This is a genomic window from Actinospica durhamensis, assembly GCF_018139695.1.
GTDB classification, from domain to species: Bacteria; Actinomycetota; Actinomycetes; order Streptomycetales; family Catenulisporaceae; genus Actinospica; species Actinospica durhamensis.
Genome location: NZ_JAGSOG010000002.1, coordinates 1 through 57,671, shown reverse-complemented (window position 1 = coordinate 57,671; position 57,671 = coordinate 1). Strand labels below are relative to the sequence as shown.

44 protein-coding genes (1 of these 44 running past the window's edge) are annotated in these 57,671 nt (G+C 69.7%); 21 read left to right on the top strand and 23 right to left on the bottom strand.

What is annotated here, in order from left to right:
* Positions 1 to 789 carry the 5' portion of an aldo/keto reductase gene (locus KDL01_RS00765; RefSeq protein ID WP_212526301.1) on the bottom strand. The gene continues 147 nt to the left of window position 1, outside the view, so only the first 789 of its 936 coding nucleotides appear in the window; it begins with the start codon at positions 787 to 789; its stop codon lies beyond the left edge, outside the window.
* 220 nt (positions 790 to 1,009) lie between these two features.
* Here KDL01_RS00765 and KDL01_RS00760 point away from each other — a divergent pair, with 220 nt between their 5' ends.
* The 5 genes from KDL01_RS00760 (at position 1,010) to KDL01_RS00740 (ending at position 8,278) form a co-directional block, all read left to right on the top strand.
* Positions 1,010 to 2,020 (top strand): LacI family DNA-binding transcriptional regulator, encoded by a 1,011-nt coding sequence (locus tag KDL01_RS00760; RefSeq protein WP_212526300.1) that lies wholly within the window; start codon positions 1,010 to 1,012, stop codon positions 2,018 to 2,020.
* A 405-nt stretch (positions 2,021 to 2,425) separates the two neighbouring features.
* Positions 2,426 to 3,757: an ABC transporter substrate-binding protein gene (locus KDL01_RS00755; protein ID WP_212526299.1), complete on the top strand. Its 1,332-nt coding sequence runs from the start codon at positions 2,426 to 2,428 to the stop codon at positions 3,755 to 3,757.
* 84 nt (positions 3,758 to 3,841) lie between these two features.
* Positions 3,842 to 4,726, top strand: coding sequence for a carbohydrate ABC transporter permease (locus KDL01_RS00750; protein WP_212526298.1), 885 nt, complete (start codon positions 3,842 to 3,844; stop codon positions 4,724 to 4,726).
* A 5-nt stretch (positions 4,727 to 4,731) separates the two neighbouring features.
* Positions 4,732 to 5,610 (top strand): carbohydrate ABC transporter permease, encoded by an 879-nt coding sequence (locus tag KDL01_RS00745; protein WP_212526297.1) that lies wholly within the window; start codon positions 4,732 to 4,734, stop codon positions 5,608 to 5,610.
* A gap of 37 nt (positions 5,611 to 5,647) precedes the next feature.
* Positions 5,648 to 8,278, top strand: a complete 2,631-nt coding sequence (locus KDL01_RS00740; RefSeq protein WP_246575731.1) for a family 78 glycoside hydrolase catalytic domain — start codon at positions 5,648 to 5,650, stop codon at positions 8,276 to 8,278.
* 566 nt (positions 8,279 to 8,844) lie between these two features.
* Here the strand turns inward: KDL01_RS00740 and KDL01_RS00735 are convergent.
* Complete coding sequence (locus KDL01_RS00735) at positions 8,845 to 11,085, bottom strand: glycoside hydrolase family 3 C-terminal domain-containing protein (RefSeq protein ID WP_212526295.1); 2,241 nt, start codon at positions 11,083 to 11,085, stop codon at positions 8,845 to 8,847.
* 185 nt (positions 11,086 to 11,270) lie between these two features.
* On the opposite strand from KDL01_RS00735, the gene KDL01_RS00730 reads away from it, so the two are divergent.
* The 7 genes from KDL01_RS00730 (at position 11,271) to KDL01_RS00700 (ending at position 19,881) form a co-directional block, all read left to right on the top strand.
* Complete coding sequence (locus tag KDL01_RS00730; RefSeq protein ID WP_212526294.1) at positions 11,271 to 12,215, top strand: AraC family transcriptional regulator; 945 nt, start codon at positions 11,271 to 11,273, stop codon at positions 12,213 to 12,215.
* Between the two features lie 139 nt (positions 12,216 to 12,354).
* Positions 12,355 to 13,521 (top strand): L-rhamnose isomerase, encoded by a 1,167-nt coding sequence (gene rhaI, locus KDL01_RS00725; RefSeq protein WP_212526293.1) that lies wholly within the window; start codon positions 12,355 to 12,357, stop codon positions 13,519 to 13,521.
* A 25-nt stretch (positions 13,522 to 13,546) separates the two neighbouring features.
* Positions 13,547 to 15,580: a bifunctional aldolase/short-chain dehydrogenase gene (locus tag KDL01_RS00720; protein WP_438801940.1), complete on the top strand. Its 2,034-nt coding sequence runs from the start codon at positions 13,547 to 13,549 to the stop codon at positions 15,578 to 15,580.
* Entirely contained in the window at positions 15,577 to 17,046 is a 1,470-nt protein-coding gene (locus KDL01_RS00715) for a rhamnulokinase (protein ID WP_212526291.1), read from the top strand. Before KDL01_RS00720 ends, KDL01_RS00715 begins: the two co-directional genes overlap by 4 nt.
* Positions 17,046 to 17,801, top strand: a complete 756-nt coding sequence (locus tag KDL01_RS00710) for a (Fe-S)-binding protein (RefSeq protein ID WP_212526290.1) — start codon at positions 17,046 to 17,048, stop codon at positions 17,799 to 17,801. The genes KDL01_RS00715 and KDL01_RS00710 overlap by 1 nt, the downstream gene beginning before the upstream one ends.
* Positions 17,798 to 19,267, top strand: a complete 1,470-nt coding sequence (locus KDL01_RS00705; protein WP_212526289.1) for a lactate utilization protein B — start codon at positions 17,798 to 17,800, stop codon at positions 19,265 to 19,267. The genes KDL01_RS00710 and KDL01_RS00705 overlap by 4 nt, the downstream gene beginning before the upstream one ends.
* A 2-nt stretch (positions 19,268 to 19,269) precedes the next feature.
* Positions 19,270 to 19,881, top strand: a complete 612-nt coding sequence (locus tag KDL01_RS00700; protein WP_212526288.1) for a LutC/YkgG family protein — start codon at positions 19,270 to 19,272, stop codon at positions 19,879 to 19,881.
* Between the two features lie 16 nt (positions 19,882 to 19,897).
* Here KDL01_RS00700 and KDL01_RS00695 read toward each other — a convergent pair whose 3' ends face one another.
* Together KDL01_RS00695 and KDL01_RS00690 are read right to left on the bottom strand one after the other, a co-directional pair.
* Positions 19,898 to 20,908, bottom strand: a complete 1,011-nt coding sequence (locus KDL01_RS00695; protein ID WP_212526287.1) for a LacI family DNA-binding transcriptional regulator — start codon at positions 20,906 to 20,908, stop codon at positions 19,898 to 19,900.
* Between the two features lie 190 nt (positions 20,909 to 21,098).
* Complete coding sequence (locus KDL01_RS00690; RefSeq protein ID WP_212526286.1) at positions 21,099 to 21,953, bottom strand: alpha/beta fold hydrolase; 855 nt, start codon at positions 21,951 to 21,953, stop codon at positions 21,099 to 21,101.
* A gap of 95 nt (positions 21,954 to 22,048) precedes the next feature.
* Here KDL01_RS00690 and KDL01_RS00685 point away from each other — a divergent pair, with 95 nt between their 5' ends.
* Entirely contained in the window at positions 22,049 to 22,621 is a 573-nt protein-coding gene (locus KDL01_RS00685) for a TetR/AcrR family transcriptional regulator (RefSeq protein WP_212526285.1), read from the top strand.
* Positions 22,622 to 22,775: 154 nt separating this feature from the next.
* Here KDL01_RS00685 and KDL01_RS00680 read toward each other — a convergent pair whose 3' ends face one another.
* From KDL01_RS00680 to KDL01_RS00670, 3 genes are all read right to left on the bottom strand, one after another.
* Positions 22,776 to 25,340 carry an NB-ARC domain-containing protein gene (locus KDL01_RS00680; protein ID WP_212526284.1) on the bottom strand — a complete coding sequence of 855 codons (2,565 nt, stop codon included), beginning with the start codon at positions 25,338 to 25,340 and terminating at the stop codon, positions 22,776 to 22,778.
* A gap of 56 nt (positions 25,341 to 25,396) precedes the next feature.
* Entirely contained in the window at positions 25,397 to 26,446 is a 1,050-nt protein-coding gene (locus tag KDL01_RS00675; protein ID WP_212526283.1) for a GNAT family N-acetyltransferase, read from the bottom strand.
* Positions 26,447 to 26,535: 89 nt separating this feature from the next.
* Positions 26,536 to 27,357: a DeoR/GlpR family DNA-binding transcription regulator gene (locus KDL01_RS00670; RefSeq protein WP_246575729.1), complete on the bottom strand. Its 822-nt coding sequence runs from the start codon at positions 27,355 to 27,357 to the stop codon at positions 26,536 to 26,538.
* Positions 27,358 to 27,968: 611 nt separating this feature from the next.
* On the opposite strand from KDL01_RS00670, the gene KDL01_RS00665 reads away from it, so the two are divergent.
* The 4 genes from KDL01_RS00665 (at position 27,969) to melA (ending at position 32,540) form a co-directional block, all read left to right on the top strand.
* Positions 27,969 to 29,249 carry an ABC transporter substrate-binding protein gene (locus KDL01_RS00665; RefSeq protein WP_212526282.1) on the top strand — a complete coding sequence of 427 codons (1,281 nt, stop codon included), beginning with the start codon at positions 27,969 to 27,971 and terminating at the stop codon, positions 29,247 to 29,249.
* A 9-nt stretch (positions 29,250 to 29,258) separates the two neighbouring features.
* Positions 29,259 to 30,257 (top strand): carbohydrate ABC transporter permease, encoded by a 999-nt coding sequence (locus KDL01_RS00660; RefSeq protein ID WP_212526281.1) that lies wholly within the window; start codon positions 29,259 to 29,261, stop codon positions 30,255 to 30,257.
* Positions 30,257 to 31,126 (top strand): carbohydrate ABC transporter permease, encoded by an 870-nt coding sequence (locus tag KDL01_RS00655; RefSeq protein ID WP_212526280.1) that lies wholly within the window; start codon positions 30,257 to 30,259, stop codon positions 31,124 to 31,126. The genes KDL01_RS00660 and KDL01_RS00655 overlap by 1 nt, the downstream gene beginning before the upstream one ends.
* Before the next feature lie 61 nt (positions 31,127 to 31,187).
* Positions 31,188 to 32,540: an alpha-galactosidase gene (gene melA, locus KDL01_RS00650; protein ID WP_212526279.1), complete on the top strand. Its 1,353-nt coding sequence runs from the start codon at positions 31,188 to 31,190 to the stop codon at positions 32,538 to 32,540.
* A 10-nt stretch (positions 32,541 to 32,550) separates the two neighbouring features.
* Here the strand turns inward: melA and KDL01_RS00645 are convergent, their stop codons facing one another.
* The 14 genes from KDL01_RS00645 to KDL01_RS00580 all read right to left on the bottom strand — a co-directional run bounded on the left by KDL01_RS00645 (position 32,551) and on the right by KDL01_RS00580 (position 50,106).
* Positions 32,551 to 33,369, bottom strand: coding sequence for a DeoR/GlpR family DNA-binding transcription regulator (locus KDL01_RS00645; RefSeq protein WP_212526278.1), 819 nt, complete (start codon positions 33,367 to 33,369; stop codon positions 32,551 to 32,553).
* A 130-nt stretch (positions 33,370 to 33,499) separates the two neighbouring features.
* Complete coding sequence (locus KDL01_RS00640; protein WP_212526277.1) at positions 33,500 to 34,999, bottom strand: APC family permease; 1,500 nt, start codon at positions 34,997 to 34,999, stop codon at positions 33,500 to 33,502.
* Entirely contained in the window at positions 34,992 to 35,984 is a 993-nt protein-coding gene (locus KDL01_RS00635; protein ID WP_212526276.1) for an N-acetylglucosamine kinase, read from the bottom strand. Before KDL01_RS00635 ends, KDL01_RS00640 begins: the two co-directional genes overlap by 8 nt.
* A complete protein-coding gene (locus tag KDL01_RS00630) occupies positions 35,981 to 37,159 on the bottom strand; it encodes an SIS domain-containing protein (RefSeq protein ID WP_212526275.1) in 1,179 nt (392 codons plus the stop codon). Before KDL01_RS00630 ends, KDL01_RS00635 begins: the two co-directional genes overlap by 4 nt.
* Positions 37,152 to 38,507 carry a D-tagatose-bisphosphate aldolase, class II, non-catalytic subunit gene (locus tag KDL01_RS00625; protein WP_246575727.1) on the bottom strand — a complete coding sequence of 452 codons (1,356 nt, stop codon included), beginning with the start codon at positions 38,505 to 38,507 and terminating at the stop codon, positions 37,152 to 37,154. Before KDL01_RS00625 ends, KDL01_RS00630 begins: the two co-directional genes overlap by 8 nt.
* A 284-nt stretch (positions 38,508 to 38,791) precedes the next feature.
* Positions 38,792 to 40,948, bottom strand: a complete 2,157-nt coding sequence (locus tag KDL01_RS00620) for a LamG-like jellyroll fold domain-containing protein (RefSeq protein ID WP_212526274.1) — start codon at positions 40,946 to 40,948, stop codon at positions 38,792 to 38,794.
* Positions 40,949 to 41,178: 230 nt separating this feature from the next.
* Positions 41,179 to 42,051 (bottom strand): hypothetical protein, encoded by an 873-nt coding sequence (locus KDL01_RS00615; protein ID WP_212526273.1) that lies wholly within the window; start codon positions 42,049 to 42,051, stop codon positions 41,179 to 41,181.
* A 92-nt stretch (positions 42,052 to 42,143) separates the two neighbouring features.
* A complete protein-coding gene (arfA, locus tag KDL01_RS00610; protein ID WP_212526272.1) occupies positions 42,144 to 43,688 on the bottom strand; it encodes an arabinosylfuranosidase ArfA in 1,545 nt (514 codons plus the stop codon).
* A 71-nt stretch (positions 43,689 to 43,759) separates the two neighbouring features.
* A complete protein-coding gene (locus tag KDL01_RS00605) occupies positions 43,760 to 44,731 on the bottom strand; it encodes a glycoside hydrolase family protein (RefSeq protein WP_212526271.1) in 972 nt (323 codons plus the stop codon).
* Positions 44,728 to 45,636, bottom strand: a complete 909-nt coding sequence (locus KDL01_RS45020) for a carbohydrate ABC transporter permease (protein WP_212526270.1) — start codon at positions 45,634 to 45,636, stop codon at positions 44,728 to 44,730. The genes KDL01_RS00605 and KDL01_RS45020 overlap by 4 nt, the downstream gene beginning before the upstream one ends.
* Positions 45,637 to 45,639: 3 nt before the next feature.
* Complete coding sequence (locus KDL01_RS00595; protein WP_212526269.1) at positions 45,640 to 46,620, bottom strand: carbohydrate ABC transporter permease; 981 nt, start codon at positions 46,618 to 46,620, stop codon at positions 45,640 to 45,642.
* A gap of 41 nt (positions 46,621 to 46,661) precedes the next feature.
* Positions 46,662 to 48,032: an ABC transporter substrate-binding protein gene (locus KDL01_RS00590; protein WP_212526268.1), complete on the bottom strand. Its 1,371-nt coding sequence runs from the start codon at positions 48,030 to 48,032 to the stop codon at positions 46,662 to 46,664.
* Positions 48,033 to 48,152: 120 nt separating this feature from the next.
* The gene (locus KDL01_RS00585) at positions 48,153 to 49,001 is read right to left on the bottom strand and encodes a glycoside hydrolase family 43 protein (protein ID WP_212526267.1); all 849 of its coding nucleotides are present in this window, start codon (positions 48,999 to 49,001) and stop codon (positions 48,153 to 48,155) included.
* A complete protein-coding gene (locus KDL01_RS00580; protein WP_212526266.1) occupies positions 48,994 to 50,106 on the bottom strand; it encodes a LacI family DNA-binding transcriptional regulator in 1,113 nt (370 codons plus the stop codon). Before KDL01_RS00580 ends, KDL01_RS00585 begins: the two co-directional genes overlap by 8 nt.
* 495 nt (positions 50,107 to 50,601) lie before the next feature.
* Here KDL01_RS00580 and KDL01_RS00575 point away from each other — a divergent pair, with 495 nt between their 5' ends.
* From KDL01_RS00575 to KDL01_RS00565, 3 genes are all read left to right on the top strand, one after another.
* Positions 50,602 to 53,217 carry a beta-glucosidase gene (locus KDL01_RS00575; protein ID WP_212526265.1) on the top strand — a complete coding sequence of 872 codons (2,616 nt, stop codon included), beginning with the start codon at positions 50,602 to 50,604 and terminating at the stop codon, positions 53,215 to 53,217.
* Between the two features lie 235 nt (positions 53,218 to 53,452).
* Complete coding sequence (locus KDL01_RS00570) at positions 53,453 to 54,673, top strand: ROK family protein (protein WP_212526264.1); 1,221 nt, start codon at positions 53,453 to 53,455, stop codon at positions 54,671 to 54,673.
* Positions 54,674 to 54,745: 72 nt separating this feature from the next.
* Positions 54,746 to 55,264 carry a GNAT family N-acetyltransferase gene (locus KDL01_RS00565; RefSeq protein ID WP_212526263.1) on the top strand — a complete coding sequence of 173 codons (519 nt, stop codon included), beginning with the start codon at positions 54,746 to 54,748 and terminating at the stop codon, positions 55,262 to 55,264.
* Between the two features lie 270 nt (positions 55,265 to 55,534).
* Here KDL01_RS00565 and KDL01_RS00560 read toward each other — a convergent pair whose 3' ends face one another.
* Entirely contained in the window at positions 55,535 to 55,891 is a 357-nt protein-coding gene (locus KDL01_RS00560; RefSeq protein WP_212526262.1) for an S-adenosylmethionine decarboxylase, read from the bottom strand.
* 242 nt (positions 55,892 to 56,133) lie between these two features.
* Here KDL01_RS00560 and KDL01_RS00555 point away from each other — a divergent pair, with 242 nt between their 5' ends.
* Positions 56,134 to 56,511 (top strand): hypothetical protein, encoded by a 378-nt coding sequence (locus tag KDL01_RS00555; protein ID WP_212526261.1) that lies wholly within the window; start codon positions 56,134 to 56,136, stop codon positions 56,509 to 56,511.
* Positions 56,512 to 56,663: 152 nt separating this feature from the next.
* On the opposite strand, the gene KDL01_RS00550 is transcribed toward KDL01_RS00555, so the two are convergent.
* A complete protein-coding gene (locus KDL01_RS00550) occupies positions 56,664 to 57,437 on the bottom strand; it encodes an aminoglycoside adenylyltransferase domain-containing protein (RefSeq protein ID WP_212526260.1) in 774 nt (257 codons plus the stop codon).
* Positions 57,438 to 57,671 lie beyond the last annotated feature (234 nt).

Genomic DNA, 57,671 nt, shown 5'->3' with positions numbered 1-57,671 from the left:
GAGCCAAGCGAGGGCGATGAGTGCCGGATGCACGCCGTGGCTTCGGGCGATGCGCGCCAGGCACGCCGCGAGCTCGGGCCGGGACTGCGTAAGCCCGCGGAGGGGCGAGTAGGCGAGAAACGCTATACCGTCTGCCGCGCAGAGGTCCAGTACGGGCTGCTCGGACTGGTCGAAAAGGGAGAAGCGGTTCTGGACCGCGTCGATCGGGGCGGTACGCCGCGCCGCGGCGAGGGCGCCCGGCCCGACGTTGGAAACGCCGATGTGGGCGATCTTGCCCTCGCGGCGCAGGTCGTCGAGCGCGCCGACGCTCTCCTCGATCGGCACTTCGGGGTCTGGCCAGTGCAGGAAGTACAGATCGATCCTCTCCACGCCGAGCGCGGACAGGCTTTGAGCGCAGTGCCGGCGCAGCGTCTCGGGCCGGGCGTCGACCGGAAACGCGTCGCCTTCGCGGAAGTGCCCGCCCTTGGTGGCCACGAAGGGCCGCGCCGCGGCGGATTGTCGGGCCGAGAGCACCTCCGCGATCAGGCGCTCGTTCTCGTTCGCGCCGGCCGCGGAGGTGTAGGCGGCGGCCGTGTCCAGCAACGTGATCCCGGCATCGAGCGCAGCGCCGATCACCGCCCTGCCCCGGGCCGGCTCGGCGTGATGCTCGAGTGAGAGCGCGGCGCAGCCCAGGGCGATGCCGCCGACCTCGGTCGAGCCGAGGCGGTGGCGGGCACGGGTGCCGCCTTCCGAGACCTGAGGTGCCATGAGGAAAGTATATAACGTTATACGAACTTCGGGTCGACCCACCCCCGCTCCGGCCTGCTCCGGGCACGCGGCGCGGACCCCGGGCCACCGGGTCCGACAGCCCGCCCCACCTCGGGATTGTGGTTCGTCCCACGGCGCCGGTAGCGTGTAACGTTAGCGATTCAGCTGCTTTGGTCGACGGCGCGTGCGGGCTGGTCCGCGGCGGCCGTCGTTCGTGACGACAGGGTGCTCTGGCATGGATTCGGCGAAGCAAACGAAGCGTGTGACGATCAAGGAAGTCGCGCTGCACGCGGGGGTTTCCATGGCCGCCGTCTCCAAGGTGCTGCGCAACGCCTACGGCACGAGCCCGGCGATGACCGAGAAGGTGCGCGCCTCGATGGCCGAGCTGGGCTATCGGCCGAGTTCGGCGGCGCGCGGGATGCGCGGGCGGACCTACACGATCGGCGTCCTGCTCGACAACCTCCGCAACAGCTTCTTCGCCGACATCCTCGAAGGGGTCCACGAGGAACTGCTCGACACCGACTACACCGTGCTGATCGGCGCGGCCGGCTTCGATCCGACCGGGCAGGCGCACACGATCGACGCGATGGTCGACCGGCGGATGGACGGGCTCATCCTCATCGCGCCGGGTACGAGCCGCGGCGAGGTTCTCGCCACCGCCGCCGACACCCCGACCGTCGTCATCGGACACCACGACGCGGCGGAGGTCCACGACTCCGTCCTCGACGCGGACGACATGGGTGCCGCCATGGTCGTCGACTACCTGGTCTCGCTCGGCCACCGGCGTATCGCGCTGCTCTCCTCACCCGGCACCAAGTCCAGCCAGTGGCGCAAGACGCCCGAAATCGTGCTGACCAACGGCTATCTCGAGGCGATGCAGCGGCACGGCCTCGAGGACGCGGCCACCGTGGTGCGCGCGCCCTACTCGGACGAGGGCGGCTACAAGGCGGGCCTTGACCTGCTCTCCGCGACGCACCGGCCGACCGCGATCATGACGGGCGCGGACGTGGCCGCGATGGGCGTCTTCCGCGCGGCCGACGAACTCGGGCTGCGGGTTCCCGCGGATCTGTCCCTGGTCGGCTACAACAACACCGCCCTCGCCGCACTGACGTCCGTTCAGCTCACCAGCGTGGATCAAGCCGGCCGGACGATGGGCTCCACGGCGGCGCGCATGCTGATCGAGCGCGTGGAGGGCCGGCGCACCCGGGCGATGCAGACGACGATGACGCCGAGCCTCGTCGTGCGCCGCAGCACCGCGGCGCCCGCTTCCTGAACCGGCCCCGTGATCCGGCCGCCGCTCTCGTGTGATCCGGCCGCCGCTCCCGTGATCCGGCCGACCCTCCCCTGAACTGATCGCCCCTCATCGCGGCCGCGACGATCTGGTGCGCACCCGTCTGGCTCGGCAATCGGCCTGTTATCTATGCCTTGGAAGGGTTTGACGCCGCAGTACTGAACAACGATTTACACACCCGGCGTCGTGGCGTGGCAGCGCTAATCCCCAAGTGGCCGCAATGTTACGCTGTCGTGTCTTGACGAGGGCGCGAGTTTTGGAGCAGGGTGAGCCCACACCGAGTGTTGAGCGTTCTACACACTTCGGTCCGGGACACGCCCCCAGGGGTGTGATACTCCCCGGCCAACGTTCCGACCCTCCGCTTCAATGACGACCCGGGAGCCATCCATGATCGCGACCTCGACCCGTTCCAAGAGAAGGCTGCTGGGCCTTTCGGCCAGTGCCGCCGCGCTGACCCTGCTGGCCTCCGCGTGCGGCGGGACCGGGGGCGGGGCGAGCTCAGGCGGCGGCTCGGCCGCGCCGAGTTCGTTCAGTTTCCTCTCGGCGACCGAGAACACGGTCGACCGCGCGGTCCTGACCAGCCTGTCGAAGAACGAGTGCGCCACCGAGAACAAGGCGCTGCCGCTGAGCGTGCAGACCCAGCCCCAGGCGAACCTCAACGAGAAGGTCCAGCTGCTCGCGGGCCAGAACGCGCTCCCGGTGACCTTCCACGAGGACACCCCGACCACCGTGGTCCAGCTCGCGCAGTCCGGCAAGGTGGAGAACCTCGAGCCGCTGCTGCAGAAGCTGGGCGTCGAGGACCAGCTGCTCCCGTCCGCGGTCTCCACCGTCAAGGAGCTCTACAACGGGCAGCTCGACGCCCTGCCGGCCGAGTACAACATCGAAGGCATCTTCTACAACAAGCAGATCTTCGCCGCGCACGGCCTTTCCGTGCCGAGCACGTGGGACGAGCTGGTGGCGGACGCCGCGAAGCTGCAGACGGCCGGAGTCCAGCCGTTCTCCGCCTCCGGCCAGCAGGGCTGGCCGATCACCCGGCTCATCGGCGACTACATCTTCCGCGACCTCGGCCCGAACGCGATGAAGGACGTCGCCGACGGCAAGGCCAAGCTGACCGACCCCGCGTACGTCGCGGCCGCCCAGAAGGTCGCCGACCTCGGCAAGGCGGGCTACTTCGGCAAGGGTGTCGGCTCGATCGACTACAACACCGCGCTCAACACGTTCCTGACCGGCAAGGCCGCGATGCTCTACATGGGAAGCTGGGCGCTGAGCAACATCGGCGACCCCAAGCAGGACTCGGTCGGCGCGGCGAACATCGGCTTCATGCCGTTCCCGGCCGTGGCCGGCGGCCAGGGCTCGATCGACCAGTACCCGTCGAACATCGGCCTCGGCATCGTCGTCTCCTCGCAGTACGCGAACAACACCGAGGTCGACGACTGGCTCTCCTGCGTCGCGAAGAACTACGGCACCGACTCGCTCAAGGGCCAGAGCACCATCTCGGGCTTCAAGGTCAACACGCCGGTGCCGGCGGCCAACGCGGTCACCACCCAGGTGCAGACGACCATGAGCACGGCCACCTCCAGCGTGCTGTGGTTCGAGGCGCTGTTCAACGCGCAGGCGACCACCACCAGCCAGCAGGACGCGGCTCCGCTGGTGTCCGGCTCGATGAGCGCGCAGCAGTTCATGTCGGCCGTCCAGAACGCCCTGACCAGCGGCAGCTGAGCCGGGATGGCCGGGCCGCCGAGCTCTCGAGCCCGGCGGCCCGGCGTTGCGTCGGCGTCTCCAACTACGAAGTGGACTTAGACCATGCACCGCGTACTCGGTGACCGTAGGGCGATCGCGATCCTGCTGGGTCCGGCCCTGCTCGTGTACTCCCTGATCATGCTCGTCCCGATGTTCTGGTCCGTGGGGTACTCGTTCACCAAGGGCAACACCATCGAGGGCTTCACCTGGCACGGGTTCGGCAACTTCAGCCACCTGTGGTCCGATCCGAACGCGCACCAGGCGCTCTGGTTCACCCTGAAATACGCGGTCGTCGTCACCGTGGGCCAGGTCGCCGTCGGCTATCTCCTCGCCCTGCTCTACGTGTTCTTCCTCAGGCGCGCCTCCGCGCTGATCCGCACCCTCGTCTTCTTCCCGATGGTGCTTCCCACGGTCGCGGTCGGACTGCTGTTCAAGGCGCTGTTCCAGATCGCGCCGCAGTACGGGCCGATCAACCAGCTGCTGGTCGACGTCGGGCTGCACCCGATCGACTGGTTCTCCAGCACCGGCACCGCCTTCATCGTGCTGGTCATCATGGACGTCTGGCGGTCCATGGGCTTCTACGCGGTACTGCTCTACGCCGGGCTCGTCGACGTCCCCGACGACATCCTCGAATCCGCCCGCCTCGACGGCGCCTCCGGCCTGCGCCTGGTGCGCCACATCGTGCTGCCGCTCTCCTTCCCGGTCCTGATGTCCTCGCTCATCTTCAGCATCAACGGCACGCTCAAGGTCTTCGACTCCATCCTGCCCCTGACCAACGGCGGCCCCGGCAACAGCACGACCCCGCTGACGGTGCTGATGTTCAACACCGCGTTCGACTACGGCGACTACGGCTACGGCAGCGCGATCGCGCTGCTGCTGACGGTGGTCTGCCTGCTCGTGACGCTCGTCGTCTTCCGCGTCTCGCGCCGCGACCTCACGAAGGGCTGAGCTCCATGTCCACCGGCACGCCCACGCGGACCTACGCCCCCGCTCGCGCCCGACGACGTCTCGGCCTCGGCCGCCTGACCGTCCGCGTCCTGCTCACCGTGCTGATCCTCATCGAGGTCCTGCCGATGATCTGGATGTTCCTGACCTCGCTGAAGTCGAACAGCGACTACCTGAACAACTCCTCCTGGAGCCTGCCCAGCCACTGGCTGTGGTCCAACTACTCCACGGCATGGACGACCGGCAACATCGGCCTCTACGTACGCAACAGCGCCCTGGCCGTGTTCCCCTCGCTGCTGCTGCTCCTGCTGCTCGGCACGGCCGCCGGCTTCGCGCTGCAGATCATGGTGTGGAAGGGGCGCAACTTCACCCTGCTGATCTTCCTGGCCGGGCTGATGGTGCCGGTGCAGATGATCCTGCTCCCGCTGTTCACGATCTACACCCAGGCCGGCATCTCCGGCACGCTCTGGCCGCTGATCCTCACCTACACCGGCGCCAACCTGCCGCTGACCGTGTTCATGATGAGCACCTTCTACCGCGCGGTGCCCCGGGAGATGTTCGAGGCCGCCACGCTCGACGGCGCCGGCATCCTGCGCTCGTTCTGGTCGATCAGCGTGCCCATGGTCCGCAACGCCATCCTCACCGTCGGCCTGGTCGAGTTCTTCTTCATCTGGAACGACCTGCTCGTGGCCCTCACCTTCACGAACAACCAGAACCTCAGCACCATTCAGGTCGGCCTGCTCAACTTCACCGGCCAGTTCGGCTCCACTCAGTACGGACCGCTGTTCGCGGCGATCTGCATCAACGTCTTCGGCACCCTGCTGATCTATCTGTTCCTCAACCAGAAGATCATGAAGGGCCTCACCGGCGGCGCTGTCAAGGGCTGAAGAACGCTCTCCGTACTCTTGAAAGGTCAACCCCCGCATGCGTGTTCAGCCTGCCCCGGTGTCGTTCGAACACCTCCGGAGCGGACTCGGCATCGGTGTGTCCGCACCGCGCCTGTCCTGGACTCTGCCAGGCCATCCCCTGATCCAGGACGCCTACGAACTCGAGATCTCCCGCGGACGGGACGGCGAGACCTCGTGCACGGGCCGCGTCAGCGGCTCGGAGCAACGCCTCGTCGCCTGGCCCGGCCGGCCCCTCGCCTCCCGTGAACGGGCCGGCGTGCGCGTCCGCGTCTGGACGGACGGCGCACCGTCTCCGAGCGAGTGGAGCGAACCCGGCGTCGTCGAGGCCGGACTGCTCGAACCCTGCGACTGGGTCGCCGCGCCGGTGGGCGCCGCCTGGCCGGAGGATGCGGAAGGAACCCGCCGTCCGTCCCGCGTCCGGCGCGACTTCGAGCTGACGCGTCCGATCTCGCGGGCCCGCCTGTACATCACGGCGCACGGTCTCTACGAAGCCGAGATCAACGGCGTACGCGTCGGTGACGATGCCCTCTCCCCCGGCTGGACCGTCTATCCGCAGCGGCTGCGCTACTACACCTACGACGTCACCGAGCGGTTGAGCCTCGGCGCCAACACCATCGGAGGGTGGCTCGGCGACGGCTGGTACCGCGGCAAGTACGGATTCGACGGTGGCACGCGCAACATCTACGGCACCGACCAGTCCCTGATCGCGCAGCTCGAGGTCGTCCACGACGACGGCAGCACAACCGTCGTCGCCACCGACGGCACCTGGAGCGCCGCGCCGAGCCCGATCACCGAGTCCGGCTTGTACGAGGGCGAGATCTTCGACGCCCGGCTGCACGACCCGGCCTGGTCCACGCCCGACCGGCCCGACGCGGACGCCGGTTGGACGGCCGTCGCCGTCCGGCAGCGCGACGTGCGCACCCTGGTCGCCCCGCAGGGACCGGCCGTGCGCTGCACCGAGGAAGTCGCTCCCGTCAGCATCCTCAGGCGCGACGGCGGCCGGCTGCTGCTCGACTTCGGGCAGAACCTCGTCGGTCGCCTGCGGATCACCCTCGACGCGCCGGCCGACACCGTCGTCACGCTTCGCCACGCCGAGGTCCTGGAGCACGGCGAGCTCGCCGTCCGACCCCTGCGTGAGGCCTCCTCGACCGACGTCTACGTCAGTGACGGCACGGGCCCGCAGACCTGGGAACCGCGCTTCACCCTGCACGGGTTCCGCTATGCCGAGATCGACGGATGGCCCACGGCGCAGTTGGACCCGGGCGCGGTCGTCGCCCGCGTCTACCACACTGACATGCGCCGGACCGGCTGGTTCGAGTGCAGCGACCCGCTGGTCAACCGCCTGCACGAGAACGTCGTGTGGAGCATGCGCGGCAACTTCGTCGACCTGCCCACCGACTGCCCGCAGCGCGACGAGCGCCTCGGCTGGACCGGGGACATCCAGGTGTTCGCACCGACCGCGGCGTTCCTCTACGACTGCGCCGGCATGCTCGACTCCTGGCTCGTGGACGTCGGCATCGAGCAGCTGCCGGACGGCACCGTGCCCTGGTACGTCCCGGTGATCCCCGGCGAGCCCATGTGGACCCCGATCCAGCCGGGCGCGGCCTGGGGCGACGTCTCCACGCTGACGCCGTGGCTGCTCTACCAGCGCTTCGGCGACGCCGACCTGCTGCGCCGGCACTTCGAGACCGGAAAGAAGTGGGTCGACCTGATGGACCGGCTCGCCGGCCCGACCCGCCTGTGGGACACCGGATTCCAGCTCGGCGACTGGCTCGACCCCGCAGCGCCCCCGGACGACCCCGCCTCCGGCCGCACCGACAAGTACCTCATCGCCACGGCCTACTTCGCCTGGTCCGCCAGGCACCTGGCGCGGATCGCCCAGACCATCGGCGAGGACCTCCAGGCCCACCGCTACAAGACCCTGGCCGACCAGGTCGCCTCGGCCTTCCGCGCCCGCTGGGCACACCCGGACGGTCTGATGCGGGTCGACAGCCCCACCGCGTACGCACTGGCGCTGCAGTTCGAGCTGATCACCTCGCCGGCGGCACGCAAGCGGGCGGGCGACCGGCTCGCCGAACTCGTCCTGGCCGACGACGCGAAGATAGCCACCGGCTTCGTCGGAACGCCGCTGCTGTGCGACGCCCTGACCGAGGCCGGCCACATCGACGTCGCCTACAGCCTCCTGCTGCAGACGCAGTGCCCTTCGTGGCTCTACCCCGTCACCCAGGGCGCGACGACGATCTGGGAGCGGTGGGACAGCATGCGCCCGGACGGAAGCCTCAACCCCGGCGGCATGACCTCGTTCAACCACTACGCCCTCGGCGCGGTGGCCGACTGGCTCCACCGCGTCGTGGCAGGCCTCGAAGCCACCAGCCCCGGATACCGCACCATCCGTTTCCGCCCGCGCCCCGGAGGGCGCATCATCTCGGCGAAGGCCCGCCACGAAACGCCCTACGGCACGGCGGCGATCTCCTGGGAGCTGGTGGCGGACACGCTGAACGTGGACGTCACCGTTCCGGCGGGCTGCACGGCGGAACTGGAGCTCCCGGGTCAGGATCCTGTATCGCTGGCGCCCGGAACGCACCACGCCAGTGCCCGGATTTCGGCAGGTACCCTGAGCCCCGCGCTCGCCGGCGAGGCCTGCTGACTCCCCACTGATTCCGAACGAACGACACGGGCGTGGCACGGCGGGATATCGCCGTGCCACGCTCGATGCGTATGTGCGTCGGTCAGCGAGGTGACCAGAGTCCTGAGTAGTCGGGGTACTCGGCGCGAACCCGAACACCGAATTCACCGACATCGGTGCCGCCCATATGTGCAGGCCATTCGTCGGCGGGTAGACCTCGTCCGCGGCGACGAAATAAGCCGCGCCCATCGGCGGTGGCGAGTCGATCCACACCGCTTCGTTGTCGATGCCGCCTCCCGCGCCGTATATCTCCAGAAAGGACCGATAGTCCGACGGGTACCGCCAACCGGTCCGTGCGGCGAGATCCTCCCAGTCGAAGCAGTCGCCGCCGGACTCGGCAAGCGGCGGAGGGATCTGGTCCCGATAGGCGCCGCTCGCATCGGTCGGAGGCGGCGGCAGGAATCGGGCCGGCCTCGCGACGTTCGGGTGCATCATGAGCGGAAGCTCATACACGCGTGTGGGGCGGCACCGGCCGCCCCACACGCTTTTCTACGCGATCGGATACTGCGATCAGATACCGTTCCCGGCTACCGGATACGGACCGACTGGCTCAGCTTCGCCGTCTGCGAGTCCGAGCCGACCTGGAAGGTGTACGTGCCGGGCGCGGTCACCCACGAGTTCGTGCTGGTGTCGTAGTACGAGATCGGGTGGGCGGCGCCGTTCGGGTCGACGGTGATCGTGACCTTCTGGCTCTGGCCGGGCTTCAGCGTGATCTGCTGGTAGCCGACCAGCGCGTGCCCGGGCTCGTCGGCCGCGGACGGCTGCGTGACGTAGAGCTGCGGGGTGACGGTGCCGGTCTTGGTGCCGTCGTTGCGGACGGTGAAGCTGACCTTGATGTCGCTCTTGCCGTTGCCGCCGCCGGTGACCTTCATGCCGGAGTAGGAGTAGTCGGTGTAGGACAGGCCATAGCCGAACGGGAACAGGGGCTTGATGCCCTGGGCCTCGTACCACTTGTAGCCGACTTCCAGGCCCTCGCTGTAGCTGACCTGGTAGATGCCGTTGGCGTCCTCGATGCCGGGGTACTGCGCGGTCGTGTCGGTCGGGGTGTCGGCGAGGGAGGCGGGGAAGGTGATCGGCAGGCGGCCGGTGAAGTCGGCGTCGCCGAACAGCAGCTTCGCGAGCGCGGTGCCCTGCTGCTCGCCCGGGTACCAGGCCTCGACGACGCCCTTGACCTGGCCGAGCCAGGGCATGGCCACCGCGGAGCCGGTCTCCAGGATGACGACGGTGTTCGGGTTCGCCGCGGCGACGGCCTCGATCAGCGCGTCGCCGTTGCCGTCGAGGCTCAGCGAGGTGCGGTCGGCGCCCTCGCCCTCCTCGGCGTAGGCGAAGACGACCGCGGTCTTGGCGGACTTGGCCGCCGCGACGGCCGAGGCGATGTCGGAACCGTTGTCGTACGTGACGCTCAGGCCGTCCTGCGCGGCGCGCGAGGTGATCGAGTCGAGCGGCGCGACGACGTCCGGGCAGTCCGTGGCGTTGTCCATGCCGTCCGGCGCGAGCTGGGTGCAGACGGTCTGCGCGCTCACCCCGCCGGTCGGCGTGGCCGAGGCCGTCTGGCCGATCACCGCGATCGTGCCGGAGGACTTGCCGAGGGGCAGGGCCTGTCCGGAGTTCTTGAGCAGCACCGAGCCGTTCTGGGCGACCTGCTCGGCGACGGACTCGCTGTACGCCGTCTGCGTCGTGGTCGGGAGCGTGCTGGACATCGGGTGGTCGAACAGCCCGGACGCGATGTACGAGCGCACGACGCGGAACGCCGCCTCGTTGATCTGGCTCATCGTGACCTGGCCGGCGTCCAGCGCGGCCTGGATGTTCGCCGGCGTGTAGTAGATCGGGTTGTTCAGCTCCTGGTCCAGACCCGCATTCAGCGACGGCGCGGTGGAGTGGACGGCGAAGAAGTCCGAGGTCACGTAGCCCTGGAAGCCGTCCTGGCCCTTGAGCACGCTGTCGAGGATCGGGTTCTCGCAGGCGTACGCGCCGTTGATCTGGTTGTAGGAACACATGATGCCGCCGGGCGAGCTCTGGCTCAGCGCGATGTTGAACGGCTGGTTGTAGACCTCTTCGAGCGTGCGCGTGGTCATGTTCGCGCTCATGTTGTTGCGGTTGGCTTCCTGCTCGTTCGCCACGTAGTGCTTGAGCACCGCCATCACCGGCTCGTCCGCGTTGCCGTTCTGCAGGCCGTTGATCTGCGCGGCGGCCTGGGTCCCACCGAGCAGCGAGTCCTCGCCGAGGTCTTCGGGGGTGCGGCCGTCGAGCACGGTGCGCCCGTTCTCCAGGTCCGGGCCGAGGATGACGTTGTGGCCCGACTCGAACGCGTCGTTCGCCTCGGCCTTGCCCTTGGCGTACGCGAGCTGCGAACTCCAGGTGGCGGCGAGGTCGACCTGCGAGGGGTAGACCGTGACGTCGGTGCCGGCGTTGCGCACGAAGTCGGCGCTGTCGGCGTAGACGACCGTCGGCGTGCACGGCACCTGCGCGGGGTAGGTGGTCGTCGTGCCGGAGAAGGACGTGAACGAGGTCTGATCCGGCGAGTTCGCCGCCTTCTCGTCGAGCCATCGCAGCTTCTGGTCCAGACTGCTGGCGGCCAGCAGCAGGTTCGCCCGCGTACTCGCGTCGAGGTGTGTGTCCATCCAGGGACATCCGGCGGGGTAGCCGGACGTGCCCCGGCCGGCCGCCTGCGCCGCGGGGCCGTCGACGACACCGACGGCGAGCGAGGTCGCGGCCAGCGCGATCAGTAGGGTCGATCTGCGCCGAGATCCGGGATACGGGAAGCTCACAGGCGTTCCTCCTTGAACGACAGACGATGAACGAAACGGGGCGAGTCACAACCCCCGTGCCATGCGACTGCACAGCGTGTCGACGCCGGTAATCGTGCTCCGCGCCGACTCTGCGTCGCTAGCCCGCGATGAACTCCCGTTAGCACGATGTTGACCTGGTCGCCGCGCGAGGTATCGTGCGCCGGGTGGAAGACGACCTCCCCATGGACACGAGCCGGGACCTGTTCCACTTCACCGACGGAGCCCAGGCCTACGCCGGCCGCTACCTGCACCGGCAGGACAATCCCCTGCACACGCACAGCTTCATGGAGATCGCGTTCACCCTCGGCGGGCGCGCGACGCACCACTGCCTGGCCGGGCGCAGAGAGCTCGAGGCCAGGGATGTCGTGGTGCTGCGACCCGGGGTGTGGCACGGGTACGAGGACTGTCACGAGCTCGAGCTGTACAACTGCTGCTTCAGCAGTGAGCTGCTGCGCCGCGAGCTGTCCTGGATGCGGGACGATCCGCTGCTCGGGCACCTGCTGTGGGCCGGGCCCTACGCGTCGCACGGGCGCGGCACGCTGGCGCTGCGGCTCGACCCGGACACCTTCGACGAGTGCGTACGCGAACTCGAATCCCTCTCCGCGCTGCGGCACCTGCCTCCCGGCGAGTACCGCGGAGATCTCATCGCCCGACTGACCCTGATCTTCGGCGTGCTGGCCCGCTCCGTGGTGCGGAGTGCGGGTGCCGGGTCCGCACAGCTGCAGCAGTCTCACCCGGCCGTCGGGAGGGTGATGCGCATGCTCGAAGCCGACATCGCCCGTCCGTGGACCCTCGCGGAACTCGCGGAGCAGCTGCATCTGGCGCCGGGCTATCTGGTGCGGCTGTTCAAGGCGGCCACCGGCCTGCCTCCGATCGCGTATCTCGCCCAGCTGCGCGTCGAGCACGCCGCGGTGCTGCTGCTGCACTCGGACGAGCCGGTCACCGCCGTCGGGCGCGCGGTCGGCTGGCCGGATCAGAACTACTTCGCCCGGCGCTTCAAAGCGCACTACGGGCTGAGCGCCACCACCTACCGGCAGCGCTTCGCGACGTACGCCGACCACCACGGCGTCCCCGCCGACGCCGAGCCGGTGACGAGCGCGTTGAAATGATTCATAGCGCGCGCCTGCGCGGGCCGCGCTCCTGTTGACCAGCCCCCGAAACTGAGCCTAGAGTGCTCAGCGAACGCAATTTGAATCGTTTCAGTCATCGTTTCAGTCACCCAGTCTCAGCAGATACGAGGTACCAGCCATGGCGGACCTGGCCGCGGTGAAGGCGGCGCTCTCGGCGCAGCGGATCGAGACCCCGTCCTGGGGCTACGGCAACTCCGGGACGCGGTTCCGGGTCTTCCCGCAGCAGGGCGTGCCGCGCGATCCGTTCGAGAAGCTGGCGGACGCGGCGGCGGTGCACGCGGCGACCGGGGTCGCTCCGCTGGTCTCGCTGCACATCCCGTGGGACCGGGTCCCGGACTTCGGCAAGCTCGCCGCGCACGCCGAGTCCCTGGGCGTGCGGATCGGGGCGATCAACTCGAACACCTTCCAGGACGAGGACTACCGGATCGGCAGCGTCTGCCACCCGGATCCGGCGGTGCGGCGCAAGGCGACGGACCATCTGCTGGAGTGCGTGGACGTCATGGACGCCACCGGGTCGCGGGATCTGAAGCTGTGGTTCGCGGACGGCACCAACTACCCGGGCCAGGACGACATCGTGGGCCGCCAGGACCGGCTGGCCGAGGCCCTGTCCGAGGTGTACGCGCGCCTCGGCGAGCATCAGCGGATGGTGCTGGAGTACAAGCTGTTCGAGCCCGCGTTCTACACCACGGACGTCCCGGACTGGGGCACCAGCTACGCGCACTGCCTCAAGCTCGGGCCGAAGGCGAAGGTCGTGGTGGACACCGGGCACCATGCTCCGGGTACGAACATCGAGTTCATCGTCGCGTTCCTGCTGCGCGAGGGGAAGCTCGGGGCGTTCGACTTCAACTCCCGCTTCTACGCCGACGACGACCTGATGGCCGGGGCCGCGGATCCGTTCCAGCTGTTCCGGATCCTGCACGAGGTGGCCAAGAACGGCGGGCTCGATCCCGCTCACGGGGTCGCGTTCATGCTGGACCAGTGCCACAACATCGAGGCGAAGATCCCCGCGATCATCCGCTCGGTGATGAACGTGCAGGAGGCCACGGCCAAGGCGCTGCTCGTCGACCTCGACGCGCTGCGTGCGGCGCAGAGCGCGGGTGACGTTCTGGGCGCGAACGCCGTGCTGATGGACGCGTACAACACCGACGTCAGGCCGCTGCTGGCCGAGGTGCGCGAGGAGATGGGCCTGAGCCCCGATCCCCTCGCCGCGTACCGGGCGAGCGGGTACGCCGATCAGATCCTGGCCGATCGCGTCGGCGGCACCCAGGCCGGTTGGGGAGCCTGAGACCATGGACAAGGACGAGACCGCGATGCACAGCGCCGTATCAGACCTCATTTCCCGCTCGCGCCGGCTGGGAGCCGACCCGCGCAACACCAACTACGCCGGCGGCAACACCTCGGCCAAGGGCGGCGGCCTCGACCCGGTCAGCGGCGCCGAGGTGGAGCTGATGTGGGTGAAGGGCTCCGGCGGCGACCTGGGCACCCTCACCGAGGCGGGGCTGGCGGTGCTGCGCCTGGATCGGCTGCGGGCCCTGGCCGGGGTCTGCCCCGGCGTGGAGCGCGAGGACGAGATGGTCGCAGCGTTCGACTACTGCCTGCACGGCCGGGGCGGCGCGGCGCCGTCGATCGACACCGCGATGCACGGGCTGGTCGACGCCGCGCACGTGGATCATCTGCACCCTGATTCCGGGATCGCGCTCGCCTGCGCCACCGACGGGGAGAAGCTGACGGCGCGGTGCTTCGGCGATCAGGTCGTGTGGGTTCCGTGGCGCCGCCCCGGATTCCAGCTGGGACTTGATATCGCGGCGATCAAGCGGGAGAACCCGCAGGCGATCGGCTGCGTCCTCGGCGGACACGGCATCACGGCGTGGGGCGAGACGAGTGAGGAGTGCGAGGCGAACTCACTGCGCATCATCCGCACCGCCGAGGCGTTCCTCGCCGAGCACGGCAGGCCCGAGCCGTTCGGTCCGGTCATCGAGGGCTACGGCCCGCTGCCCGAGGCGGAGCGGCGCGCGCGTGCCGCGGCCCTCGCGCCGGTGCTGCGCGGCCTGGCCTCCACCGACCGACCGCAGGTCGGGCATTTCGAGGACGACGATGTCGTGCTCGACTTCCTCGCGCGCGCCGAGCACCCGCGCCTGGCCGCCCTCGGTACCTCGTGTCCCGATCACTTCCTGCGCACCAAGGTGCGCCCGCTGGTGCTCGACCTGCCCGCGGACGCTCCGCTCGACGACGCCATCGCGCGGCTGAAGGAGCTGCACGCCGCCTACCGCGAGGAGTACGCCGCGTACTACCAGCGGCACGCGACCCCCGACTCTCCGGCGATGCGCGGCGCGGACCCGGCGATCATCCTCATCCCCGGCGTCGGAATGTTCTCCTACGGCAAGGACAAGCAGACCGCGCGCGTCGCGGGCGAGTTCTACCTCAACGCCGTCAACGTCATGCGCGGGGCCGAGGCGGTGTCGGCCTACTCCCCTATTGAGGAGTCTGAGAAGTTCCGGATCGAATACTGGGCGCTGGAGGAGGCCAAGCTCGCCCGCATGCCCAAGCCCAAGGCGCTGGCGACGCGGGTGGCGCTGGTGACCGGCGCCGGCTCGGGTATCGGCAAGGCGATCGCGCACCGGCTCGCGGCCGAAGGCGCGTGCGTCGTCGTCGCGGATCTCAACGCGCAGGCGGCCGTGCAGGTCGCCGAGGAGCTCGGCGGCCGCGACGTGGCCGTGGCGGTGACCGTGGACGTCACCTCCGAAGAGCAGATCCAGGCCGCCTTCGACGCGGCGGCGCTCGCGTTCGGCGGAGTGGACCTCGTGGTCAACAACGCCGGGATCTCCATCTCGAAGCCGCTGCTCGAGACCACCGCCCGCGACTGGGACCTGCAGCACGACATCATGGCCCGCGGCTCGTTCCTCGTCTCCCGCGAAGCCGCCCGCGTCATGATCGAGCAGGGGCTCGGCGGCGACATCGTCTACATCGCCTCGAAGAACTCGGTGTTCGCCGGCCCGAACAACATCGCGTACTCCGCCACCAAGGCCGACCAGGCGCACCAGGTCCGGCTGCTGGCCGCGGAGCTCGGCGAGCACGGGATCCGGGTCAACGGCGTCAACCCGGACGGCGTGGTGCGCGGCTCCGGGATCTTCGCCGCCGGGTGGGGTGCGCAGCGCGCCGCAGTCTACGGCGTGCCGGAGCAGGAGCTCGGCGCGTTCTACGCCCAGCGCACCATTCTCAAGCGCGAGGTGCTGCCGGAGCACGTGGCCAACGCGGTCTTCGCGCTGACCGGCGGCGAGCTGACGCACACCACCGGCCTGCACATCCCGGTGGACGCCGGCGTCGCGGCGGCGTTCCTGCGATGAATCCGAGCACGACGACCTTCGCGGCCGCCGACCTGGGCGCGAGCTCGGGCCGGGTGGTCCTCGGACGGGTGGGGCGCGAGAGCCTCGAGGTCACCGAGGTCCACCGGTTCCCGAACACGCCCGTCCAGCTGGCCGACGGCCTGCACTGGGACATCCTCGCCCTCTACCAGGGGGTGCTCGACGGCCTGCGCGCGGCCGGGCGCGTGGCCGAGATCGCCTCGGTCGGCATCGACACCTGGGCCGTGGACTACGGGCTGATCGACGGCGAAGGCGTGCTGCTGGGCAATCCGTTCCACTACCGCGACACCCGCACCGCGCACGTGCCGCAGCGGGTATGGCAGCAGGCCGACCAGGCCGAGATGTACCGGGTCACCGGGCTGCAGCAGCTGGTGTTCAACACCGTCTACCAGTTGGTCGCGGCGGCCGGCAGTGCGCAGATGGCCGCCGCGCACCGGATGCTGATGATCCCCGACCTGCTGACCTACTGGCTCACCGGGAGCATCGGCGCCGAAGAGACCAACGCCTCGACCACCGGCCTGTTCGACGCGCGCGCCGGGGTCTGGGCGGCGGACCTGGCCAAGCGTTTGGGCATCAGCCCGCACCTGCTGCCGCCGCTGCGGCGACCCGGAGATCTCGCCGGGCTGCTGCGGCCGGGGCCAGCCAGGCACACCGGGCTCTCGCGCTCCACCCCGGTGACCGTGGTCGCCTCGCACGACACCGCCTCCGCCGTGGTCGCGGTACCCGCGGTCACGGACGCGTTCGCCTACATCTCCTGCGGCACCTGGTCGCTGGCAGGGCTCGAACTCGACGCGCCGATCCTGACCGAGGCCTCCCGGGCGGCGAACTTCACCAACGAGCGCGGCATCGACGGCACGGTGCGCTACCTGCGCAACATCATGGGGCTGTGGCTGCTCGAGGAATGCCGGCGCACCTGGGCCGACGCCGGCCACGCCGTCGAGTTGCCCCGGCTGCTGGCCGACGCGGCGCGCGCCGAGCCGTTCGCCGCACTGATCGACCCCGACTCGCCCGAGTTCCTCGCGCCCGGCGACATGCCCAAGCGGATCGAAGAGTACTGCCTGCGCACCGGCCAGCGGCCTCCGAACGGCCACGGCGCGTTCGTCCGCGCCATTCTGGAGAGTCTCGCCCTGGCACACCGTCGCACGCTGCGCCAGGCCGCCGAGCTCTCCGGCCGCGACATCGAAGTGATCCACCTCGTCGGCGGGGGCTCACGCAACGCGCTGCTGTGCCAGTTGACCGCGGACGCCACCGGGCTTGCGGTCATCGCGGGCCCCACCGAGGCCACGGCGCTGGGCAACATCCTCGTCCAGGCCCGCACCCACGCGCACGCGGGAGAACTGGCCGACCTGCGGCGCCTGGTCGCCGAATCCCAGTCGCTGCGGCATTACGCGCCGCACGGCAGCGAGCACGCGTGGACGGCGGCCGCGGCACGGGTAGGGCTGGGCTGATGCGCGTCGCACTCTTCGCCACCTGCGTCAACGACGCGCTGTATCCGAACACCGCGATCGCCACCGTGCGCCTGCTCGAACGGCTCGGTGTCCGGGTCGACTTCCCGGCCGCGCAAACCTGCTGCGGGCAGCCGCAGTACAACACCGGCTACCGCAGGCTGACCGAGCCTCTCGTGAACAGGATGGCCCGCGCGTTCGCCGGCTACGACTACGTGGTCACCCCGTCAGGGTCCTGCGTGGCGATGGTGCGGGAGAACTACCCGCGCATCGGCGCCAAGGCGAGAGCCGAAGGCCGCGGAGACGCGCTTACGCACGCCGCGGACGAACTCGCGCCGCGGGTGGTGGAGCTGACCGAGTTCCTCGTCGACGTGCTCGGCGTCGTCGATATCGGCGCGTACTACCCGCACACGGTCACCTACCATCCCTCCTGCCACGGCCTGCGCGTGCTCGGGCTGGGCGAGCGCCCGCTCCGGCTGCTGCGGGCTGTCAGGGGCCTGCGACTCGTGGAGCTGCCCGGAGCCGAGGAGTGCTGCGGCTTCGGCGGGACGTTTGCGGTCAAGAATCCGGACGTGTCCGCGGCCATGGGCGCGGACAAGATCGCACATGCCGCGGCCACCGGGGCCGAGCTGCTCTGCGGGGCCGACAACTCCTGCCTGATGCACCTCGACGGCATGCTGCGCCGCGCCGACTCGCCGCTGCGGACCGTCCACATCGCCGAGATCCTCGCGTCCACCGAACAGGAAGCCGCGGTATGAGCACCCCCGGTGCCCTCAAGACCCTGAGTGGCGGCGTCTACCTGGGCATGCCCGCCTTCCCCGAGGCGGCGCGCACGTCCACGCACGACGCACGACTGCGCGCGAACCTGCGCCGCGCCACGCACACCATCCGCGCACGTCGCGCCGACGCGGTCGCCGAGCTCGAAGACTGGCCGCGACTGCGTGAAGCCGGCAAGCGGATCAAGGATCAGACGCTGCGCCACCTCGACCGGTACCTGCTGCAGCTCGAGGAGAAGGTCACCGCCGCGGGCGGAACTGTGCACTGGGCCGCCGACGCCGCCGAGGCCAATCGCATCGTCACCTCGCTCGTCCGAGCCACCGGTAGCACCGAGGTCGTCAAGGTCAAGTCCATGGCCACCCAGGAGATCGGACTCAACGAGGCGCTCGAAGCCGCGGGCATCGCCGCCTACGAGACCGACCTGGCCGAACTCATCGTCCAACTCGGCCAGGACCGGCCCTCGCACATCCTGGTCCCGGCCATCCACCGCAACCGCCGGGAGATCCGCGAGATCTTCCGCACCCAGATGGCACGTTACGGACGCCCCGCACCGTCCGATCTCACCGACAGCCCGGCCGACTTGGCCGAAGCAGCTCGCGTGCACCTGCGCGAGAAATTCCTGCGCGCCAAGGTCGCCGTCTCCGGGGCGAACTTCATGGTCGCCGAGACCGGAACCATGGTCGTGGTCGAATCCGAAGGCAACGGCCGCATGTGCCTGACCCTGCCCGAGACCCTCATCTCCGTCGTCGGCATCGAGAAGGTCGTGCCGAGCTGGCGGGACCTCGAAGTCTTCCTGCAGCTGCTGCCACGCTCGTCCACGGCGGAACGGATGAATCCGTATACGACGATGTGGACCGGCACGCACCGGGGCGACGGGCCGAAGGAGTTCCACCTGGTGCTGCTGGACAACGGCCGCACCGCCACGCTCGCCGACGAGGTCGGCCGGCAGGCCCTACGCTGCATCCGCTGCTCGGCGTGCCTGAACGTCTGCCCTGTCTACGAGCGCGCAGGCGGACACGCGTACGGCGGCGTCTACCCCGGGCCGATCGGAGCCATCCTCGCCCCGCAACTGGCCGGGGTAGGCGGCACGGTCGAGGCCTCACTCCCGTTCGCCTCGAGCCTGTGCGGGGCCTGTTACGAAGTGTGCCCCGTCGCCATCGACATCCCGGAAGTACTCGTACACCTGCGCGAACAGGTCGCCGAACACAATTCGGGACATCGGCTGGAGCGAGCCGGGATGCGAGGTGCGACCTGGCTGCTCGACCACCCCGGCGCGCTCGCCGCCGTCGAGCGCGCCGCGGCAAAGACCCGCGCCCTGCATCCGCGCACGCTTCCGCTCGGGCCCGCGAAAGGATGGAGCGAGAGCCGCGACCTGCCGGACTTCCCGGCCCGACCCTTCCGCGACTGGTGGAAGGCGAACCACACCTCTGAGATGAGCGGGGAGTAGCCGTGAGTTCCCGCGAACAGATCCTCGCCCGTATCCGCGCCGCGACCGAGACAGCGCCCGAACCCGCATCCGTGGAGCGAGACTACGCCGAGACCCACACTCCGGCAGGCCGAGCCGTCGACCTCTTGGCGGAACACCTGACCGACTACCGCGCCCACGTCCACCGCTGCGGCAGCGACGCGCAGCTGGCGCCGCTGATCGCCGACCTGCTGACGGGTACACGCCTGGTCGCACCGCCCGGGCTGACAGCTCACTGGATCCCCGCCGGGCTCGACGTACTCTGCGACGACCCGCCGCTCACCCCCGCCACGCTCGATTCTGCCGACGCCGTGCTCACGACCTGCGCGGTGGCGATCGCCGAGACCGGGACGCTGGTCCTGGACGGCGGAGCGGGGCAGGGCCGTCGCGTGCTGACGCTGATCCCGGACCACCACATCTGCGTGGTGCGCACGGCCGGCGATGTGGTGCTCTCGCTGCCGCAGGCGCTCGGCCGCCTGGATCCGGCGCGTCCGCTCACCTGGATCTCCGGGCCGTCGGCCACCAGCGACATCGAACTCGACCGCGTCGAAGGCGTCCACGGCCCGCGCCGGCTCGACGTCGTCCTGCTGGGCTAGGGCCCCGTCCCGAAGATCAGCGGGCGCGCATGCTGGACTGACGCACCACCAGCTCCGGCTGCAGCACGACGTGGCGGTGGCGGTGCGCCGCACTCTGCGGCCCGGTCTCCTCGATCAGCATCTCGGCGGCCTGCTGCCCCATCGCGAACGCCGGCTGGCGCACGGAGGTGAGCGGGACCGCGGCCGCGGCGGCGAACTCGATGTCGTCGTAGCCGACCAGCGCGATGTCCTCGGGCACCCGGACACCCGCGGCGAACAGCGCCTGCAGCACGCCGAGCGCGAGCAGGTCGTTCGCGCAGAACACGGCGGTGGGCCGGGACGCGAGGCCGAGCAGTCGCGCGCCCGCGTCGCGGCCGGCCGCCACGTCAAGACCGACGGCGGAGACCTCGACCAGCGCGTCCTCGCCCAACCCGGCCTCCTCGAGCACGGTCAGTGCGCCGACGCGGCGGTCGCGGACCTGGTCGAGGCCGGAGGGACCCCCGACATACGCGATCGAACGGTGCCCGGTCGAGACCAGATGCCGCGCGGCCAGACGTCCACCGGCCACGTCGTCCACGGAGACCGAGCACACCGCCTCGCTCGCCGCGGCCCGGTCGACCAGGATGTGCGCGATCCCCTGCGCGCGCAGCGCGGCCAGGTCTCGGCCGGAGCCGTCGACCGGCGTGAGCAGGACGCCGCGCACGCGCTGTTCGGCGAACAGGGCCAGGTAGTCGGCTTCGTCCTGCGCGCTCTGCCCGCTGTTGCACACCATCACCCCGAGCCCGGCCTCACGGGCCGCGCGCTCGGCGCCGGAGGCGACGTCGACGAAGAACGGGTTGCGGATGTCGAGCACCAGCACGGCCATGATGCGGCTCGACCCGGCGCGCAGCTGGCGGGCCGACTCGCTGCGGACGTAGCCGAGGCTGGTGATCACCGACTGCACCCGCAGCCGGGTCTCCTCGCTCACGGCCTCAGGCCGGTTCAAGACGTTCGAGACCGTGCCGATCGACACGCCCGCCGCCCGCGCGACCTCCTTGATGCCGACCACCGCGCGCGTCCGCCTCCTGACCCTTCTTTACTCCCGACACCCGGGTTGAACAGATTCAATCATCCCGCATGCACGGTCGGGCGAGGGGCGACTCCGGGCCGTCGAACGATCCTGACGACGCGTCCGACGCCGACCGGTTGGTAGCCCACGCGGATGGCGCGTACGACGCCGGTGAAGCCCGCGTCGCGAGTCAGACGACGTGCCTCACGATCTCGGCGACCAGCCGCGGCCACAGTGGCGCGGCGAACTTGTGGCCCATCCGCGGGATCGAGACGAACCGGCCGTTCGCCACTATCTCGGCGAGCTTCGGTCCGGCGGTGGGCTTGACCAGCGGGTCCTCGTCGCCGCTGAGGACCAGCACGGGCGCGGTGATGCGGGAGATGCCGCCGGGCGGCCGCCGCACGCCGCGGCCAGCGGCGATCTGGCGGGTGCGGGCGTGGCGGTCGGGGCGGTGGCGGCGGAAGGACTCGGCCGCGGCCTCGCGCACCCAGTCCTGCTCGAGCGGCAGGCTCTTGGCCTCGGTCAGGTGCAGCACGTCGCGCAGCATCCGCTGCTGCTCCTCGGGGCTCTGCCCGTAGCGGCGGAAGGCGAGCTTGAACGGGCCGGGGAACAGGCGCATGTAACGCAGCATGAGCCGGGCCAGGTCGCCGTCCTGCGGGATCGAGGAGATCGCGGCCAGGGTCCTGATGCGCTCGGGGTGCCACATCGCGGCGTACTGGGCGAGTCCGCCGCCCATCGACAGCCCGACCAGGTTCGCCGTGTCCCAGCCGAGTGCGTCCAGGACCGCCATCATGTCCTCGACCATGTCCGCCTCGGCGTAGGCCTGCTTCCTGCCGGTGAAGTGGGTCGAGAGGCCCGAGTCCCGGTTGTCGTAGCGCACTACGTGCAGGCCCGCGTCCGCCAGCGCGCGGCAGAACCCGTCCGGCCAGGAGCTGACCATCTGCTCGTCCAGCCCGCTGATCAGCAGCAGGGGCTTTCCGCCGGGCGTGCCGAAGTCCTCGTAGGCGATCTCGACGTCCCCGTTGCGCGCGATGCCGCTGTTCACCGGTGACCTCCCTCACTGATGCAATACGCTCGTACCGTCAAAAGCGGAGTCTATACGATACGATCGTATTGCCAAACCGAGGGGAGCCACGCCGGATGCCCAAGCGGGTCGACCACGACGAGCGCCGCCGCCACATCGCCGACGCCGTCCTGCGCCTGATCGCCACCCGCGGTGTCGAGGCCGCGAGCGTGCGGACCGTCGCCGCCGAGGCCGGCGTCTCCCCCGGCGCCGTGCAGCACTACTTCACCACCAAGGCCGAGATGCTCGCCTTCGCCCTCGCCCAGAACCACGCCCGGCTGGTCCAACGCGTCCTCGCCCTCGGCGCCGCACCCGACCCGGCCACCCCCCGCGCGGGCTTCGAGCTCCTGTGCACCCTGCTGCTCCCCCTCGACGAAGCCGGCCGCGACGCCGCCCGCGTGTGGGCCGGGCTGATCAGCCGCGCCTGCGTGGACGAAGAGACCCGCGACCTGGCCGCCGAGGCCTACACCAACCTCACCGACTTCGTCGTGCGCCAACTCGCCGACGCCCTGCCCGGCCACGACGTCGGCCAGGCGGCCAGACACCTCGTCAGCGTCGTCGAAGGACTGCGCTGGCCCGTCCTGTTCGGCGTCTACAGCCGGCAACAGGCCCTGGACATCCTCAACGCCCAGCTCGACCTGATCTTCTAGGCGATCACTGCCGAGCCGGGCGATCAGGGCGCGGGCAGCGTCGCCGTGGGGATTTTTGGCGTGACCGACGAGAGCGCGTTCAAGCAGTACGCGAGGGTGAGCTACCGCCGGGGGCGCCCCGGGGCCAAGGCGTTCTCGCCCCGGGGTGGCGGGGTCACCCGAGCCACCGGACGGTGGTAGCGCGTTCGGCGCGTTCGCCGCGCAGGTTCCTGGCTGTGGGGAAGAAGGCGACCGGCACGCCCGCGGCCAGGAATTCCCAATCCGACGCCTGCTCCAGGTCGTTGAAGTGGAAGAAGTAGTCCGCACCCCAACTGGAGATGAATCCGAAGTACTTGTCGGCCACCCGGTTCTTCAACACCCCGATCCGGCGGCTGAGCAGGTCCGGCTCGACGCACCGGATCCGATCGCGGATCTTGGCGACCAGCTCGTCCGCGACGGTGCTGAGCGGATCGCCGTCCGGCAGCTTGTCCCGCTCGTCCTGCACGAGCTCGACGAGCTGCAGAAGCCGGTCCGCGGGCTCGCCGGCCAGGAGTTCCACTCGGATCAGCGCCGCGATGGCAACGGCGGATTCGACCTCGCTCAGGCACTGGGACAGCTCCAGTTGCTCGGCCTGGAATCGCGCCTCGTAGAAGATCGAGCGCAGGCCGATAGTGAGAGCGCTGATGGCCTCGCCGGGCGTGATCGGGCGCAGAGTCAGGGCCAGCGACGCCCGCTCGCCGGCGGCACGGTAGTCGCGCAGCTGGAGATGAGCCCAGGCGATCTGGGTGGCCACGACGGGATGCACGTCATCCGCCGGCGCCGAGTTCTGCAGCAGAGCCAGCCCCCGCGCCGGGTCACCTCCCTCTTCGATCAAGAACGATCCGAAGAAGAAGTTGACCGGTCCGGGGCCCTGCACCAGCTCGTGGGCCCGCTCGTAGCAGGCCAACGCGGCCGCGTAGTCCGAGCGCTCCGTCTGGATGAATCCCTCGACTCGCCAGGCCTCGTAGTAGCCCGGCGCCAAGCGCTGGGCTTCTCGGCACAGCTCCAGGCCGCGATCCGTCTGGCCGTTGTCGTGGCTGCTCAGCGCATCCCGCAGCAGGCGCGCGACGCTGAAATCCCCTACGCCGCGGATGTCGATCGTCCGCGGGTCGTACGGTGAGGCCGACGCCTCAGCCCGGATGGTCGCGCCAAGGCTCATGAGGGTTCTGCTGCGCTCGAGGAAGAACGTGCGGGTCGCAGCGTCGACGGGATGGCGCTTCTCCAGGTACTGGCGCCCGAAGTCGGTCAGCTCGTAGGAGCTCTCCAGGCTCTGCCCGATGCTGCTGGTCTGCATCTGCACGAAATTGGTCGTGAGCAGCGACAGCAGCGACGTCTGGATCTTGGCGGCCGAGTAGTCGTTCAGGAACGCGAGTTCGGCCTGTCCCCGGATGCCCGGCAGCACCTGCATGGACTTCAGGATCTGCGGTGCCTCGTCGGTGAGAAACTCGTAGACGTTGGACATGCAGTAGTCCAGGAGCAGGTCGTTACTCGAGAGCAGTTCCTCCGGGCGCCGGCCTGCCTGCACCCCGGAGACGAACCACTTGATATAGGCCGGGTGGCCGTTCATCGCACTCACGAGCTCGGCAGCCTTGTCCTGGCCGATGCGGTCCAGCGCCCGCACCCCGCGCGTGCGCGCCAGGGCTCGCAGCAGCCGTACGGAGTCCTCGACCGACAACGGCGAGAGCGACACCGGGTTCTCGATGCCCAAGCCGATGCGACTGGTCACGATGACCTTGCTGCCGAGGGGCAGATCAAGCAGGAATTCGCGCAGACGGCTGTCGAGCACGGTCTCCAGGTTGTCGAGGATGAGCAGGATCTTGAAGTGCTCGAGGTAGGAGAGCACCTCGTCGATCATGCTCTCCCCGGATCCCTGAGCCCCGAGTTGAGCGGCGGCGCCGGCGAACAGTCCGAGAGAACTCTCGATCGCGTCGTTGATGCGGATGATCTCGTTCACCGTCAACACGGTGGCCTTGGCCGTCACCCACACCAGCGCGTCGAACCTCTGGTCCTTGTCGTCCAGCAGGTCGTAGGCCACCTTCAACGCGATTGAGGTCTTTCCCACGCCGCCGTCGCCCAGGATCGAGACGACCGGATAGGCCCCTTTGACGGCCTTCTTGATCCGGGCCAGCTCTTTCTGCCGGCCGAAGAACCCGGTCTCGTCGAAGTCCGGTACCGGCAGGTTGTGCTGCGGTGAGGGGTCCGGGTCCGTGGTGAGGTCGATCTTCAGGCCGAGCACATAGGCGGGATCCTGGCTCAGATGCTCGAGCGTCGTGGCGAGGTTCTCCCAACGATCGGAGCGCCGCCGCACGATCTCTTCGGCGAGATCCAGGACGAAGGGCAGGTCGTCGATCTCCATCGGCCGGGTATGGGCGACCCGGTTCCTGATGTCCACCAGCTTGGCCATGCTCTTGTCGAGCTGGGCGAGGGGCTCGCGAAGCTCCGCCGGGACGTCCTTCTTGAGCTTCATCATCAGCTCGTGGCTGTCGGCGAAGTCGAGATACGGCAGGAGTGAGCTCAGGCCGGGAGACGGATGGAGTCCGTGGTCTTTGGCCCGGCGGGTCTTCACCTTCTCATAGCGATCGGGCGACAGGAACCGCTCGACGTCCGCCGGACCGGCGTTCGCCCTGATCTCGTTTCTGAGGTCTTCTTCGAGTGCGGATATCAGAGCGAAACAAGTGAGTCGCGTGGCACTGAAACTCATGCGAGCCCCTCCCCTGGGCCTGCCGCGCCTGACCTGAACCTTCTCCCCGCGCGGTGTCAGCGAGTATAACGCTCCGGCACTCTCTCTGTACCCTGATACAGGCCGAAGTCCAATTGCCCCACGGCGGCTTCGACCGTGTTCAAGGTGGCAGTGGTCTCGTAGCCGAGCTGCGTGTTGACCCGGATCATGTGGACGTTGTCGGCCGCCGTGGTGGTGCGCACTTCGGCGAGGGTCGGGCGGTCGGCGACGAGCCAGCGCATCATCGTGCTCTTCATCGCCCGTCCGAGCCCGCGGCCGCGGTGTTCGGCGAGTACCGCGGTGTCCGCCTGGAAGCACGTGTCCGGCAGGGCGGGGATGATCGCGATCTCGGTGAGCCCGGCCACCTCGCCCGTCTCTTCGTGCACGGCGACGACGCACCGGTGGTCCGCGCCCTCCGCGGTGAAACCGCGCTCGTTTTCGCGCACGCGGGCGGCCGTCCAGGCCGGTGGGCGCACGCCGGACGCTCCCCCGGGTGCGTCCTCGATCGCGGTACGCGCCCGCGCGAACGACTCGACGATGGAATCGGGGGCGCTGCAGGTCCAGCGCTCGATCCGGAATCCGTCGGGGACGGGGACGCTCCAGAGGGCGGGATCCGCCTTGCCGACGTGAAGTGTCTGCCAGACGAACCGCTGGACCACGGTGAATCCGAGAGCCTGGACCCATGCGAGGCCGGCAGTGCCGTCGTGCAGGTTGTAGGCGATGACGCTGTCGCGCAACATGTCCTTCGCCCGCTCCAGACCGGCGGCGAGCAGTGCGCTGCCGACGCCCCTTCGCCGGGCGTCGCGGGTCACGCGCACCTGCGCGAGCGCGTAGCGGCTGTTCTCGTGGCTGAGATAGGTGAACTCCGCGGTTCCCACGATACGGCCGGCGTGGCGGGCCACCCAGAACTCACGCGGGCCGCGTACCGTCGCCGGATTCCTGAGCTCGGCGACGAAGGCGTCGTACCGGGGCAGCGGAAGGTCGGGCGAGACCTCGGAGATGTAGTCATGCGTGACCGCGAGGTACTCGTGCAGCTCGGCTTCCTGCGCGAGGACGGGATCGAAGGATGCGATATCCGAGAAGGCCACAGCTCTGGTCCCCCACTCGTTAGAAACCCGTGGTCGGCATGATAGCGCCGCGCGGATCAGTACGTCGCAGCGCCCGAACTCACCGGGTACTACCTTCGCGCCGTCTCGGCCGCGGCCTCGGCCACCCGGACGTTCACCCCGCGCGCGGCGAGGTCGGCCAGGACAGCGCGGTCGGCGCTCGGGTCGGTGACCAGTTCGTCCACGGCGGCCAGGTCGGCGACGTGGGCGCGGTGGCGCAGGCCGATCTTCGAGCCGTCGGCGAGCACCACGACGCGGCGGGCCCGCTCGATCATCACGGCGTTGATGTGGGCCTCCGCCTCGTCGTGGGTGGAAAGGCCCGTCTCGTCGATCCCGTCCACGCCGATGAACACGGTGTCCACGGTGACGCCGCTGAAGGCGCGCTCGGCCCACGGGCCGACGAGTTCCGAGGAGGTGGAGCGGGCCACTCCGCCGGTCACCACCAGCTTGACCCGGGGCCGGTCGACCAGGACCTGCGCGATGTTCAGCGCGTTGGTCACCACCGTGATCTCGGAGCGGGTGGCCAGCAGCCGGGCCAGTTCCCAGGTCGTGGTGCCGCCGTTGACCGCCAGCACCTGCGGGCCCGCGGCCAGGCAGCGCAGCGCGGTGCGCGCGATCGCCCGCTTGGCCGTGCGGCCGCGGGCCTCGCGGTAGCGCACCGGCACCTCGCAGGCCGACTTGGCGCAGCCGACGGCCCCGCCGCGGGTGCGCACCAACAGGTTCTGCTCGTCCAGCAGCGTCAGGTCGCGGCGCACGGTCGCGACCGAGACGCCCAGGTCGTCGGCCACCCCGGCGACGTCGAGGGTGGCGCCGCCGGCCAGCCGCTCCAGGATCACGGCCACCCGCTGTGAGCGGTGCATGACGACGGCGGTGGTGTTGCTCGTTCGGGACAACGGATTCTCCAAGGCTCGGCGGCCGGACCCGCGCGCGATGACGCCCGCGTCCGGCCGTCGTCGCACCGGCAGGCGGAATCGGCCTGCGGGAACGGCGGGGTCGGCGGATCGTCAGAAGGCGCGCGGCGCGAGAGGCGCGCGGGCGGCGGGAGCTGGGCGGCAGATCTGCCTGTGCCTGCTCCGGGCGCAGGTCGCGTAGGTCGCGGACCTCGCGGCGGTCGACGGGAAACCGAGTGCTGCGGCATCGAGAAGGCGCATGCCGGGCTCCACTGTGTTCGAGGGCACGTCCCCGCCTCGGAATCCGGCTGCGGTCCTGGCGACTCGGTCCGGGCTCTCGGCTGTGGCCGGCATACCGGATGGGCGTACCTCTACCGTCGCGTTCCCACGCGACGCTCGGCACTCTACCGGGCCGGTCCAGAGGCTGCCAAGCGAGGGTGCGGGTTCGGGCGCGGGCGCCGCGGTGCGCGAAACGCGCAACGGGATTGAGCGAAACACCTGTGGATCTTGTCCCTGCTCCGGCCGCCTTGTTCAATGACGCCACCCCGTTCACTCGCCCACCTCGACGATGAGGAGATCGATCCGTGCCAAGCAGAGCTTTCAAGGCCCTCCCCATGGCCTCTGTCCTTTTCGCGGCATCACTGACCGCCGGCTGTTCCTCCTCCGGCGGCTCGGGCACCCTGGATGTGAACAAGCCCGTCACGATCACGATCTGGAGCGGGCAGGACATCGCCCCGGAAAAGGTGCTCGAGGGGCTGGCCAAGCAGTTCCACGCGCTGCACCCGAACGTGACGGTGGACCTCTACCCGGGCGCGCCCACCACCGACCAGCTGCTGCCCAAGCTGACCGCGGCGTTCACCAGCGGGGACTACCCGGACATCTCCTACACCTTCGGCTCCTGGGCCACCGAGCTCCAGGAGTCCGGCCGCACCCTGAACCTGACCGACCAGGTCAAGGCCCCGTCGGTGAAGTGGGACGAGTTCCCGCCCGCGGCCCGGCAGACCGCCACCCCGAACGGCGAGGTCATCGGCTTCCCCGCGGTGGTCGACAACATAGGCCTGATGTACAACAAGAAGCTGTTCCAGGCGGCCGGCCTGCCCTATCCGACGAACGACTGGACCTGGGCCCAGTTCCGGGCCGCGGCCGAGAAGCTGACCGATCCGGCGAAGAACATCTACGGCACCGCCTACTCCGTCTCCGGCAGCGAGGACACCACCTGGCACTTCTGGCCGCTGCTGTGGCAGGAGGGCGGCAGCATCCTGACGCCGGACAACCAGAAGGCCGCCTTCGACTCCCCCGCCGGCGTCTCCGCCCTCACCTTCCTGCAGCAGATGGCCGTCGACGACAAGTCCGTCTACCTGTCCCAGGACGACGACAAGTACGCCGACCTGTTCAAGTCCGGGCTCATCGGCATGATCATGACCGGTCCGTGGCAGCTGGCCGACAACGTCTCGGCGGGCCTCGACTACGGGGTGACCTACCTGCCCTCCTTCAACGGCACGAGCCACCAGACCATCTCGGGTCCGGACGTGTGGACGCTGTTCGACCACCACGACGCCGACCGCTCCTACTGGAGCTACCAGTTCGCCGAGTGGCTCACCTCCGCCGCCATCGACCCCCAGTTCAACCTGGCCACGGGCAACCTGCCGCTGCGCAGCAGCGAGGTGACCAGCCCCGAGTTCGCCGCCTACGCCAAGGAGTACCCGGGCACGGACGTGCTGGAGCAGAACCTGCAGAACGCCACCACCGCGCGCCCGACCGTCCCCGGCTACACCGGTCTCTCGCAGGCCGTCGGGCAGGCCATCGCCGAGGTACTGCAGGGGCAGAGCACCCCGCAGCAGGCGCTCGCCCAGGCGGCCGCCCAGGCGAACGTCGCGCTCAAGCAGGGCGACTGAGGCCGCGCCATGAAAAACGGCCTCCTCATCTCCGACCACGACAAGGCCACGCGCGCCGGCCGCGGCGAACGCGGGCAGCTCGCGACCGGCACCGTGGCGAGCACCGACACGGGACGCACCTACACCCGGCGGCGACGGCGCATGGTGGCGAACCTGACCGGCTGGTCCTTCGCGCTGCCCGCCACGCTGGTGATCCTCGGACTCACCCTGTTCCCGGCCGGCTGGGCGTTCCTGATCTCCCGCGAGCACTGGGACGGATTCACCCCGCCCCAGCAGATCGGCTGGGCGAACTACTCGAACATGGTGCAGGACCCCGACTTCCGCGCCGCGGTGGACCACACGGTGATGTTCACCGTGCTCTACGTGCCGGTGGTGCTCGTGCTCGGCATGTTCATCGCCGTCGCGCTCAACCGGAAGATCCGCTTCATCGCGTTCTACCGCACCGCGCTGTTCGTGCCGATGGTCGTCTCCGCCGCGGCCACCGGCATCCTGGCGAACTTCGTCTTCGACCCGCAGTTCGGGCTGGTCAACAACGTGCTGCGGGTGCTCGACCTGCCGCGCCAGGGCTTCCTGACCGACCCGCACGAGGTCATGTGGGTCATCGCGGTGATCTACCTGTGGAGCGACCTCGCCTTCTCCGTCATCGTCTACCTCGCGGCCCTGCAGGACATCCCGCAGGACTGCCTGGAGGCGGCGCGGATGGACGGCGCCAACGGCTGGCAGCAGTTCCGCCACGTCATCCTGCCCAGCCTCGCGCCGGTCACGGTGTTCGTCGGGATCTGGGAGACGATCTCGGTGCTGCAGATCTTCGAGCTCGTGCTGACCACCACGCACGGCGGGCCGCTCGGCGCCAGCCAGACCGTCGTGTACTTCATCTACAACGAGGCGTTCAACCTCTCCAGGTACGGCTACGGCTCGGCGGCCGCCTACGCGCTGTTCGCCGCGACGCTGCTCCTCACGCTCGGTCTGGTCGCCTACTCCCGACGCAGCAAGATCGAGGCGTTCTGATGGCCGAGACCACCCCCACCTCCCCGCTTCCCCGGCGCGGCCGCACCGCGCGCCGCAAGCCGCGGTTCAGCCGCTGGCACCTGCTGCTCGCCCCGCTCTCGCTGCTGTTCATGCTGCCGCTGCTGCAGATGGTGCTCACCTCGTTCACCGACAACGGCGACATCAACAGGTTCCCGCCGCGCTTCCTGCCGAGCTCGCTGCACATCGGCGGCTACGTCCGGCTGTTCCAGGACGCGCCGGTGCTGCACTGGATGCTCAACTCCCTGATCGTCTCGGGCGTGGCGATCGCCAGCCACCTGGTGCTGTGCTCGCTCGGCGGCTACGCGTACGCGCGGCTGTCCTTCCGCGGCCGGGGCGTGGCGTTCGTGGCGCTGCTGGCCACCATCATGATCCCGACCCAGATGCTGATGATCCCGACCTACTTCATGTTCTCGAAGCTGGGTCTGATCAACACGCTCGGCGCGGCGTTCGTGCCCTTCCTCGCCTCGGCCTTCGGGGTCTTCCTGATGCGGCAGTTCTTCCTGTCGCTGCCCAAGGAGCTGGAGGAGGCCGGCCGGATCGACGGGCTGACCACGCTCGGCGTCCTGGTGCGCATCGTGCTGCCGCTAGCCCGCCCGGCGCTCGCCACCCTCGCCGTGTTCACGCTGCTCAACTCGTGGAACGACCTGCTGTGGCCGCTGATCGCGATCAACGACCCGAGCAAGTTCACCATCCAGCTCGGCCTGATCAACTTCCAGGGCGCGCACCACGTGGACTGGCAGGAGCTCATGGCCTGCAACGTGGTGGCCACCGCGCCGCTGATCCTCGCCTTCCTGTTCGCGCAGCGGCAGTTCGTGCAGACCATGAGCATGTCCGGCCTCAAGGGCTGACCTGGATGCACACCCTCCCGCTGTACGTACTTCCGCTCACCGCACCTGAAAGAGATCTGGCGTGATCCGCATTGCCTTCGTCGGCGCCGGCTCGGTGGTCTTCACCCGGCAGCTGCTGCACGACATCCTCTCGTTCCCGGAGCTCGCCGACTGCGCGATCGCTCTGCACGACATCAACCCCGAGCGGCTCGAGGTCGCGGCCGCGCTCGCCGCGCAGACCGCCGCGGCCCTGGGCGCTGCGCCGACCGTGACCACCAGCGTGGACCGGCGCGCGGCGCTGGCCGGCGCCGACGTCGTGGTCAACATGGTGGCCGTGGGCGGCCACGACGCGACCGTCACCGACTTCACCGTCCCGGCCGCCGCCGGGCTGCGCCAGACCATCGGCGACACCCTCGGCATCGGCGGGATCTTCCGCGCGCTGCGCACCTTCCCGCTGCTCGAGGCGCTCGCCGTGGACATGGCCGAGGTCTGCCCGCAGGCCTGGCTGCTCAACTACACCAACCCGATGGCGATGAACATCCAGTTCCTCGCGGCCGTCGCGCCCCGGCTGAAGGTCGCCGGGCTCTGCCACTCGGTGTACTGGACCGTGCGCGGCCTGTGCGAGATCGTGGGCGTCCCGCACGAGGAGGTCGACTACCTGTCCGCGGGCGTCAACCACCAGGCGTGGATCCTGCGCTGGCAGCACCAGGGCCGCGACCTCTACCCGGCGCTCGACGCCGCGATCGACGCGGACGCCGAGCTCGCCCGGCGGGTCCGGGTGGACATGTACCGCCGGCTCGGCTACTACCCCACCGAGACCAGCGAGCACTCGAGCGAGTACGTGCCCTGGTACCTCAGGCACCCCAGCGAGATCGACCGGCTGCGCATCCCGGTCGACGACTACCTCGGGATCAGCGCGGAGAACCTGACCGAGTACGCGGCGCTGCGGGCCGGGCTCGAGGCCGGCACCGTGCTGCCCGACGCGTGGGAGGCGGACGCCGCCGAGTACGCCCCGCAGGTGATCCACAGCATGGCCACCGGCACCCACCGCATCATCCAGGTCACCACGCCCAACACCGGGCTCATCACGAACCTGCCGGAGGGCGCGGCCGTCGAGGTGCCGGCCACCGTGGACCGGCTCGGCGTGCACCCGCACCACGTCGGAGCGCTGCCGCCGCAGCTGGCGGCCGCGAACCGGCACTTTCTCAACGTCGTCGAACTCGTCGTCGCGGCGGCCGTGGAGGGCGAGCCCCGGCACATCAGGCACGCCGCCATGGCGGACCCGGCCACCGCGGCGGTGCTCACCGTCGACGAGATCTGGCAGCTGTGCGACGCGATGGTCGCCGCGCACGGCGACGCCCTGCCCCTGTCGCTGCGCCGCTCCCCGGTCGCGCTGGGCGGGAACGGGACGCGGAGGCTGCTGACGCTCGGTTAGACGAGCCGAGTCAGGCCACGTGCACTCTCACGCCGGCGCCGCGGATGCGATCAAGCTCCGCGGCGTCGGCGTGTTTGTCGGTGACGAGGTCGTCCACCCGGGCCAGGTCCGCGAGCGGCGCGTGCGTCGACCTCCCGATCTTCGTGCCGTCGGCGACCACGATCACCCGCTGCGCGCGCGAGAGCATGGCGCGGTTGGCCCGGGCCTCGGTCTCGTCGTGCGTGGTCACCCCGTGCTCGGCGCTCACGCCGTCGGCCCCGAGTACCGCCGTGGCCACGGTGAAGGAGTTGAAGGCGCCCTCGGACAGCGGTCCGACCGCCTCGAGCGAGTGCGCGCGCACCAGCCCGCCGGTGATGATCACCCTGATGTTCGACCAGGCGGCGGCCTCCGCGGCGAGCGGCAGCGCGTTGGTGATGACGGTGAGCCCGGTGCGGCGTCGCAGGGCCCGGATCACCTCGGTGGTGGTGGTGCCGCCGCACACGGCCAGGGTGTGCTGCTCCCCGGACGGGATCAGCCGCGCGGTGACCCGGCCGATCGCCTGCTTGGCCACGCTGGCCTGAGCGGTGCGCAGCCGCACCGGGATCTCCAGCGCCCCGCCCTCGCGGGCCCGTACCCCGCCGTGCGTGCGTACGACGAGCTGCTCGTCCTCCAGAGCGGCCAGGTCCCGCCGGAGCGTGGCCTTCGACACGCCCAGTTCGGCGACGAGCTCGTCCAGCGTCAGCGGCGCCTCCTGTACCCGGCCGGCCAGCAGCGCGAGCAGCCTGCGCATCCGTTCGGAGCGCTTGCGGCCGGCGGTGCGCGGCGTGGTGTCCGGGTCGGACGGCTGCACGGGTGGTCTTCCTCCGCTCTGGCCCCCGGGGCTGTGCTGGCTCTCCCCCAAGCCTAAACGCCCCATCCGTACCCGCCGCCCAGGAAGCGGGCGGCGCGTACGGATGGGGCGCGTCGTGGTGCGGGTCGCGTTAACCGACCAGTGCGGGCTCGGCGTCGCGCGCCTGCTCCTCGAGGAACTGCTCGCGGATCTCCTTGGGCCCGAACGGCCAGGACTTCTCCTTGCGCGCCCAGATCAGGAAGGCGACACAGCCCAGGGCCAGCCACGCCAGCGACCACTCGATCGGGTGCACGCCCGGGTTGGCCTTGTCCGACCACAGGTACATGGTGGCCCAGCCGATGCCGGCCACGATGGTCGGCAGCGGGTAGAGGATCATCTTGTACGGCCGGGCCAGGTTCGGCTGCCGCTTGCGCAGCACGGGCACCGCGACGATCTGCGCGATCGACTGCACGATGATCATCACCGTGGTCAGCAGCGAGATCAGCACGGACAGCGGCGGGTGCGAGGCGGAGCTGCCGATGTGGCGGGCGAACAGGAAGCTCAGCGCCGTCATCGCGCCCATCACGAGCAGGCCCACGGTCGGGAACCCGTGCTTGCGGTGCAGCTTCCCGAAGGAGCGGAAGAACATCCCGTCGCGCGCCGCGTCGAACGGCACCCGGCTACCGCCGAGCAGTCCGGTGAACACGGAGGCGAAGGCGGTGATCACGACGAGCACGGTGACCACCTGCGCCGCGCCCTTGCCCCAGGTCTGCTGCAGCACGGCCGCGCCGATCGAGGTGGAGTCGATGCTGTTGGTGTTGAGCATGTCCCGCCACGGCACCACGCCGAGCACGCCGATCTGCATGACCAGGTAGATGCCGCCGATCGCGAGGATCGAGAAGATGATCGAGCGCGGCATGTTGCGCCCGGGGTTCTTGATCTCGGCGCCCATGTAGGCGGTCGTGTTGTAGCCGAGGTAGTCGAAGACGCCCACGGTCAGGCCGCCGGCGAAGCCGATCCAGAACGAGCCGTGCGTCAGCGAGATCGCGCCGTGCGGCCAGGTGAAGGCCATCGACGGGTGGAAGTGGGTGAAGCAGGCGAGGATCACGGCGCACACGCAGATGATCATCACGACCCACATGCCGACCGTGAGCTTGCCGATGTTCTCCACCTTGCGCCAGAGCATCAGCACCAGCAGCGCGGTCAGGCCGATCCCGAGGATGTCGCCCTGGCCGGTGCTCATCGAGGGCCACAGGTACTGCAGGTACTGCACCATGCCCTGGATACCGGTGGACATGATCAGCGGGATGAACAGCATCGCCGTCCAGATGAACAGGAACGGCATCAGCCGCCCGCTGCGGTACTGGAACGCCTCACGCAGGTAGACGTAGGTGCCGCCGGAGCCGGGCTGCGCGGAGCCGAGTTCGGCCCACACCAGTCCGTCGGCCAGGGCGAGGATCGCGCCGACGATCCAGCCGATGATCGCCTGCGGTCCGCCGAACGCGGCCACCATCAGCGGGATGGTCACGAACGGACCGATGCCGCACATCTGGCTCATGTTGATGGTGACGGCCTGGAACAGGCCTATCTTCCGAGTCAGGGTATTGACCTCGGTGGCCTGCGCGGCAGGCGCCGTCTGGATATCAGACATCGATAACCTCTCCTTCGAGGTTCGGTGCGGACCCGCCGAGAGGCGGGGCAAGTGCGGCCCCGTGCCGCTTCATCGCATAGAGGGCGGAGCCCACCACGGGGCCGTACGCCGGTGCACGGAGCAGGTATTCAGGCCCTGCGGCCTGAAGGGCTTGGGTGAATGCTTGGTGGAAGGACGGGGCGGAGAACATGCCGCCCGAATACGACACGTCCACGGGTTCGCCGTCCTGGTAGCCGAGGTGCTCACGGCAGGCCTGGACCAGCGCGACCAGTTCCTCCCCGGCCCGGCGCAGGATCGCGCCGGCCGCGGCGTCACCCGCGTCGGCCGCCTCGACGACGGCCGTGGACAGTGCGGCGATCTCGGCGCGCCGTCCGCCCCACCGGTCGACGACCACGCCGACCAGGTCGAGGTCGGCGGTGATGCCGGCCCGGGCGGCGAGCAGAGTGTGCAGCGGCCCGCGCGGGAGGCGTCCGTCGCTCATCCGGCTGAACGCGTTGAGCCCCTGGACCGCGACCCAGTACGCGGAGCCCTCGTCGCCGAACAGTTCGCTCCAGCCGCCGGCCCGGTGTCCCACGCCGCGGCGTTCGCCGTACGCGATCGACCCGGTGCCGGCGACGACGTTGATCCCGTCCCCGCCGGCCAGCGCCCCGGCCCAGCCGCCCACCATGTCGTTGTCCACGGTGAAGCGGTCGTGCCCGAGCAGGCCGCGCACGATGGCGTCGACCAGCGGGACGTCCGCGCTGTTCTCTCCGTAGCCGGGCAGGCCGAAGAACGCGTGGTCGAGCCGGTCCGGAGTGATCCCGGCCGCGGCGGTGACCTCGGCCACGCCCGCGGTCAGTACCCGCTCGAGCAGCTCGATCCCGGAGGCGAAGTAGTAGCAGCTCGGGCCGACCACCTCGGCCACGGTCCGTCCGGTGCCGTCGAGCACGACGTAGGCGGTCTTGGTGCCGCCGCCGTCGACGCCCAGGAAGTACGCGGCCGTCATCGCCGGAGTTCCGCGGCGCCCCGCGCCGGCACATCGACCAGGGGGTGGATGATCACACCCTTGACGACGCGGTTGACGTTGCCGTCCGGGAACGGGTTGTCCGGGGTCAGCTCGAGCGCGGCCGAGCAGTACAGGGCGAACAGCTGCGCGAACACGACGAACGCGACCGCGAGGTACGCGTCGTCCAGCGTGTCGAGCCCGGGCAGCACCCAGTCCGGACCCGCGGTCGGCTGCGCGCCCGCCGGGCCGGCGGAGACGGTCAGCACCCGCTCCCGCCCGATCGACGCGCACAGCTCGTTGACGATGTCCTCGTCGTAGGCGCTGCTGTAGCGGTCGGCGGAGCGGAAGACGACGGCGAGGGAGTGCGCGTCGAGCACGGCCTTGGGACCGTGCCGGAAGCCGAGGGACGAGTCGTAGTACGCGACCACCTGTCCGGCGGTCAGCTCCAGCGTCTTGAGCGCCGACTCGCGGGCCAGGCCGGTCAGCGGACCGCCGCCCAGGTAGACCAGGCGCTGCGGGACGGTGGCGGCGAGCCGGGCGATCGACTCCTCCTGCGCGAGCAGGCCCTCGGCCGCGGCGGCGAGCGCCTCCACGGTGGCCTCGTCGTCGCCGCGGAAGGCGAGCAGCACCGACAGCAGCATCGAGGTGAAGCTGGAGGTCATCGCGAAGCCGACGTCGTGCGAGCGCTCGGGCAGGAGCAGGACGAAGGAGCCGGGGCGCGCGGCGTGGGCGCGGTGCAGAGCCCCGTCGCCGTTGCACGTGACGATCAGGTGGTTGACCTCGCCGAGCAGCTGGTCCGCCAGTTCGGTGGCCGCCGTGCTCTCGGGCGAGTCACCGGAGCGGGCGAAGGAGACCAGCAGCGTCGGGACGTCCTTGGGCAGGTAGGCGCTCGGGTGCGAGACCAGGTCGGTGGTGGCCACCGCCTCGACCCGCCGGCCGAGCCGCTCGCCGAGCGAGGGCGCGGCGATCTGCCCGATGAACGCGGAGGTCCCCGCGCCGGTGAGCACGATGCACAGGTTCTCGCGGGCGAGCAGCGGCGCGAGGAAGGCGTCGAGCTCGGTACGGCGCTGGGTGAGGATCCGCGCGGTCTCGCGCCACACGTCCGGCTGCTGCCGGATCTCGCCGTACGTGGCCGTGCCGGAGAGCGCGGTCTTGAGTGCTGCGACGTCAGACATGGACGGGCTCTCCTGCTTCGCTGGTCTCGGGAATCTCGGTGATTTCTTTGTCGGTGCCGGGCCACGCGGCACCGGCGGTCGCCGCCGCGTAGGGGCGCAGTGCGTCGCGCACCTTGTCCACCGCCAGTTCGTGCGGCGTCGCGGCGAGTTCTCCCGCGCGCACGCGGGCGAACTGCTCCGGCAGGAACTGGCTGACCAGCGGCAGCGGAATGTCCAGCGCGGAGAGGTTGGTCATCAGGCGCTCGACGGCGGCCGCCACCTCGGGGTGCGGCCAGTAGTAGCGCAGACGATCACTGTAGCTGTATCGGCGGGCGATTTTCTGCTCGGCCGCGGTTCCCGGGTAGTAGCCCTCCCAGTAGCCGGGCTCGGCGAGCATCACCGCGTCGACCACGTCCACCAGGTTCGAGCGCAGGTCGGCGGGCAGCAGCTCGTCCTCGATGCGGGCCAGCGCGAACAGTGCCTCGCGCAGCGCGAAGGTCAGTCCGGGCCCGACCTTGAGGATCGCCCAGTGGTCCTCGACCAGCTCGGTCAGGTGCGCCGTGGTCTGGTAATCGGTGGAATGCGCCTCGAAGACGAGGTGCGGCTCGTCTTCGAGGACGGTCAGGAGCTCGCGCGTGCCGGCCCGGTCGTAGTCGATGACCTGCAGGTGGTCGAACTCGACGGCCGGCTGCACGACCAGGGCCGCCACGCGCGGCCAGACGTCCTCGAGCCCGGCGTCGGCGAACGCGGCGCGGTGGCGCTCGAGGGTGTGGCGGGCGGCCGCGGCGGGCGTCGCGGTGAGCCGCTCGAGCGTCTCGTGCGCGCCGCCCGGCACGGGCACCTCGGTGCCGATGACGTAGACGCAGTCCGCACGCCCCACGCGTGCGGACTGCGCCTGCTCAGCCACCCGCAGCAGCCGGGCCGCGCGCGCCGCCACCAGCTCGTCGCCGGGCGGCTCGGGATCTCCGGCGCAGGACATGCTGCAGTCGAGGTGGATCTTGGTGTAGCCGGCGGACACGTACGCGGCCACCAGCTCCTCGGCGAGCGCGAGCGCCTCCTCGGCCGGCCGGTCGCGCCAGCGGTTCGGGCCCAGGTGGTCCCCGCCCAGCAGGACGCGCGAGCGCTCGAGCCCGAAGCGGTCGGCCAGTTCCAGGACCAGGTCGCGGAAGTCCGCCGGCGTCATGCCGGTGTATCCGCCGAACTGGTCGACCTGATTGGAGGTGGCCTCCACCAGCAGGTACCCGCCATCGGCGAGCGTCTGGCGGATCGCCGCCTCCAGGACCAGCGGATGAGCCGAGCACACCGAGTACACACCCGCGGCCGCGCCGGCCTTGTGCCGCCGGATCGTCTCGCTCAGAAGGTTCGCCATAGTGTCGGTCGTTTTTCTCTCTGTCTCGCGCGAAGGGCGAGCCGCGCACAGCGAGCACGACCAGCCACTCACGGCCCCGGAGGGCTCCCGATTGAGTGGCTTCATCCTGCACAGATCTGGTTGTTCGATCAATGAATCGCTCAGAAACGAGCAGAAATCTTGCGCGATTCGCCAAGGAGACAGGCGGTGCCGGGCGCGCACGCACGCCCCACACCGCCTGTCGCGCAACTGCTTTCAACTGCCCTGAAGTGCTCTGAACCGCCTTGCTACCCGGCGTTCACCGGCTACTCGGCCGCCAGCGCGGCGACCGCACTCGCGCTGAGCGCCTGCGCGTACAGGTGCACGTCGTCGATGGCGCCGTTGGTGAAGTCGACACTGGCGGCCTTCCACTTCGCGCGCCCGATCACGGTGTCTCCGGACGCGGTCCAGGGCGAGGAGAACGAGGCCGTGCCCTGGAGGGTGCCGTCGACGTAGAGCGCGAGGGTGTGCGCGCTGTTGTCGTAGACGCCGGTGACCTGGTACCAGGTGCCCGCGGTGGCGGCCGACGTCGCCGTCACCTGGGTCGCGGTCGAGCTGGTCGAGTCGCTGCTGCGGGCGACGAAGGCGAACTTCCCGCTGGTCAGCTGCAGATAGAACGGGCTGATGTTGGTGCCGTCGATGCTGGTGAAGGTCTGGTTCGAGCCGGTGACGGAGTTGAGCTTGACCCACAACGCGGCCGTGTAGCTCTGGCTGGTGTCGACGACCGGCCCCGGCACGTCGACGTAGCTGTTGCTCGCTCCGGTCAGGCTGACGGCGTGGGCCCCGACGACCCCGGTCGTCCAGGACGCGCCGGCCTCGAGCGTGCCGGTGTGCCCCGAGCCGGAACTGTCGGCGGCCGTGGTACCCGTGCCCTCGTCGAAGGTCCAGTATCCGCGGAGCGTGGCGGCGGAGACCCCGCTGCCGTTGTAGGCGCCGCGGTTCGGTGCCGCGGTGGACGAGACCGCGTTGCCGAAGAAGTCGAGGCCGCCGTTTCCGCTGATGAGCTCGCCGGAGCCGAGCGCGGGCGAGCCGCCCTGGAGTTCGTACGCCGCGGCCGAGGCGAGACCGTTTCCGCCGCCGCCGGGCGAGGAGAACAACGGATCCGTGGTCAGCTTGGCGGTGTCGGAGGGTTCTGACGTCGGGTGGTTGCCGTAGAAGACGTTGTGGCTCCAGGTGCCGCCGGTGCCGTAGCCGCCCGTCCCGAGCTTGTAGAAGATGTTGTTGTCGTAGTTGAGCCCGGTGGGGGCGGCGTCACCGTAGATCGGCGCGTTGTCCGACGCGCTGAGGTAGATCGTGTTGTTGTAGAAGTTCGCCGTGCTGCCGGTCCCCACGTACGCCTGGTGCGGGAGCACCGAGTTCGAGGCCCCGTCGTTCTGGCTGATGTTGTAGCGGACGATCGAGGTGGCGGCTCCGGTGCTTCCGCCGCAGCAGTACTCCTGGAAGCCGTAGGGGTTCGCGTGGCTGTAGTTGTACTGCAGGATCGTGCCGCTGGTGCCGTGGTCGATGTCGAAGGCCTCGCCGTCGGAGCCGGCCCGGCCCTGGTCGGTGACCTCGTTGTACTGCCAGACGCCGTTCGTGGACAGGGCCGTCCACAGGCCGGCGCCCGAGTAGCGCCAGCCGCTGGCGGAGGCGACGTTGTACTGCACCAGGGGCGATGCGCAGTAGACGCAGACGATGTCGTTGCCGCCGGCGTTGGTGATCGTGTTGTTCTCGATCACGACGTTGCTGGTGGCGATGTTGTGCCCGGTCCCGTTGAGCGAGCCGAGGTAGATGGCGCCGACGTCGGTGTTCGTCAGGGTATTGCCCTGGATCGTCACACCGTTCCACCCGTTGGTGGTGGAGGAGTCGTTGAGGTTGAAGGCGATGCCGGAGGAGTTGGTCGGCTGCACCCCCTCGGAACTGCTCCAGTAGCCGAGGACGTCGTGGATGTCGTTGTCGATGATCGAGATGCCGGACAGGATGCCGCTGGTGTCGTTCTGCACCTCGATCCCGCTGCGCACGGCGGCGGTGGCGGCGGTGTTGGTGATCTCCAGGTTCTCGATGGTGACGTAGGACTGGTTGTCGAGGTAGACCGCCTCGGCCGCCCCGGCGCCGGCGATGATCGGGGCCGAGCCCGAGCCGTAGTTGGACACCACGATCGGGCTGCCGCTGGTGCCGGAGCCGAGCGGATGCAGCGTCCCGGTCCACGAGCCGCCGTCCTGGAAAAGGACCTGGGCACCGGCTGCGAACGTGGTCGCGTTGACCTGGGCCAACGACTGCCACGGGGCGCTTGTGCTGCAACCGGTGTTGCTGTCGCTGCCGGTCGGTGAGACGTAGTAGGTGCTGCACGCGGCTTGGGCGGAGGTGGCCGTGACCACGCTCATTCCGGCCAGGCTGAGCGCGACGGCTGTGACGAGGGCCAGCCGCTTTCGCGCAGTGGACATCATTGTCCCCTTTCAGAGGGTTGGTGCTCTCTGGTGGTGCGTGAGGTGCAGTGGAGCTGTCGCCCGCGAGGGCTCGGATCGGCTTGGCCCAGTCGGGCGGGGCGGGCCACGTGCCGAGAGGAGGCAGTCCGGCCTGCGAGAGCCGACGCGCGCACGCGTCATCGCGACTCCTCGGACGGTGGAGAATCAGGGGTGGGAGATGAAAGTCGAGAGACGAGGGACGAGCCGTATCAGCTCACATCGATGGAGCTCAGCTCTCGCTGATCGATCCGAACGGTGGCAGCGGCCGCCTGCCGGGCGACGAACGCGTCGTACGCGTACGTCGCGTAGTCTTGCTCGACTTCGCTCTTGACCTGGTCAAAGGACTCGAGCCCCGGCGCGGACTGGGGGCCGGCGACCACCGACTTGCTGGTCGACGTCGTCTGATAGTCCGAAGCGTGTGCGGCGTAGTAGGCGCGCAGCGCGGCATCGGTCACCGGAATCACGTTGCGGCTCGTGAGTGTCGTCGTGAGCTCGGTGGCGAGAGTGCTTTGCTCGTACAGGAAGTACGTCGTCTCCGTGTACTGCTCGGGCCCGTATATCGGCTTGCCGCTCTTGACGTCCTCTCGGCGCTGGGTGTTCTCGGCGGCGAGGGATTTCAGGAACGCCGGGTAGCCGATATCCGCGGCCAGGCCGTATGTCCGGGCGAGTTGCAGTTGCACGGTCGCGCTGGTGGCGTCGGCGACGGCCTGGTGCTCGAGGTACTGCGTGGGGGTCTGCCCGCCGTACGGCGTGGTCCAGAAGTTCGCGCCGTCGTTGTCGTCGTACTTCTGCTGAAAGTGCTGGAAGGTGGCGGCGCGGTCCTGGGCCAAGAAGAGCTCGAACTCCCTCACCGGGATCGGCTGGCCGTTGACGGTGACGACGGTGGCCATCGAGTCGGCCGGTGTCGCGGGAGCGGGGGCCGAGGCGGCGGCCGCGTGCCTGCTCAAGGCGGTGAGGCTCAGGGCCAGGCCGATCGCCGCGACGAGCAGGGCGGTGAGCACCGCGGCAAGGGTCTTCGGCCGGCGGCGTTCGGGCGCCCGGGCGGACGTCTGGGGGCGGTGCGTTCGGGTGTGCGTCGGCATGGCTGGTGCTCCGTTCCGTTCGTCGCGGTGGTGTTCGCAAGCCGGTGGAGCCCGGCTTCCTGGAACGTGTAAGAACGCGTACGTGGCCGGGTTCAGCCGAGCCGGATCAGGCTCCAGGACAGGGGCGGGAGCGTCGCGGTCAGGGCCCTGCCCGCACCGGTGACGGTCACCGCGCTGCCCTCGATCGGTCTGAGCGCGACGCGTTCCGGCTCGGCCAGGGTGTTGGCCGCATCAGGGTTCTCATCGTGAATGCCGACGTGTTCGATCACGCGGGTGAGGTGGTCGAGGCCCCGCAGGTCGACCTGTAGGGGCAGCGCCTCGCTCTGGCTGCGGTTGACCGCGAAGATCGTCACCGGTGCGTGCTCACTGTCCGCCGCGGTGACTGCCGTGGCGTGCACGAGCGGGACGCTTCCGTGCTTGGCGGTCTCGTGGGTGGGGGCGTGGACGTTGACGGCCAGGACGCGGGCGTCGCGCGCGTACTTGGCGGTCTCGGCGAACGGGAAGAACGTGGTCTGGCGCCAGGCCGGCCCACCGGGCTCGGTCATGATCGGGGCGATGACGTTGACGAGCTGCGCGAGGCAGGCGATGGCGACGCGGTCGGCGTGGCGCAGCAGGGCGATGAGCATCGAACCGACCACCACGGCGTCGGTGACGGTGTAGACGTCTTCGAGCAGCCGCGGGGCTTCGGCCCACTCCCGGGTTTCGGGGCCGGCTCCCGGACGGGTGGAGTACCAGACGTTCCACTCGTCGAAGGAGATGCGCATCCTCTTGCCGGACTTGCGCACGGCCGCGGCGTGGTCGCAGGTGGCGACCACCCCGTCGATGAACGCCTCCATGTCGGCGGCGGAGGCGAGGAACGAGTCGCGGTCGCCGTCCTTCTCCTCGTAGTAGGCGTGCATGGAGATGTAGTCGACGAGGTCGTAGGTGTGGGCCAGGACGGTGGCCTCCCAGGTGCCGAAGGTGTCCATAGCGCGGGTCGAGCTTCCGCAGGCGACCAGTTCGATGTCGGGATCGATCAGGCGCATCGCCCAGGCCGTGGCCGCGGCCAGGCGTCCGTACTCCTCGGCGTTCTTGTGCCCGATCTGCCAGGGGCCGTCCATCTCGTTGCCCAGGCACCACAGCCTGACCCCGTAGGGCTGCTTGTCCCCGGCGGCGGCGCGCTGGTCCGACAAGGTGGTCTCGCCCGGGTGGTTGGCGTATTCGAGCAGATCGAGTGCTTCCTGGACACCGCGGGTGCCCAGGTTGACCGCGAGCATCGGCTCGCTGCCCGGTATCTTGCGCAGGGCATTGATGAACTCGCCGAGTCCGAACGCGTTGGTCTCGATCGAGCGCCATGCCGGATCCAGCCGCCGGGGGCGCTGCTCGAGCGGTCCGACCCCGTCCTCCCAGCGGTATCCGGAGACGAAGTTTCCGCCCGGGTAGCGGATCGCGGTGACGCCGAGCTCGCGGATGAGCTCGAGCACGTCGGTGCGCAGGCCGTCGCGGTCCGCGGCGGGGTGGCCGGGCTCGTAGATCCCGGTGTAGACGCAGCGGCCGAGGTGCTCGACGAAGGATCCGAACAGCCGCGGGTCGACCCGGCCGACCTCGAAGGCCGGGTCGAGCACGAAGCGGGCGGCGCGCGCGGGGCTGTGGCTCATCGGGGTACTGCCTTCCGCTGTCGGGGTCGTGCGGGAATCAGGGCCGTGCGGGAATCAGGGCCGTGCGGGAATCAGGGCCGTGCGGGAATCGGGATCGGCAGGAAGCCGGCCGGTACCGGCTCTTCGCGGTCGCAGACCAGGCGGCCGTCGCGCACGTGCAGGGCCGCCACCCGGATCCAGGAGCGGCGCGTCTCGTAGCTCTCCTCGCGGCCGTCGGAGCCGAGGCAGGGATGGCTGAAGTAGACGACGTACGCGCGCCTGCCGTCGCCCGCCTCGACGACGTCGGCATGCCGACCGACGTCGTCGTCCTCGGCGGTGCGGGTGTCCTCGCCCAGGATCAGGCCGTTCGGCGTCCAGGTCGCGAGATCCGCGGACCGGTAGACGGCCAGGCCGCGCCACTCGTCGACGATCAGCCAGTACCAGCCGCCCAGCGCGAAGACGTTCGGCCCCTCGTGCGCCCGGCCGGTGATCACGGGTTCCGCGCCGCCCCAGGAGAGCAGATCGGTGCTGTCGGCGCGGTAGGTGTGCGAGTCGTGGTCCTCGTCCTTGAACCACATGCGATAGCCGCCGCCGGGCAGCCGGTGGACCGCGGCGTCGATGGCCTTCTCCGATCCCAGGGCCACCGGAGCGTGCAGGCGCCAGTCGAGCAGATCGTCGCTGGTGTAGTGCAGGATGCGGCGCGGATGGCCCTCCCACCGGTCCGGGACACCCCGGATGTAGGAGACGAACATGTGATAGCAGCCCTCGGCCCAGAAGACCTCCGGCGCCCAGTAGGTGTTGCGCCCCGGCTCGTAGGCCAGGCCGCGGGCCGTGCCGATGTAGAGCCATGACGCCCCGGCGTCGTCGGAGACGGCGATGCCGATGTCCGTTCCGTGCACCCAGCCGACTCCGGGCCCCGGCGCCGCGGGGCGGCGGGCGGTGTAGAACATCCACCACTGTCCGAGATCGCGGTTCCACACGAGCACCGGGTCGGTCGGCCCGTCGTGGATCGGGTCGCGGTACAGCGGCCGCGGCGCCTGCCCGGCGCCTTGCGCGGTACTCACTTGAGCCCCGAACTGGCGAACCCGCGCACGTAGCTGCGCTGGGCGAACAGGAACAGCACGACGACCGGGACGATGTAGAGCAGCGCGCCGGCGGCGAGGAGGTTGTAGACCGGGTACCCGGCGGTGTTGTCGTAGCCGGAGGAGATGCCGACCGCGAGCGTGGTGTTGGAGGAGTTCAGGAACAGGTCGGGGCCGATGAAGTCGCCCCAGACCGCGTTGAACGCCAGCACGAACGCGGTCACCAGCAGCGGCCGGGAGAGCGGCAGGAAGATCTGGCAGAAGATCCGGATGCGCCCGGCCCCGTCCAGGATCGCGGCCTCCTCCAGCTCCTTCGGGAGGCTGGAGAAGAACTGCCGGTAGAGGAAGATCGTGTACGGGGTGCCGGCCGCGCCCCAGAACACCCACGGCCAGTACGTGCCGACCAGGTTGTAGAGGGAGAAGAGCAGGTAGGTGGGGATGAGGGTGACGATCGGCGGGACCATCATCGTCATCACCAGGACGCCGAACAGGATCTTCTTGCCCGGCCCGTGCAGCCGGGCGAAGCCGTAGCCGGTCAGCGCCGAGCTGAACGTGGTCAGGACCCCGAACAGGGAGGAGAGCACCAGCGAGTTGCGGGCCAGGCTCAGGTAGGGGATGTAGTGCAGCGCGTCGGTGAAGTTCGCCCACCGGAAGGCGCTCGGCAGCCACCGGTCGGCGCCGATGTCCGAGCTCGGAGTCAGGGCATTGATCAGCAGCTCGACGAAGGGCAGGGTGATCAGGACCGAGGCCACGACCAGGACGACGAACGCGACCGGGTGGCGTTCGCGGCGGCGCCGGATCGGTCCGGGGCGGGGCCCGGCCGGCGCCTGCGGCTGTTCGGGCGTGGGCGCCGCGGCGGTTTCAGCGGATATCTCGTGCACGGACACGCGTCAGCTCCTGCCCTCGGTGGGGTCGACCGCGTAGAACACGCTGCGGCCGAGGAACTTGAAGATCAACGCGGTGAGCGCGAGGATCACGACGAAGAAGACGACGATCATGGCCGAGCCGAGGCCGTAGCGCGAGTAGTCGAAGTACTGCTCGTAGACGTCGACCATGTACACGTCGTTGGCCGGCTGGATGTTGGTCACCACGCTCGAGTCGCTGATCGGCGAGAGCAGGATCGCCGGGATGAAGGTCTGGAGCGTGGTGATGGTCACCAGCACCGTCTGGAACAGCAGGATCGGCGAGATCGCCGGCAGCGTGACGTGGCGGAAGGTGGTCAACGGGCCGGCGCCGTCCATCTTGGCGGCCTCGAGCTGCTCGGCCGGGACGGTCTGGAGCGCGGCCAGGTTGATGATGATGCCCGAGCCGATCGCCCACACCAGCACGATGATCATCGCGACGAAGGCCATCTGCCCGGTCAGCCAGCTCACCGCGTTCAGGTGCAGCAGCGCCAGGATGCGGTTGGCGGCGCCGGAGTTCTTGTCGAAGATGACCTTCCAGATCAGCGCGGCGGCCACCGGCGGCACCACGGCCGGGAGGTAGATCAGCGTGCGCATCACCGTGCGCCCGTGCATGCGCTTGTTGAGCAGGACCGCCAGCGCGAGGCTGCCGAGGATGCTCACCGGCACGATGATCGCGGCCAGGACCAGGGTCTTGGACAGCGCGGAGAGCGTGTCGGAGGAGGTGAGCACCTGCCGGTAGTTGTCCAGGCCCACCCACGGCATGAACGAGGTCATCCCGTTCCAGTCGGTGAAGCTGATGTAGACCGCGTAGCCGACCGGGAACGCGGTCAGCAGGATCGTGCCGACCAGCCACGGCGAGATGAACCCGTAGAAGGCCAGGGCGGCGCGTATCCGCCGCGCCCGTGCGCCCCGGCGCGGTGCCGGGGCGGGGCGCGTGCGGGAGGCGCCGAGAGACAGTGCACTCATGGTCGCTTCCTTCGTCCTTGTGCTGGGCGGCGAGGCCCGCGCTACTTGCCCAGGGCCTTCTTGCCGGCGGCCAGGACGGCGTTGACGTCGGTGGTCAGCAGGTCGGCGAGCTGGCCGACGGAGAGCGAACCGGTGATCGCCTGCGGGAAGTCCTTGGCCAGCGTGGTGTTGATCGCCGTGTTCAGCGCGTACGGCGAGGCGACCTGGACGACCTTGATGTAGTCCAGCTCGTTGTTCTGCGTCGCGATCACGGCGCGCTCGAAGTCGTTGCGCTGCGGGAGCACCGAGAGCAGCGAGTGCACCGAGGGCAGGCCGTCGCCCGCGGAGATGCGCTGCTTGGCGCCGGCGCCGCCGCAGTACCACTCGAGCCAGGCGAAGGAGGCGCCCGGATTCTTCGCCTTGGCCGGGATCCAGAAGCCCACCGCGCCGAAGGTCGGGCTGATCCTGGTGGAGCCGAGCAGCGGCGCGGCGTTGAACTGGAGCTTGGACTCGAAGCCGGGGGCGGTGGTCTCGGTGAAGCCGGTGTACCAGTAGCCCTGGCAGGCGGTGGCCTGCTTGCCCGCGAACATCTCCGGACCGTCCCAGTCGGGGCTGGGGTTGGCCACCGAGTAGCCCAGGCCCTGCTTGCCCGCCTGCACGATCCAGGCCAGCGCCTGCTGGGCCTCCGGGGAGGAGAAGTCGACCGTGGCCAGGTCGTCCGAGATGATCTTCCCGCCCGCGGTCGCCACCATGGCGGCGATCCGGTCGATGTCGGGCGTGACGTACCACAGCCCGTACATCGACGTCTTGCCGCCGGAGCTCTTGGTCATCGCCTTGGCGGCGTCGAGCAGTTCGGCGTAGGTGATCGGGTCGGTCGGCCGGCGCGCGGCCAGGCCGGCGTTCGCCCACAGCTGCGTGTCGTACCACCACATCGCGTCCTGCGACCAGTCCTTGGCTATGCCGTAGCGCGAGCCCGTGCCCTGCTGCGTGCCGTCCCACTTCCAGACGTTGTTGACCGGCATGATGTCGGCGTCGTGGAAGACGCTGGACTGCTCGAAGTAGGCGTCGAGGTTCAGCGCCAGACCCTGGCTGGCTATGTACGGGGTCACGTCCGTGCCGGCGTCACGCACCACGTCCGGCGGGTTGCCCGCGGCCAGCATCGCGTTCAGCCGGGTGGCGTCGGTGTTGATCTGGGTGACCTTCAGCTGCGGGTAGGCCTGCTCGAAGCCCTTGACCAGGTCGTCGGTGATCTCTCCGGTGGGCGACATGATGGTGATCGTGCCGGGCTTGACCGCCTGCACCTTGGCCGAGGCCGAGGAGGTGCCCACCTGCCCGCCGCAGGCGCTGAGCAGGGGCAGTGCGGCAGTGGAGCCGGCCAGAGCGCCGGCGCCTCTCAGTACCGAGCGGCGCGAGAGTGTGCGTGAGAACCCCATTGTTTCACTCCTCATATGAGAACTCTTATACTGTTATACGGGTGGCGCTGATCCCTTGGAGTCGTGCTGGTCCCTTGGAGTCGTGCGGGGACGGGAGGAACCCGGGCGGCGGCCGGTCGGTCAGCCCGGCATCGTGAACACCGAGGCGTGGCGCATCCCGGCCGGCAGCTCGACCTTCGCCGGCTCCCACCGCGAGCCGTCGGTGCTGCGCGCGGCGCCGTAGCGGCCCTCGAGGTACTGGTCGAACAGCATGATCCAGCCGTCGTCGCGGCGGAACAGGCTCGGTCCCTCGGTGGCCGAAGGGCCGACGGGCCCCCGCGGCGGCGCGTAGGGTCCGCCGGGGCGCTCGAAGGAGGTGACCAGGATGTGCTTGTGGCTGGTCGCGGGGTCGTTGATGCCGCGCTCGTCCTTGTAGGCCATCAAGAAGCGCTCTCCGTCGTGCACGACGGTCGCGTCGATCACCGGGTGTCCGGGGTCGAAGAAGACCTCGGGCGCGGAGAAGGTGGAGAAGTCCTCGGTGGCGCACGACCAGATCCGGTGGTCCTGGCCGATGTTCTGCCAGTCGCGGCTCTCCGCGGGCGTCGCGGCGTCCACCACCGAGGACCAGATCAGGTGGTAGCGGCCGGTCGTGTGGTCGTGGAAGAACTCCGGGGCCCAGGCGTTGTGCGCCCCGGGCACCGAGGCCATCACCGGCAGCAGCCGCTGGGGCGACCAGCTGCGCAGGTCGGCCGAGACGGCGTGCACGATCGACGGGCTCGACCAGCCGTCGGTGGCGAGCAGGTGGATCAGCCCGTCCGGCCCGACCCCGAGGAACGGATCGCGCAGCGCCCCGGTCCCGACACTGCCGCGCAGCACCGGACGCCCGGCGTCGACCGGCTCGAAGCGGTGGCCGCCGTCGTGGCTCAGGGCCAGGTGCAGCGCCTCGTCGGACTCGGTGAAATACGACATGACCAGCATCGGCTCACGCATCCCGGTCCGCGCCGCCGGCCGCGTTGCCCGCTTTGCCCGCTTTGCCCGCACCGTCCGTGGCGCCGCCGGCCAGCAGCCGGGCGAGGCCGCCGTCCACGTCCCCGGGGGGCGCGGTGGTGCCGCGCACCACCAGATCGGTCGGCAGCTGCATCCGGTCCATCAGCAGCCGCTGCCCGTCGAGCAGCGACAACAGCGCCCGTGCCGCGGTCTGCCCCATGTCGTGCAGCGGTTGGCGCACCGTGGTCAGCCCCGGGAAGCTCTGGCCCGCCTGCGGCAGGTCGTCGAATCCGACCACGGAGAACTCCTCGGGCACGTTGAGCCCGAGGGCCCGCGCGGCGTCCACCGCGCCGAACGCGATCAGGTCCGCGCCGGCCACGATCGCCGTCGGGCGGTGCTCCGCGATCATCACCGAGGCGGCCTGGAACCCGTGCGCATAGGTGAAATCGCAGTCCACCACCAGGTTCGGGTCGACCTCGAGCCCGGCCAGGGACAGCGCGTCGCAGAAGCCTTGGAACCTTATCGTGGAGCTGTCCATGTCGTCCTCGCCGCGGATGTAGCCGATCCGCGTGTGCCCGAGGGCGAGCAGGTGCTCTGTGCCGGCGCGCATGCCCTGGTAGTTGTCCACGATCACCCGGGGCAGCGCGACGTCCTGGCGCCGCGGATCGATCACCACGCACGGGACGTTCTTGCGGCGCAACAGGTCCACCGTGTCCGGCTCGAGCACCGGGGCGACCATCAACACCCCGTCGACCAGCCCGCGCGAGAGGAACTCGATCCGCTCCATCTCGCGCGCCGCGTCCTGATAGGTCGCGTTGATCAGCAGCTCGCGTTCGGCGGCCGCGAGTTCGTCCGCGATCCCGCGCACGATCTCCAACCCGTACTGGGTCGTCAGATCGAGGGTCAGTACTCCGATCAACCCGCTGCGCCCGGCCTTGAGGTTGCGCGCCGAGATGTTGGCCTGGTACCCGAGCCGCTCGGCCACCTCGAGCACGCGTCGCCGAGTCTCGTCGGAGGCGCCGGGTTTCCCGTTGAGCACGTTGGACACCGTCATCGCCGACACCCCCGCCTCTTCTGCGACGCGGGCGATCGTTACGCGGTCAGACACCGGTCCTCCTCGACTTGAGCCAGCGGACGCGCACCAGAACCGACTGCGCGAGCAGGCCTTACTTTATCGCTACACATCCGCCACGCACCCACTCGTGGCGCCGAAATCACGCCACGATTGCTTTAACGCAGGTAGCGAGCTTGGTGCGGCTAGGTTCCGGAACTTTCGCCCCTGAAGCGCTGGCCGGAACGTTAACGATAAAGTGTCGGGGCGTCAAGAGTTAAAGTTGGCCGCCGCGAGGCCGGCCCGGCCGCGGCCCCGCCGCGGTGCGCAACCTGCGACCACGCGCTAATCAGTCTCTATAAGACATTAATATGCGCCTCATTTTCCCTTGACCTCGACATCATGTCTTTATAACGTTCCGGGTGCCGCACACGTCCCGTAGGCGTAACACCCCGTCAGTCCGCCCTCGTGCGCGTCATTCGACGTGCTCTTCAGGCATGTCCTGACGGGGTCAAGCGCGCGGCGCGCATCCACTCTGACACTGGAGTTTGAGTGTATTTAAGTCATAAATCTCGACGGCCGAAACTGCTGGTCACCGTCACCGCCTTCGGCGTCGTGGCCGCCGCGGTGTGCGGGGGTACGGCTTCGGCCGCCGCGCACCCGAATCCCGTCCCGGTCGTCACCGGCGACGCGCGGGTGGACCGGCTGCTGAGCGAGATGACCCTGGACGAGAAGCTCTCGATGATCGAGGGCGAGGCCGAGGTCGCGAGCTCCTCCGACCAGTACCAGGCCGGTTACCTGCCCGGCGTGCCGCGCCTGGGGATACCCTCGCTCAAGCTCTCCGACGGTCCGCCCGGGGTGATCACCAAGCAGGACTCGACCGGGATGACCTCGACGATGGGCGTGGCCGCGACCTTCAGCACCGCGGACGCGCAGGCCAACGGCAAGGTCATCGGCTCCGACGCGAAGGCCCTGGGCCAGGACGTCGTACTCGAACCCTTCGTCAACCTGGACCGCGACACCTCCTGGGGCCGCGGCTTCAACACCTTCGGCGAGGACCCGCTGCTCACCGGCCAGACCGGCGCCGCGGAGATCACCGGGATCCAGAGCCAGGGCGAGATGGCCCAGGTCAAGCACTACATCGCCTACGACGGCGGGAACGACGTCGAGGTCGACTCGCAGACGCTGCAGGAGATCTACCTGCAGCCGTTCACCGACGCCGTGCAGGCCGGGGTGTCCTCGGTGATGTGCTCCTACAACGAGATCAACGGCTATCAGTCCTGCGGCAACTCCCAGACGCTGACCTCGATCCTGCGCGACGAGCTCGGCTTCAAGGGCTTCGTGACCTCGGACTGGGGCGCCAACCACGGCACCACGTACATCAACTCAGGCCTCGACCTCGAGATGCCGGGCGGCGGCGGACCGGCCGGAGTGAGCCTGCCGAGCTACTTCTCCTCCACCGCGATGAAGGCCGCGATCGCCTCCGGCTCGGTGCAGGTCTCCACGATCGACACGGCGGTCGGGCGCATCCTCTACGAGATGGACCGCTTCGGCCTGCTCACCGGGGCGTCCAAGCACACTGTCACGCCGGAGAACACCAGGGCCGACGAAGCGACCGTGCTCACCACGGCGCAGGACTCCGCGACCCTGCTGCAGAACGACGACAACGCACTGCCGCTGTCCTCCGCCTCCCTCTCCTCCCTCGCCCTGATCGGCCCGGGCGCCGGGCAGACCATCGCGACCAACAGCGGCGGCGAGGCCGCGGGCGGCCTGCTCGGCCAGCAGACCAGCGCGCTCAGCGCGCTCACGGCCGACACCAAGGGCACCGGCGCGCACATCGACTACACGGTGGCCGACGACCTGACCGGCACCCCGGTACCCGCCTCGGCCCTGTCACACGACGGACAGCCCGGACTGGTGCGCACCACCACCGGCTCGAGCTCGACGAGCGTGGACGCGCAGCTGAACTTCACCGCCTCGGGCGGCAACGCGCTCAAGGCCGGCAGCACGCAGACCTGGACCGGAACGCTCACCGTGCCGGCCACGGGCTCGTACTGGCTCGACATCCAGGCCCTCGGCGGCACCGCCGGCCTGACCGTGGATGGCAAGAGCATCGCCACGGTCGGCGCCGGCTTCGGCACCTCGCCGCGCTACGGGGTCGTGCACGCGACCGACGGTTCGGCGCCCACGGCCACCACCGACGGTCTGGCCAATGACAGGACCCTGGTCCAGCTGACGGCCGGCGCGCACACGCTGTCGGTGGCCGAGAACCCGGACGCCTCCGGCAATCCGGTGCAGGTGCGGCTGAACTGGGTCACCCCGGCGCAGCAGCAGGCGAACACCGATGCCGCCGTCGCCGCGGCGAAGAAGGCGAAGACCGCGGTCGTCTTCGTCTGGGACACCGGCTCGGGCGATCTGTCCACCGCCCTGCCCGACGGCCAGGACCAGCTGATCGAGCAGGTCGCGGCGGTCAACAAGAACACCATCGTGGTGCTCCAGGCCAACCAGCCGATCGCCATGCCCTGGCTCGGCAGCGTGAAGTCGGTCCTGGACACCTACTACGGCGGCGACCAGGCCGGCGTGGCCGCGGCGAACCTGCTGCTCGGGCGCACCGACCCCAGCGGGCACCTGCCCTTCACCTGGCCCAAGTCCCTCGACCAGGAGGTCGCGCACGACCCGGCCCACCCGGAGCGCTCAAGCACGGCGGCGGTCACCGACTACTCCGAGGGCCTGGACATCGGCTACCGCTACTTCGACGCGACGAACGAGACGCCGCTCTACCCCTTCGGCTACGGCCTGACCTACACGCACTTCGCGTACTCCGGCCTGCAGACCTCGAAGGCGGGCGACGGCGGCCTGAACGTGACGTTCTCGGTGCGCGACACCGGCACGCAGGCGGGCACCGCGGTACCGCAGATCTATCTCGGCGCCCCGGCCACGATCCCGTCCGGCGTGCAGTTCGTGGACAGGGCGCTGGCCGCCTACGGGCGGGTCTCGCTCGCACCCGGCCAGTCCAAGACCGTCACGCTGCACGTGCCGCTGCGCCAGCTGCAGTACTGGACCGACGCGTCCGGCTGGGTCACCGCGACCGGCGACCGCCCGGTCATCGTGGCCGATTCGGAGCGCAGTACACAGCTGAGCGCAACCGTCGACATCAGTACGCAATGACACACGCGTAACGTCTGACCATCGACCCGCGGCGCAGGGACGTCGCCGCGGGCGCGATGAACGGCGCGGGGTTCGGGGCGAGGCGGCCCCCGGACCCCGCGCCGCACGTTGTCCGCCCACCTCTGCCCACCTCTGCCCACCTCTGCTCACCTCTGCTCACCTCTGCTCACCTCTGCTCACCGACCCGGGTGCCGTGCACGGCTCAACCCCCGGACACAACTCGTAGGATGACGCAATGGCCGACCCCCGTGGACCCCGCTCCTCGAACACACTGCTCGAACGCGTCGTCCTCGACGCCTTCGACGGGTACACGGCACTGACCCGGCCTCAACTCGTCGAGGCCACCGGGCTCTCCCGCCCCACTGTCACCGCGCTCGTCGCCGCCCTCGTCACCCGCGGTGAACTGAACGAGGCGGCCGGTCCCCCGGTGAGCGGCACGCGCGGGCGGCCCTCCATGACCTACCGGCGCACCGCGATGGCCGCGCCCGTCGCCCTCATCCGGCTCGCCCACCGCATGCCCACCCGCGTCAGCCTCGTCAACGACACCGGCACGATCGGCGAGGTGGACACCGGCACAGACTGGCGGCAGCCGTGGGAATCCTGGGCGCCCGCCGTGAGCGAGGCCTACGGACTGCTCGCCGAGACCACCGAGCTCCCCGTCCGCCGCGTCGTACTCGCCGCGCCCTTCCCCGTCGAAGAAGGACACGGCGCACCCCCCGTCAGCTCCCACCTCGGGCAGCAGCCGCCGGACTGCACCGCGACCTCGCGCAGCCGCGTCATGCCGGACATTCCCGACTGGCTCGTCGCCGACCCCCGCCCCGCCGTCAGCGCCCTGCTCGGCCGGCCCGTCAGCATGCTCAACGACGCCAACCTGGCCGCGCTCGGCGAAGCCCGCTACGGCGCCGCGCGCAACGCCGGCAACGCCATCCACCTCTCCGTCCGGCACGGCATCGGCGCGGGCATCATCATCAACGGGAGACTGCTCACCGGGGCCAGCGGCATGGCCGGCGAGATCGGCCACGTCCAGGTCGTCGAGGACGGCCCCTACTGTATGTGCGGCAACCGCGGGTGCGTGGTCACCCAGAGCTTCGACCCGTTCAAGATCGAGGCACTCACCAGCCGGTACGGACACGAGCCGACCTTCGACGACCTCGAAGACCTCGTCGCCGCCGGAGACCCGGTGGGCCTGCGCTTCTTCACCGACCTCGGCGCGCTGCACGCCAAGACCCTCGCCGCCCCGATCGTGCTGCTCGACCCCGACACCCTCGTCATCGACGCCGAACTCAGGCACACCGCGATCCCCTTCATCGCCGGCCTCAAAGCCGAACTCGCCCGCCGCTGCCCGCCCCGCCAGACCGAGATACTCAGCATCGTCCGCGGCACCCTCGAGAACGCCATCGCCCACGGCGCCCTCGCCGTAGCCAACGACGAGGAAGCCGCCGCGCATCAGCCCTGAGCCGCCGCCTTCGCCGCCGTCGCCGTCGGAGAATTCGGGAAGCCGGACGGCAGCACGCCGTAGAGTCTGGCTATGGAGCTCCAGATCAGGCAACCGGTTCCCGGCGACGCCGCGGCGCTCGGCCGCCTTCACGCCGAGGCGTGGAACGTCGCCTACGCCGACCAGATGCCCGCCGAACTACTCGCGCATTTCACCGTGGCCCGGCGTACCGCGATGTGGGAACGCGTCATCGCCTCCGCCCAGGGCGAGAGGGAGCGCATCGCCATCGCGGACGTCGACGGAACGGCGGTCGGATTCGCGCGGACAGGCCCGTGCCGCGACGAGGACGGCCCGCAGGGCGCGGGCGAGCTGTACGCCATCAACGTCTCTCCGCACAGCTGGCGCGGCGGCGTGGGCACCGCACTGCTCGAGGCGGCGCACGAATCCCTGGCCGCCAACGGCTTTTCGCTCGCCGTGCTGTGGGTCCTGCCCGGCAACGACCGCGCCCGCCGCTTCTACGTGCGGCACGACTGGTTTTCCGACGGCACGGCCCGCGAGGACGAGAGCCATGGCTTCCTCGTGCCGGAGGTGCGCTACAGCCGACGTTTCTAGCGGCGGCCCGGAGGCGGGGGGCTCCGCTCTAGAAGGGCCCGAATGTCAGTGGATCGTTCGGCACGAGTACCCGCGATATCGCCGCCGCGACGTCCGTGCCCGTCCCTCCGCGCAGGACACTCCCACGCTCACCCCGACGGCGCAGAGCGAGCAGGCTCCTCCCGCGCGTCCACCCGGATCAGCGTCTGCTGACCCGTTGCGACCGTGCCGACGGCCTCGCGGTGCGTCCCCAGCGCCGGAGCCGGCACCCATGAGGATGGCGGCCGCGGGTCAGAAGCTCTGCTCGGCGCTCTTCGTCATCTGGAAGAAGTCACGCGTGAACGTCAGCGCGCGCTCCGCGTCGAAGTTCTTGCACGTGAAGATGATGACCGACAGGAAGCGCTTCGCGCTCCACACGTAGAGCGAGATGCCGGAGTCGATCAGCGGGATGAACGCGTCGTAGCCCTGATTCTCCGCGCGGCCCTCGCCTCCGGGCGCGAAGATCGTCGGCGTGCCGTAGACGCGCAGCGAGAGCGCGGAGGTGAGTTCCTCGAAGTAGCGGGTGATCGTTGCCCCGTCCACGTCGATGGTGAAGAAGCCTTCTATCAGCAGTCGCTGGCGCAGGATGTCGGGTGCGAGATCTTCCATGGCAACGATCATATTCGCGCCGGAACGAGCTACGGGTGCCGTCCACCGGACCACGAGGTCGACGCGCCGAGCTCACGAACCACAGATTGACTCGAGTTCACGATGAGTGCGATACGCACGAGTAGAAACTCGTGCAACATCTGTACCCAAATGCAACTCAAGGCGATGCTGCCACATGCCGATGATCAAGGTGGGACGAGGCTCGATTCGCGGGCCCGCCACTGATGACCAAGGAGTAAAAGATGAGGACACGCGGCAGGATCGTGCTGGGAACCAGCGCGCTGGCGCTGATGCTGGGCGCCGGGGTGGGCATGGCGATTCCGGCCAGCGCCGACAGCGCTGGCGACACGCAGCAGAGCCAGCTCACCGCCCCCAATGCGGTCACCGGCTACGAGATCGTCAGGCTCGGCAACGCCAACGTGGGCAACTTCGAGCGCCGGAACGTCTACTGCCCCGAGGGCAAGAAGGCCATCGGCGGCGGCGCCGAGGCCCAGGGCGTCGCCTCGGTCCTGAACGGCAGCTTCCCGACCGACGACGGCCGCGGCTGGGTCGGCCTCGGCCACCAGCCCGGCTACAACAGCGTGGGAATCTCGGTATACGCCGTCTGCGCCTACGTCTGACCGGCCGAGCCCGCATACCGTCAACGGTCGCGGCGCCGGCCGCCGTGACCGTTGACGACACCCCTTTGCCCCGGTGAACACGGCCGTGGCAAAGGGGTGTCAGCGCCAGCGCGATTCCCCCTCGCCGGAACTGCCCCACCCACCACATCCGCTCAGCCGGCGAACGACTCCGCGTAGGCCGCGAACGCGTAGGTGGCATCGAGGCTGCCAGGGCGTGGGGGTTCCGCGGGGACCCAGCCGAGTGCGCGGTCCTCGATCACCTGGGCGAGGAGCGGGCGCCAATGCGGGTCGAGGTGCTCGCTCGCCCACTCCAGCGCGCGGCGCTTGGAGGCGATCTTTCCGGTGCGCAGGGTGTAGAGCACGCGGCAGTACTCCGTGACGGTGTAGCGCTGCGTCCACGCCATGTCGAAGCGCGCCCACGTCCGCAGGCCCGCCATCACTTCCGGCAGGGCCGCCCGCATCGATGCGCGCATGGCCTCGGGGTCGACGGCGTCGATGAGGTCGGCGATCGGCGGGCCGGCGAGGGTGATGCCGTGATGACGCAGGATCCAGCGGGTGTGCAGGGTGTTGCAGTGGGTGTCCCAGACCAGGTCGCGCGAGCCGTGGTTGCTGAACAGCCACGGGGTGCCGAGCCCGTCGGCGTTGCGCAACGACGTGATGTCCGCGTACGAGCCCTCCATGTCCTTGGGCCAGTGCCCCGGACGCGTCGGGATCTCGTCGTGCAGCCGGCGCAGTTGCGCCTCGGCAGTGCCGCCGGGCGGGACGGTGGTCGCGATAATGAAGTCGCAGTCGCTGAGCAGGTCGGCGGCACCGAGGGCGAAGGAACCCTGAAGGTACGCGCCGACGAAGGTGTCGCCCAGGATGGCGCGCACCGAACCGATCAGGTCATTGAGAAGTGTGTCGAGGTCTTCGAACGCGGTGAACATGCGGATTCTCCGTACCCGTGGATGAGAGGGGGCTCACGGGCGCGGCGATGATGAAGAACAGATCGTCGTCGCCGCGCTCAGGCGCGGCGGATCCGCATGGCGGCGAAGCAGCAGCAGTTCACAGGCGGATGGTAGCCCGCCGGGATCGGCGGGCTCAAGCCGCGTCCGTCAGTCGCGCCATCACCCGCGTCCATCACCCGCGTCCGCCACGATACGGATCGCCCGCCCTCCCGC

Coding starts and splice junctions, on each gene's coding strand:
- KDL01_RS00755 (WP_212526299.1), top strand. CDS start 2,426: ATGATCGCGACCTCGACCCGTTCCAAGAGAAGGCTGCTGGGCCTTTCG.
- KDL01_RS00750 (WP_212526298.1), top strand. CDS start 3,842: ATGCACCGCGTACTCGGTGACCGTAGGGCGATCGCGATCCTGCTGGGT.
- KDL01_RS00745 (WP_212526297.1), top strand. CDS start 4,732: ATGTCCACCGGCACGCCCACGCGGACCTACGCCCCCGCTCGCGCCCGA.
- KDL01_RS00740 (WP_246575731.1), top strand. CDS start 5,648: ATGCGTGTTCAGCCTGCCCCGGTGTCGTTCGAACACCTCCGGAGCGGA.
- rhaI (WP_212526293.1), top strand. CDS start 12,355: ATGGCGGACCTGGCCGCGGTGAAGGCGGCGCTCTCGGCGCAGCGGATC.
- KDL01_RS00720 (WP_438801940.1), top strand. CDS start 13,547: ATGCACAGCGCCGTATCAGACCTCATTTCCCGCTCGCGCCGGCTGGGA.
- KDL01_RS00715 (WP_212526291.1), top strand. CDS start 15,577: ATGAATCCGAGCACGACGACCTTCGCGGCCGCCGACCTGGGCGCGAGC.
- KDL01_RS00710 (WP_212526290.1), top strand. CDS start 17,046: ATGCGCGTCGCACTCTTCGCCACCTGCGTCAACGACGCGCTGTATCCG.
- KDL01_RS00705 (WP_212526289.1), top strand. CDS start 17,798: ATGAGCACCCCCGGTGCCCTCAAGACCCTGAGTGGCGGCGTCTACCTG.
- KDL01_RS00685 (WP_212526285.1), top strand. CDS start 22,049: ATGCCCAAGCGGGTCGACCACGACGAGCGCCGCCGCCACATCGCCGAC.
- KDL01_RS00680 (WP_212526284.1), bottom strand. CDS start 25,340: ATGAGTTTCAGTGCCACGCGACTCACTTGTTTCGCTCTGATATCCGCA.
- KDL01_RS00665 (WP_212526282.1), top strand. CDS start 27,969: ATGGCCTCTGTCCTTTTCGCGGCATCACTGACCGCCGGCTGTTCCTCC.
- KDL01_RS00660 (WP_212526281.1), top strand. CDS start 29,259: ATGAAAAACGGCCTCCTCATCTCCGACCACGACAAGGCCACGCGCGCC.
- KDL01_RS00655 (WP_212526280.1), top strand. CDS start 30,257: ATGGCCGAGACCACCCCCACCTCCCCGCTTCCCCGGCGCGGCCGCACC.
- KDL01_RS00640 (WP_212526277.1), bottom strand. CDS start 34,999: ATGTCTGATATCCAGACGGCGCCTGCCGCGCAGGCCACCGAGGTCAAT.
- KDL01_RS00635 (WP_212526276.1), bottom strand. CDS start 35,984: ATGACGGCCGCGTACTTCCTGGGCGTCGACGGCGGCGGCACCAAGACC.
- KDL01_RS00630 (WP_212526275.1), bottom strand. CDS start 37,159: ATGTCTGACGTCGCAGCACTCAAGACCGCGCTCTCCGGCACGGCCACG.
- KDL01_RS00625 (WP_246575727.1), bottom strand. CDS start 38,507: ATGGCGAACCTTCTGAGCGAGACGATCCGGCGGCACAAGGCCGGCGCG.
- KDL01_RS00620 (WP_212526274.1), bottom strand. CDS start 40,948: ATGTCCACTGCGCGAAAGCGGCTGGCCCTCGTCACAGCCGTCGCGCTC.
- KDL01_RS00615 (WP_212526273.1), bottom strand. CDS start 42,051: ATGCCGACGCACACCCGAACGCACCGCCCCCAGACGTCCGCCCGGGCG.
- arfA (WP_212526272.1), bottom strand. CDS start 43,688: ATGAGCCACAGCCCCGCGCGCGCCGCCCGCTTCGTGCTCGACCCGGCC.
- KDL01_RS00595 (WP_212526269.1), bottom strand. CDS start 46,620: ATGAGTGCACTGTCTCTCGGCGCCTCCCGCACGCGCCCCGCCCCGGCA.
- KDL01_RS00590 (WP_212526268.1), bottom strand. CDS start 48,032: ATGGGGTTCTCACGCACACTCTCGCGCCGCTCGGTACTGAGAGGCGCC.
- KDL01_RS00585 (WP_212526267.1), bottom strand. CDS start 49,001: ATGCGTGAGCCGATGCTGGTCATGTCGTATTTCACCGAGTCCGACGAG.
- KDL01_RS00570 (WP_212526264.1), top strand. CDS start 53,453: ATGGCCGACCCCCGTGGACCCCGCTCCTCGAACACACTGCTCGAACGC.
- KDL01_RS00565 (WP_212526263.1), top strand. CDS start 54,746: ATGGAGCTCCAGATCAGGCAACCGGTTCCCGGCGACGCCGCGGCGCTC.
- KDL01_RS00560 (WP_212526262.1), bottom strand. CDS start 55,891: ATGGAAGATCTCGCACCCGACATCCTGCGCCAGCGACTGCTGATAGAA.
- KDL01_RS00555 (WP_212526261.1), top strand. CDS start 56,134: ATGAGGACACGCGGCAGGATCGTGCTGGGAACCAGCGCGCTGGCGCTG.
- KDL01_RS00550 (WP_212526260.1), bottom strand. CDS start 57,437: ATGTTCACCGCGTTCGAAGACCTCGACACACTTCTCAATGACCTGATC.